Source organism: Cupriavidus sp. FW305-3-2-15-C-LB2, assembly GCF_058787575.1.
This window is the reverse complement of sequence record NZ_JBYSZW010000004.1, coordinates 47304-103303: the sequence shown is the minus strand read 5'-3', so window position 1 is coordinate 103303 and position 56000 is coordinate 47304. Positions and strand designations below refer to the sequence as shown.

Annotated in this window: 52 protein-coding genes and 1 pseudogene (1 of these 53 only partly in view); 20 read left to right on the top strand and 33 right to left on the bottom strand. The window is 66.2% G+C overall.

What is annotated here, in order from left to right:
• The 3 genes in view from AC3WRR_RS05235 to AC3WRR_RS05225 are tightly spaced (at most 26 nt apart) and all read left to right on the top strand, a layout consistent with a single transcriptional unit that may run on beyond the window.
• Positions 1-376, top strand: partial view of a cytochrome c oxidase subunit 3 family protein gene (locus tag AC3WRR_RS05235; protein WP_011617620.1) — the 3' portion only. 272 nt of this gene lie to the left of the window's left edge; 376 of the gene's 648 nt are visible here — the last part of the coding sequence; its start codon lies off the left edge, out of view; the stop codon is at positions 374-376.
• A 26-nt stretch (positions 377-402) separates the two neighbouring features.
• Positions 403-1110: a heme-copper oxidase subunit III family protein gene (locus AC3WRR_RS05230; RefSeq protein WP_011617619.1), complete on the top strand. Its 708-nt coding sequence runs from the start codon at positions 403-405 to the stop codon at positions 1108-1110.
• Positions 1111-1115: 5 nt separating this feature from the next.
• Positions 1116-1499: a cytochrome C oxidase subunit IV family protein gene (locus AC3WRR_RS05225; protein WP_010811077.1), complete on the top strand. Its 384-nt coding sequence runs from the start codon at positions 1116-1118 to the stop codon at positions 1497-1499.
• A gap of 66 nt (positions 1500-1565) precedes the next feature.
• On the opposite strand, the gene AC3WRR_RS05220 is transcribed toward AC3WRR_RS05225, so the two are convergent.
• Positions 1566-2993 carry an NAD-dependent succinate-semialdehyde dehydrogenase gene (locus AC3WRR_RS05220; RefSeq protein WP_011617618.1) on the bottom strand — a complete coding sequence of 476 codons (1428 nt, stop codon included), beginning with the start codon at positions 2991-2993 and terminating at the stop codon, positions 1566-1568.
• Positions 2994-3115: 122 nt separating this feature from the next.
• Entirely contained in the window at positions 3116-3904 is a 789-nt protein-coding gene (locus tag AC3WRR_RS05215; RefSeq protein WP_010811079.1) for an MHYT domain-containing protein, read from the bottom strand.
• A gap of 229 nt (positions 3905-4133) precedes the next feature.
• Here AC3WRR_RS05215 and AC3WRR_RS05210 point away from each other — a divergent pair, with 229 nt between their 5' ends.
• The 4 genes from AC3WRR_RS05210 (at position 4134) to AC3WRR_RS05195 (ending at position 8564) form a co-directional block, all read left to right on the top strand.
• Positions 4134-5624, top strand: a complete 1491-nt coding sequence (locus tag AC3WRR_RS05210) for an MATE family efflux transporter (protein WP_492296368.1) — start codon at positions 4134-4136, stop codon at positions 5622-5624.
• A 443-nt stretch (positions 5625-6067) separates the two neighbouring features.
• Positions 6068-6529, top strand: coding sequence for a tripartite tricarboxylate transporter TctB family protein (locus AC3WRR_RS05205; protein WP_010811081.1), 462 nt, complete (start codon positions 6068-6070; stop codon positions 6527-6529).
• 12 nt (positions 6530-6541) lie between these two features.
• A complete protein-coding gene (locus AC3WRR_RS05200; RefSeq protein WP_010811082.1) occupies positions 6542-8044 on the top strand; it encodes a tripartite tricarboxylate transporter permease in 1503 nt (500 codons plus the stop codon).
• A gap of 217 nt (positions 8045-8261) precedes the next feature.
• The gene (locus AC3WRR_RS05195) at positions 8262-8564 is read left to right on the top strand and encodes a helix-turn-helix transcriptional regulator (RefSeq protein ID WP_010811083.1); all 303 of its coding nucleotides are present in this window, start codon (positions 8262-8264) and stop codon (positions 8562-8564) included.
• Between the two features lie 97 nt (positions 8565-8661).
• Here AC3WRR_RS05195 and AC3WRR_RS05190 read toward each other — a convergent pair whose 3' ends face one another.
• From AC3WRR_RS05190 to AC3WRR_RS05155, 8 genes are all read right to left on the bottom strand, one after another.
• The gene (locus AC3WRR_RS05190; RefSeq protein WP_010811084.1) at positions 8662-9441 is read right to left on the bottom strand and encodes a DUF4397 domain-containing protein; all 780 of its coding nucleotides are present in this window, start codon (positions 9439-9441) and stop codon (positions 8662-8664) included.
• 335 nt (positions 9442-9776) lie between these two features.
• Positions 9777-10796, bottom strand: a complete 1020-nt coding sequence (locus tag AC3WRR_RS05185) for a diguanylate cyclase domain-containing protein (protein ID WP_492296366.1) — start codon at positions 10794-10796, stop codon at positions 9777-9779.
• A gap of 54 nt (positions 10797-10850) precedes the next feature.
• On the bottom strand, positions 10851-11870 hold the full coding sequence (locus tag AC3WRR_RS05180) for a chemotaxis response regulator protein-glutamate methylesterase (RefSeq protein WP_010811086.1): 1020 nt from the start codon (positions 11868-11870) through the stop codon (positions 10851-10853).
• Complete coding sequence (locus AC3WRR_RS05175; RefSeq protein ID WP_492296364.1) at positions 11867-14122, bottom strand: hybrid sensor histidine kinase/response regulator; 2256 nt, start codon at positions 14120-14122, stop codon at positions 11867-11869. The genes AC3WRR_RS05180 and AC3WRR_RS05175 overlap by 4 nt, the downstream gene beginning before the upstream one ends.
• Positions 14119-14805 carry a chemotaxis protein CheW gene (locus tag AC3WRR_RS05170; RefSeq protein WP_492296362.1) on the bottom strand — a complete coding sequence of 229 codons (687 nt, stop codon included), beginning with the start codon at positions 14803-14805 and terminating at the stop codon, positions 14119-14121. Before AC3WRR_RS05170 ends, AC3WRR_RS05175 begins: the two co-directional genes overlap by 4 nt.
• Entirely contained in the window at positions 14798-16069 is a 1272-nt protein-coding gene (locus AC3WRR_RS05165; RefSeq protein WP_492296360.1) for a CheR family methyltransferase, read from the bottom strand. Before AC3WRR_RS05165 ends, AC3WRR_RS05170 begins: the two co-directional genes overlap by 8 nt.
• Positions 16066-16542: a chemotaxis protein CheW gene (locus AC3WRR_RS05160; RefSeq protein WP_492296358.1), complete on the bottom strand. Its 477-nt coding sequence runs from the start codon at positions 16540-16542 to the stop codon at positions 16066-16068. The genes AC3WRR_RS05165 and AC3WRR_RS05160 overlap by 4 nt, the downstream gene beginning before the upstream one ends.
• Positions 16543-16560: 18 nt before the next feature.
• Positions 16561-18216 (bottom strand): methyl-accepting chemotaxis protein, encoded by a 1656-nt coding sequence (locus AC3WRR_RS05155; RefSeq protein ID WP_011617610.1) that lies wholly within the window; start codon positions 18214-18216, stop codon positions 16561-16563.
• 245 nt (positions 18217-18461) lie between these two features.
• On the opposite strand from AC3WRR_RS05155, the gene AC3WRR_RS05150 reads away from it, so the two are divergent.
• Together AC3WRR_RS05150 and AC3WRR_RS05145 are read left to right on the top strand one after the other, a co-directional pair.
• Positions 18462-19790 (top strand): putative bifunctional diguanylate cyclase/phosphodiesterase, encoded by a 1329-nt coding sequence (locus tag AC3WRR_RS05150; RefSeq protein WP_011617609.1) that lies wholly within the window; start codon positions 18462-18464, stop codon positions 19788-19790.
• Between the two features lie 287 nt (positions 19791-20077).
• Entirely contained in the window at positions 20078-22882 is a 2805-nt protein-coding gene (locus AC3WRR_RS05145) for a DUF6600 domain-containing protein (RefSeq protein ID WP_492296356.1), read from the top strand.
• Positions 22883-23038: 156 nt separating this feature from the next.
• On the opposite strand, the gene AC3WRR_RS05140 is transcribed toward AC3WRR_RS05145, so the two are convergent.
• The 5 genes from AC3WRR_RS05140 to AC3WRR_RS05120 all read right to left on the bottom strand — a co-directional run bounded on the left by AC3WRR_RS05140 (position 23039) and on the right by AC3WRR_RS05120 (position 27646).
• The gene (locus AC3WRR_RS05140; protein WP_492296355.1) at positions 23039-24211 is read right to left on the bottom strand and encodes an ABC transporter substrate-binding protein; all 1173 of its coding nucleotides are present in this window, start codon (positions 24209-24211) and stop codon (positions 23039-23041) included.
• A gap of 75 nt (positions 24212-24286) precedes the next feature.
• Entirely contained in the window at positions 24287-24994 is a 708-nt protein-coding gene (locus tag AC3WRR_RS05135; protein ID WP_010812719.1) for an ABC transporter ATP-binding protein, read from the bottom strand.
• A complete protein-coding gene (locus AC3WRR_RS05130) occupies positions 24981-25745 on the bottom strand; it encodes an ABC transporter ATP-binding protein (protein ID WP_035824305.1) in 765 nt (254 codons plus the stop codon). Before AC3WRR_RS05130 ends, AC3WRR_RS05135 begins: the two co-directional genes overlap by 14 nt.
• Entirely contained in the window at positions 25738-26769 is a 1032-nt protein-coding gene (locus tag AC3WRR_RS05125; RefSeq protein WP_439672053.1) for a branched-chain amino acid ABC transporter permease, read from the bottom strand. Before AC3WRR_RS05125 ends, AC3WRR_RS05130 begins: the two co-directional genes overlap by 8 nt.
• 13 nt (positions 26770-26782) lie before the next feature.
• Positions 26783-27646 carry a branched-chain amino acid ABC transporter permease gene (locus AC3WRR_RS05120; RefSeq protein ID WP_010812722.1) on the bottom strand — a complete coding sequence of 288 codons (864 nt, stop codon included), beginning with the start codon at positions 27644-27646 and terminating at the stop codon, positions 26783-26785.
• 699 nt (positions 27647-28345) lie between these two features.
• On the opposite strand from AC3WRR_RS05120, the gene AC3WRR_RS05115 reads away from it, so the two are divergent.
• Entirely contained in the window at positions 28346-29461 is a 1116-nt protein-coding gene (locus AC3WRR_RS05115; protein ID WP_492296353.1) for a hypothetical protein, read from the top strand.
• A gap of 121 nt (positions 29462-29582) precedes the next feature.
• Here AC3WRR_RS05115 and AC3WRR_RS05110 read toward each other — a convergent pair whose 3' ends face one another.
• Together AC3WRR_RS05110 and AC3WRR_RS05105 are read right to left on the bottom strand one after the other, a co-directional pair.
• On the bottom strand, positions 29583-30983 hold the full coding sequence (locus AC3WRR_RS05110) for a hypothetical protein (RefSeq protein WP_144062238.1): 1401 nt from the start codon (positions 30981-30983) through the stop codon (positions 29583-29585).
• A 419-nt stretch (positions 30984-31402) separates the two neighbouring features.
• Positions 31403-31657 (bottom strand): LysR substrate-binding domain-containing protein, encoded by a 255-nt coding sequence (locus AC3WRR_RS05105; RefSeq protein ID WP_010812725.1) that lies wholly within the window; start codon positions 31655-31657, stop codon positions 31403-31405.
• Between AC3WRR_RS05105 and AC3WRR_RS05100 the strand changes: the two are divergent.
• A pseudogene (locus tag AC3WRR_RS05100) lies at positions 31623-32383 on the top strand (adenosine deaminase family protein); the annotation flags it as partial. The gene AC3WRR_RS05105 and the pseudogene AC3WRR_RS05100 overlap by 35 nt on opposite strands.
• A 321-nt stretch (positions 32384-32704) precedes the next feature.
• Here the strand turns inward: AC3WRR_RS05100 and AC3WRR_RS05095 are convergent.
• Positions 32705-33472 (bottom strand): ParA family protein, encoded by a 768-nt coding sequence (locus AC3WRR_RS05095; RefSeq protein ID WP_010812729.1) that lies wholly within the window; start codon positions 33470-33472, stop codon positions 32705-32707.
• Between the two features lie 262 nt (positions 33473-33734).
• Between AC3WRR_RS05095 and AC3WRR_RS05090 the strand changes: the two genes are divergently transcribed.
• The 3 genes from AC3WRR_RS05090 to AC3WRR_RS05080 all read left to right on the top strand — a co-directional run bounded on the left by AC3WRR_RS05090 (position 33735) and on the right by AC3WRR_RS05080 (position 38262).
• Entirely contained in the window at positions 33735-34682 is a 948-nt protein-coding gene (locus AC3WRR_RS05090; RefSeq protein WP_041688181.1) for a pseudouridine-5'-phosphate glycosidase, read from the top strand.
• 167 nt (positions 34683-34849) lie between these two features.
• Entirely contained in the window at positions 34850-35188 is a 339-nt protein-coding gene (locus tag AC3WRR_RS05085) for a hypothetical protein (protein WP_011617600.1), read from the top strand.
• An 863-nt stretch (positions 35189-36051) separates the two neighbouring features.
• Entirely contained in the window at positions 36052-38262 is a 2211-nt protein-coding gene (locus tag AC3WRR_RS05080; protein WP_037023378.1) for a penicillin-binding protein 1A, read from the top strand.
• Between the two features lie 112 nt (positions 38263-38374).
• Here the strand turns inward: AC3WRR_RS05080 and AC3WRR_RS05075 are convergent, their stop codons facing one another.
• The 3 genes from AC3WRR_RS05075 to AC3WRR_RS05065 form a co-directional block, all read right to left on the bottom strand.
• Positions 38375-38815, bottom strand: a complete 441-nt coding sequence (locus AC3WRR_RS05075; protein WP_010812733.1) for a YMGG-like glycine zipper-containing protein — start codon at positions 38813-38815, stop codon at positions 38375-38377.
• 275 nt (positions 38816-39090) lie between these two features.
• Positions 39091-39294, bottom strand: coding sequence for a cold-shock protein (locus tag AC3WRR_RS05070; protein ID WP_010812734.1), 204 nt, complete (start codon positions 39292-39294; stop codon positions 39091-39093).
• A gap of 250 nt (positions 39295-39544) precedes the next feature.
• Positions 39545-39919 carry a hypothetical protein gene (locus AC3WRR_RS05065; RefSeq protein WP_010812735.1) on the bottom strand — a complete coding sequence of 125 codons (375 nt, stop codon included), beginning with the start codon at positions 39917-39919 and terminating at the stop codon, positions 39545-39547.
• Positions 39920-40939: 1020 nt separating this feature from the next.
• Here AC3WRR_RS05065 and phaP4 point away from each other — a divergent pair.
• Positions 40940-41509 (top strand): TIGR01841 family phasin PhaP4, encoded by a 570-nt coding sequence (gene phaP4, locus AC3WRR_RS05060; RefSeq protein WP_010812737.1) that lies wholly within the window; start codon positions 40940-40942, stop codon positions 41507-41509.
• A gap of 74 nt (positions 41510-41583) precedes the next feature.
• On the opposite strand, the gene AC3WRR_RS05055 is transcribed toward phaP4, so the two are convergent.
• The gene (locus AC3WRR_RS05055) at positions 41584-41892 is read right to left on the bottom strand and encodes an EthD family reductase (protein WP_010812738.1); all 309 of its coding nucleotides are present in this window, start codon (positions 41890-41892) and stop codon (positions 41584-41586) included.
• Between the two features lie 143 nt (positions 41893-42035).
• On the opposite strand from AC3WRR_RS05055, the gene AC3WRR_RS05050 reads away from it, so the two are divergent.
• The 3 genes from AC3WRR_RS05050 to AC3WRR_RS05040 all read left to right on the top strand — a co-directional run bounded on the left by AC3WRR_RS05050 (position 42036) and on the right by AC3WRR_RS05040 (position 43725).
• Positions 42036-42239, top strand: coding sequence for a hypothetical protein (locus tag AC3WRR_RS05050; RefSeq protein WP_010812739.1), 204 nt, complete (start codon positions 42036-42038; stop codon positions 42237-42239).
• Positions 42240-42779: 540 nt separating this feature from the next.
• Positions 42780-43241 (top strand): transposase, encoded by a 462-nt coding sequence (locus AC3WRR_RS05045; protein WP_010812741.1) that lies wholly within the window; start codon positions 42780-42782, stop codon positions 43239-43241.
• Between the two features lie 172 nt (positions 43242-43413).
• On the top strand, positions 43414-43725 hold the full coding sequence (locus AC3WRR_RS05040) for a hypothetical protein (RefSeq protein WP_010812742.1): 312 nt from the start codon (positions 43414-43416) through the stop codon (positions 43723-43725).
• A gap of 83 nt (positions 43726-43808) precedes the next feature.
• On the opposite strand, the gene AC3WRR_RS05035 is transcribed toward AC3WRR_RS05040, so the two are convergent.
• The 8 genes from AC3WRR_RS05035 to AC3WRR_RS05000 form a co-directional block, all read right to left on the bottom strand.
• Positions 43809-44399, bottom strand: a complete 591-nt coding sequence (locus AC3WRR_RS05035) for a helix-turn-helix domain-containing protein (protein ID WP_010812743.1) — start codon at positions 44397-44399, stop codon at positions 43809-43811.
• Positions 44400-44456: 57 nt separating this feature from the next.
• Positions 44457-45773, bottom strand: coding sequence for a M20 family metallo-hydrolase (locus AC3WRR_RS05030; protein WP_010812744.1), 1317 nt, complete (start codon positions 45771-45773; stop codon positions 44457-44459).
• Between the two features lie 15 nt (positions 45774-45788).
• The gene (locus AC3WRR_RS05025) at positions 45789-47093 is read right to left on the bottom strand and encodes an amidase (protein ID WP_010812745.1); all 1305 of its coding nucleotides are present in this window, start codon (positions 47091-47093) and stop codon (positions 45789-45791) included.
• Between the two features lie 15 nt (positions 47094-47108).
• A complete protein-coding gene (locus AC3WRR_RS05020; protein WP_010812746.1) occupies positions 47109-47822 on the bottom strand; it encodes an ABC transporter ATP-binding protein in 714 nt (237 codons plus the stop codon).
• Positions 47819-48601, bottom strand: coding sequence for an ABC transporter ATP-binding protein (locus AC3WRR_RS05015; RefSeq protein ID WP_011617591.1), 783 nt, complete (start codon positions 48599-48601; stop codon positions 47819-47821). The genes AC3WRR_RS05020 and AC3WRR_RS05015 overlap by 4 nt, the downstream gene beginning before the upstream one ends.
• Complete coding sequence (locus AC3WRR_RS05010; RefSeq protein ID WP_010812748.1) at positions 48598-49809, bottom strand: branched-chain amino acid ABC transporter permease; 1212 nt, start codon at positions 49807-49809, stop codon at positions 48598-48600. The genes AC3WRR_RS05015 and AC3WRR_RS05010 overlap by 4 nt, the downstream gene beginning before the upstream one ends.
• Positions 49796-50725, bottom strand: a complete 930-nt coding sequence (locus AC3WRR_RS05005) for a branched-chain amino acid ABC transporter permease (RefSeq protein WP_037023376.1) — start codon at positions 50723-50725, stop codon at positions 49796-49798. Before AC3WRR_RS05005 ends, AC3WRR_RS05010 begins: the two co-directional genes overlap by 14 nt.
• Positions 50726-50805: 80 nt before the next feature.
• Positions 50806-51981, bottom strand: a complete 1176-nt coding sequence (locus AC3WRR_RS05000; RefSeq protein ID WP_439669271.1) for a branched-chain amino acid ABC transporter substrate-binding protein — start codon at positions 51979-51981, stop codon at positions 50806-50808.
• 416 nt (positions 51982-52397) lie between these two features.
• Between AC3WRR_RS05000 and AC3WRR_RS04995 the strand changes: the two genes are divergently transcribed.
• Complete coding sequence (locus tag AC3WRR_RS04995; protein ID WP_058696551.1) at positions 52398-52649, top strand: antitoxin; 252 nt, start codon at positions 52398-52400, stop codon at positions 52647-52649.
• On the top strand, positions 52646-53056 hold the full coding sequence (locus AC3WRR_RS04990) for a type II toxin-antitoxin system VapC family toxin (protein ID WP_058696550.1): 411 nt from the start codon (positions 52646-52648) through the stop codon (positions 53054-53056). Before AC3WRR_RS04995 ends, AC3WRR_RS04990 begins: the two co-directional genes overlap by 4 nt.
• Positions 53057-53136: 80 nt before the next feature.
• On the opposite strand, the gene AC3WRR_RS04985 is transcribed toward AC3WRR_RS04990, so the two are convergent.
• From AC3WRR_RS04985 to AC3WRR_RS04975, 3 genes are all read right to left on the bottom strand, one after another.
• A complete protein-coding gene (locus tag AC3WRR_RS04985; protein WP_051398610.1) occupies positions 53137-54084 on the bottom strand; it encodes a tripartite tricarboxylate transporter substrate binding protein in 948 nt (315 codons plus the stop codon).
• 53 nt (positions 54085-54137) lie between these two features.
• Complete coding sequence (locus AC3WRR_RS04980; protein WP_058696549.1) at positions 54138-55148, bottom strand: NADPH:quinone oxidoreductase family protein; 1011 nt, start codon at positions 55146-55148, stop codon at positions 54138-54140.
• The coding region (locus AC3WRR_RS04975; protein WP_492296348.1) for a CaiB/BaiF CoA transferase family protein at positions 55145-56000 on the bottom strand (856 nt) is incomplete at its 5' end. The genes AC3WRR_RS04980 and AC3WRR_RS04975, both read right to left, overlap by 4 nt.

Sequence of the window (56000 nt, the reverse complement as noted above, 5' to 3'; positions counted from 1 at the left end):
GTCGCGCGCCGCGGGCCGGGGCGAGATGGCCGTGGCCAGGCAGGCGCTGCGCCTGGGCGGTCTGGGCGCGGCCGGCTTCGTCGCCTCGCAGCTGTGGGCCTGGCAGGCACTGGGCGCGATGCAGGTGATGCCTGCCGGCAACCCGGCCGGCAGCTTCTTCTACCTGCTGACAGCGATGCACGGCCTGCACGTGCTGGGCGGCCTGGCCGGCTGGGGCTTTGCCATGTCGTCGCGCGGCAGCGGCGAGGCCGCGGTGCTGCGCATGCGGCTGTGCGCGCGCTACTGGCATTTCCTGCTGGCGGTATGGGTGGTGCTGCTGGCGGCGCTGGGGTGGCTTACGCCCGAACTGGTGCGCTATATCTGCGGCACGGCCTAGCGGCGGCGGCAGCAAGGAGGACCGGCATGTCAACGCAACTGTCTTCACCATCGAGCCCACCCGGCGTGGCGCCCGCGCCCCCGGTGGGCGGCGTGCGCGGCCTGCTGGCCGACTGGTCGTCGGACCAGCAGGCCTTCAAGGTGTCGTGGGGCAAGGCCATGATGTGGATCTTCCTGCTGTCCGACACCTTCGTCTTCAGCTGCTTCCTGACCGGCTACATGACCGTGCGCATGTCGACCACGGTGCCGTGGCCCAACCCCAGCGAGGTGTTCGCGCTGCACGTGGGTGGCGCCGACATTCCGTTGCTGCTGATCGCCATCATGACCTTCGTGCTGATCACCAGCAGCGGCACCATGGCGATGGCGGTCAACTTTGCCTACCGGCGCGCGCGCCGCGAGTGCGCGCTGCTGATGTTCGTCACCGCGCTGTTCGGCGTCATGTTCGTCGGCATGCAGGCCTTCGAATGGACCAAGCTGATCGTGGACGAGGGCGTGCGCCCGTGGACCAACCCGATGGGGGCGGCGCAGTTCGGCTCGACCTTCTTCATGATCACGGGCTTCCACGGGCTGCATGTGTCGTGCGGCGTGGTGTACCTGCTGATCGTGGCCACGCGCGTGCTGCGCGGACGCTACGAGGCCACCGGCAACTACCAGATCGTGGAGATCGCGGGCCTGTACTGGCACTTCGTCGACCTGGTCTGGGTGTTTATCTTTGCGTTGTTCTATCTCTGGTGACGGCCATGGCATCGAATCCGGCAACTCCCGCAACCCCGGTGACGCCAGCGCATGGCTCCGGCAACGATGCCGGGCATGCCGCGCACTCCGGCCAGCAGCATCCTATCGGGCTGTACCTGAAGATCTGGCTGCTGCTGTTCGTTCTGTCGACGCTGTCGTACCTGGTCGACTATTTCCATGTCACCGGCTACCTGCGCTGGACGCTGATCCTGGTGTTCATGGGGCTGAAGGCGGGGCTGATCGTGGCAGTGTTCATGCACATGGCATGGGAGCGCATGGCGCTGATCTGCGCCATCCTGGTACCGCCGCTGTGCCTGCTGGTGCTGGTCTGGCTGATGGCGGAAGAAGCGAATCATACGTTCCTGACGCGCGGTATCTTCTTCCGCTGACGGGGAGGCGCCGCCGGCCCCGGGGAGGGAGCCGGCGGCAAGCCGCCTTGCACCGCGCCCGGGCGCTCAGGCCTGGGTGATGAACTTGGTTACCAGGTAGCCATCGAAGGTCTCCTGGCCGCCTTCGCTGCCGATGCCCGAATCCTTGATGCCCCCGAACGGGGTCTCGGCCAGCGCCATGCCGAAGTGGTTGATGTTGACCATGCCGGCTTCCAGGCCGTTGGATACTTCGGTCGCGGTCTTCAGCGAGTTGGTGAACACATACGAGGCCAGGCCAAAGGGCAGGCTGTTGGCGCGGCGCAGCACCTCGGCCGTGTCCTTGAAGCGCGTCACGGGCGCCACCGGGCCGAACGGCTCGTCGGTCATCAGACGCGAGTCGTCGGGCAGGTCGGTGACCACGGTGGGCGCGAAGAAATAGCCCTTGTCCCCCAGGCGCGAGCCGCCTGCCACCACCTTGCCGCCACGCTGGCTGGCATCGTCCAGGAACTGCTCCATTGACAGCACGCGGCGCTCATGCGCCAGCGGCCCCATCTGGGTGCCGTCCTCCAGGCCGTTGCCGACCTTGATCGAGCCGATCACCTCGGTAAAGCGCGCCAGGAAGCGGTCATAGGCTTTCTCCTGGACATAGAAGCGCGTCGGCGACACGCATACCTGGCCGGCATTGCGCAGCTTGAAGCGCGCCAGCATCTCGGCGGCGGGGTCGATGTCGGCGTCGTCGAACACCAGCACCGGCGAATGGCCGCCCAGCTCCATGGTCACGCGCTTCATATGCGCGCCGGCCAGCGCCGCCAGCTGCTTGCCCACCGGCACCGAGCCGGTGAATGAAATCTTGCGCACGATCGGCGATTCGATCAGGTAGGTCGAGACCTCGCTGGGCACGCCCCAGACGATGTTGAGCACGCCCGGGGGCAGGCCCGCATCATGGAACAGCTGCGCCAGCGCCACCACCGCGCTGGGCGAGTCTTCCGGCCCCTTCAGGATCAGCGTGCAGCCCGCGCCCAGCGCCGACACGATCTTGCGGATGGCCTGGTTGAACGGGAAGTTCCACGGCGTGAAGGCGGCGCACACGCCGATCGGCTCGCGCACCACGATCTGGCGCACATTGGGCTGGCGCGGCGGGATCACGCGGCCGTAGATGCGGCGGCATTCCTCGGCATGCCAGTCGGCGTGCTCGGCGCAGACCATCACTTCGCCGACGGCTTCGGCCAGCGGCTTGCCCTGGTCCAGCGTGATATTGCGGCCGATCTCCTTGGCGCGCTCGCGGGTGAGCTCGCCCACGCGGCGCAGGATCCTGGCGCGCTCCAGCGGCGAGGTCTTCTTCCAGGTTTCAAAGGCGCGCTGCGCGGCGGCCAGCGCGCGGTCCAGGTCGGCGCGGCTGGCGTGCGGCAGCTTGCCCAGCACTTCCTGCGTGGCCGGGTTGATGACATCCTGCTCGCGCCGGTCGCCTCCCTTGATGAATTCTCCGTCGATATAGAGGGCGAGATCCTGGTACATGCGTGTTCTCCTGGTGGGCGGTGAAACCGCAAGCTTAACCCGGCGGCCGCGTTCATGCAGCGCGCCGGGTGTGTTCCCAGGAGGAATGTGCGGGAATGTCCCCGCGGCCGGTTCAGCCGATGTCAGGCGGCATCGCGCGTGCGCGCCACCGGCACGACTTCAGCCCCGGTGCGGGTGGCTTCCACCACCAGGATCACGAGCAGCGTGATCAGCGTCAGGCCGAACACCGCATAGCCGATGCTGTCGCCCTCGATGGCGAACAGGCTGGGCGCGTAGGTCGGGCTGGTGCAGATCATGGTGCCCGCAGACATGCCGGTGTAGTGCATGCCGCAGACGGCAACGCCCATGACCACTGCAGCTGCCAGCTGCTTGCCGCGGGTCTTCACCGTGGTGGCCAGCCACAGCGCCACCACCGACACCACCACGGCGATCACCACCGACAGCCCGATGATGGCCAGGTCCCAGTCGAAGCGGGTGTTGGAGCGGATCGCGGCCATGCCGGTGTAGTGCATCGCCACCACGCCCAGCCCGGTCAGCACGCCGCCCTTGACCACGTTGTCGGTACGGCTGCCGCACGGGCGCGAGGCGATCGCCAGTCCGGCGCCGGCCAGCACCATCACGACCACCAGCGAAGCCAGCGTCATGAACAGTCCGAACTCGCGGTGCGTCGGGGTCTGGTAGGCCACCATGCCGATGAAATGCATCGACCAGACCGCGCCGCCGCCCAGCGCCACGCTGGCGCACAACAGCCGGTCCACGTCCAGGCGGCCGTCGGGCATGCGCACGCGCCGCGACCAGCGCAGGCCCACGTAGGCGCCGCAGACAGAGATCAGGAACGACAGGCCCACCATCGGCCAGTCATAGGCAAACGGCACCAGGGCGCCGGAAACAGGCTGGAAACCGACAAACATGACCCCACCTCCTCGTTTTGACTGCGACTGAAGGGCGCACGCGCATGCCGGGCATTGCTTCCGGCAGCCGGCCTGGGACGCGGTGGTCCCGTGCCGAGTATGCAGGGGGCCGCAACCGGAGGGGAATAACTCATTCAGGTAAAGAGCACGGCGCTGTGCCGGCCGTGTGTCCTTGTAGCTGCCTCCGGGCAGGAATAGACTGGGCGGATTTCCCCATGCGCGACGCCTCATGAAGCCAGACGCCAGACTGACCACCGGCCCGATCGGCCGCACCCTGCTGCTGTTCTCGCTGCCGGTGCTCGGCAGCAACATCCTGCAGTCGCTGAACGCCTCGATCAATTCGGTCTGGGTCGGCCGCTTCCTGGGCGAGGCCGCGCTGACGGCAACCTCCAACGCCAACATCATTCTGTTCTTCCTGCTGGGCGTGGTGTTCGGTATCAGCATGGCCAACACCATCATGATCGGACAGGCCGTGGGCGCGCGCGACCTGGACGAGGCGCGTCGCGTGGTCGGCACCAGCACCACCTTCTTTGTCGGGCTGTCGGTGCTGGCCTCGGCGCTGGGCTATTTCTATACGCCGGCCATCCTCGCGGCGATGCACACGCCGGAAGACGCCGCGCCGCTGGCGGTGAGCTACCTGCGCATCATCTTCCTGGCGCTGCCATTCATGTACTTCTACAACTTCGTGATGATGACGCTGCGCGGCGCGGGCGATTCGCGCACGCCGTTCTGGTTCATGCTGTTGTCGGTGGTGCTGGACGTGGCGCTCAACCCGGTGCTGATCTTCGGTATGGGCCCGGTCCCGCCGCTGGGTATCGCGGGCTCGGCGCTGGCCACGCTGATGGCACAGCTGGCGAGCCTGGCGGCGATGATGGTGCTGCTGTACCGGCGCCACCATTTCCTGCTGCTGCACCGTGGCCAGCTTGCACTGCTGCGGCCTGATCCGGCAATCCTGCGGGCGCTGGTGGTCAAGGGCTTGCCGATGGGCCTGCAGATGGTGGTGATCTCGTCGTCGGCGATCGTGATGATGGCGCTGGTCAATGCCTATGGCTCGCAGACCACCGCCGCCTACGGCGTGGCCTCGCAGCTGTGGACCTATGTGCAGATGCCCGCGCTGGCGGTAGGCGCGAGCGTGTCATCGATGGTGGCGCAGAACGTCGGCGCCGGACTGTGGCAGCGGGTGTCGCGCATCACGCGCGTGGGGCTGCTGATCAATGTGGTGATGACCGGTGCGCTGGTCGCGCTGATCTATCTGTTCAACCGGCATTCGCTGGGGCTGTTCCTGGGCACTGACGGCGTCGCCATCGGCATCGCGCAGCATATCAACGTGGTGGTGCTGTGGTCGTTCATCCTGTTTGGCTTCACCATCGTCATCTTCGGCACGGTGCGCGCCACCGGCGCGGTGATGGCGCCGCTGGTGATCCTGTTCCTGTCGATGTGGGTGATCCGGCTGCCGTTCGCGTGGTTGCTGGGACCGCGCATCGGCGCCGAGGCGATCTGGTGGAGCTTTCCGCTGGGCTCGGTGGTGTCGCTGGTGCTGGCGGCCGGCTACTACCGCTTCGGCAACTGGCGCCGCAGCCATATCCTGCCCACCGTGCCGCACCCGGCGCAAGCCGTGGGGCAGGCGCCCGATACCAGCATGGGAGCGCCCTGCGAAGACGCGGGCGAGGTCGTCGAGGAGACCGCCTCTGCAACGCCCGAGCCCGCAGTCGTGCGCTGAGCTGCAGCGGCCCGCGATCGTGCCGCCGGCTTTGAAAGCCATTCGAAAGATCGGTGTGTCATCGTGTCATCGCTGGCACTCCCTCCCAGCGCACGTGTCGCCTGCCTGGCCAGAGCAGGCGCGCATCCTTCCGGCCGCGCCTTGCCTTGATGCAAGTGCGCGTGCCGTCTTGTTCGCCTGACATTCCCGTCGACTTTTCTTCCGGATTCTTCATCGAAAAATACATCACGTTGTGATGTATTTTTTTCATGAATAGGCTGGATTTGCCCTTGTTTCCAAGGGGTATCGGTGAATACCCCTAAACCAAGACAAATGAAAGGCACCTGAAAGATCACGTCTCTAAGGTTCGGGTCAACCGTCGGGGAGCATGCGCGCCGCATGCCTTGCCGCTCGAGCCAGTGCGTCCCCGGCATGGCATTTCGTGAACTTTGAGGAGAATCGTTTTGCGCATACGCAGCCAAAAGGACTTTGCCTCCGGCCTGATGTTCGTTCTGGTCGGTCTGGGCTTTTCCTGGGTCGCTCGCGGCTATTCCATGGGAACGGCCGCGAAGATGGGACCCGGATATTTTCCATTCCTGCTGGGACTGGTGCTGGCAGTGCTGGGGGCGGTGGTGCTGCTGTCCTCGCTGTCGCCCAAGGGCGAGGAAGACCATCTGGCGCGCTGGGACCTGAAGACGCTGCTGTGGATCCTCGGTTCGGTGGTGCTGTTCGGCCTGCTGCTCAAGCCGCTGGGCATGGTGCTGTCGGTGTTCGTGCTGGTGATGGTGTCGTCGATGGCCAGCCATGAATTCAGCTGGAAGGGCGCGCTGCTCAACGCCGTGGTGCTGGTGCTGATCAGCCTTGGCGCATTCGTCTACGGCATCAACCTGCAGATGCCGGTGTGGCCGGCCTTTATCACCGGTTAAGGAGCGCCGACCATGGAATTGTTTGATCACCTTGCGCTGGGCTTTTCCACGGCCCTGTCGCTGCAGAACCTGGCCTACGCCTTCCTGGGCTGCGTGCTGGGTACCCTGATCGGCGTGCTGCCGGGCCTGGGGCCGCTGGCCACCATCGCCATGCTGCTGCCGATCACCTACACGCTGCCGCCGGTGGCCGCGCTGATCATGCTGGCCGGCATCTACTACGGCGCCCAGTACGGCGGTTCGACCACCGCCATCCTGGTCAACCTGCCTGGCGAATCGTCATCGGTGGTGACCACCATCGACGGCTACCAGATGGCAAGGCGAGGACGAGCGGGGGTGGCGCTGGCCACCGCCGGCCTGGGCTCGTTCTTTGCCGGCTGCGTGGCCACCCTGATCCTGGCAGCCTTTGCCACGCCGCTGTCTGAACTGGCGTTCAAGTTCGGCCCTGCCGAATACTTCTCGCTGATGGTGCTGGGCCTGATCGGCGCCGTGGTGCTGGCCTCGGGGTCGCTGCCCAAGGCGATCTCGATGATCGTGCTGGGGCTGTTGCTGGGCCTGATCGGCACCGACGTGAACTCGGGCGCGGCGCGCTTCTCATTCGATGTGCCGGAACTGACCGATGGCATCGACTTCGTGGCGCTGGCCATGGGCATGTTCGGCTTTGCCGAGATCATCGCCAACCTGGAGCAGAAGGAAGCGCGCGAGACCTTCACCAACCGCGTGACCAACCTGTTCCCGACCAGGGAAGACTTCAGGCGCATGATCCCGGCTGTGCTGCGCGGCACCGCGCTGGGCTCCGCGCTTGGCATCCTGCCCGGTGGTGGCGCGGCGCTGGCCTCGTTCGCGGCGTACTCGCTGGAGAAGAAGACCTCCAAGTACGCACATGAATTCGGCAAGGGCGCGATCGAAGGCGTGGCAGGTCCGGAGTCTGCCAACAACGCCGCGGCACAAACCTCGTTCATCCCGCTGCTGACGCTGGGCATTCCGCCCAACGCGGTGATGGCGCTGATGGTGGGTGCGATGACCATCCACAACATCCAGCCCGGCCCGCAGGTGATGACCAGCAACCCGGCGCTGTTCTGGGGCCTGATCGCCTCGATGTGGATCGGCAACCTGATGCTGATCATCCTGAACCTGCCGATGATCGGCATCTGGGTGAAGCTGCTGACCGTGCCGTACCGCTTCCTGTACCCGGCGATCCTGGTGTTCTGCGGCATTGGCGTGTACTCAGTCAACAACCAGACCTTCGACGTGTTCATGGCCGCCGGCTTTGGCATCATCGGCTACCTGTTCCTGAAGCTGCGCTGCGAACCCGCTCCGCTGCTGCTGGGCTTCGTGCTGGGGCCGATGATGGAAGAGAACTTCCGCCGCACGCTGCTGCTGTCGCGTGGTGACTTCACCGTGTTCGTGACCCGGCCGCTGTCGGTCGGACTGCTGATCGCAGCCGCTGCCCTGGTTGCAGTAGTGGCGCTGCCGTCGATCAAGGCCAAGCGCGAAGAAGCGTTCCAGGAAGAATAGCGCCACGCGCGCTCCCCGGAAGGGCGCCGGCCTGTTTGATGCCGGCCGGCGCACGCAACGCAAGCAAACGGGGTGCCTTCGCGCACCCCGTTTGCTTTCGCGGGCCGATCGCGTATCCGCCCGCCATCAAGACCAGAGAGCGCCCGACTGCGGCAGCAGTCATGGGCTGCGCATGATGATCAGGATTCCCGCACCATCGGGTGCGCCGACAGCGCCCATGAAACCGCCCATCTTTGACCGGCTTTTCTCACGCATCCATGTGCTCAAGCTTGTGCAGTCGAGCCCGTCCACGGTCCTGAGCCTGGTCGACCGGCTGCGCGAGCGCGGCATCGACAAGAATATCCGCTCGTTGCGGCCGATCCTGCGCAGCCTGATGATGGCGCGGGCCATTACTGCCGAGCTGGTTGAAGGCTGTGGCCGCGTCTATTGCATCACCGAGCAGGGGCGGGCGGAGCTGGAGGCTTATATGTCGCACCTGGCGGTGCTGAAGGCGGAGCTGGAGCCGGGGGCAGAAGAGTAGGGGCAGTCAGCTGCCACCCGTCAGACAAAAAAGGCCGGCCCATCGGACCGGCCTTCTGCATGCTGCCCGCCTGCCGCAGGCAGCTGCAAGCACGCTGTTACTGCGTTACGAGTTCAAGACCAGCTTGCGACTCATCATCGCCGCGTGCCACCAGCACCTTGATCTTGTTCGGCGTCAGGCCGGCAATGCCATCCACCGGGATCGTGGTGATCAGCCAGTCAGCGTTGTTGGCCAGGGTCAGTGCGCCGGAATCGAAGATCACGGTCTTGGTCCCCGCGGTGGTGATGCGCAGGCGGTAGGTGGTGTTGCCATCCACGTCGATCGAGTCGGTGCCCGAGGCTGGCACAGCCTGCTTGTAGCCCACGTTGGCGAAGGTCGGGCCCACCGAGTTCAGGTCGATGGCCGGCAAGGTCAGGTAGATGTCAATGTTCTGCGCATTGAACGAGGCGTTCAGGCTGCGCACGCGTGCCTTGTGCGACAGCAGGCCCTTCTCGAACGGATCGTCGATCGTCAGCGTTTCAGCGGAGCTCGCACCCGGCAGCGCGACCACGGTGTATTTGTGGCCGGTGGCGGCGGTCAGGGTGGCGCGGCCCAGTTCCGTCTGCGTGCCAGCCGTGTTGAAGGAGATCAGCTGGTTGCCGGTTTCGACATTGAAGTAGGTCGAGACGAACTTGTAAGGCTTGTTCACGAAGCTGGTCAGGGTGCCGTTCTGCAGCACGTCGACGTTCGGGCCGCCGGTGATGGCGTGGATCACGCGGATCGTCGGCTTGCTCAGCCCGATGCGGTCGTCGATGCCGTCATCACCGCCGCCGCAGGCAGTCAGGACTGCAGTGGCAGCTAACGCGAGGCCGATAAACAGGGTCTTGGATCGGAACATGGGTCACCTCTTGCTGTTGGAGGAGTCAGAGACGATCTGGCCCATGCCCGCGCGGGGGCGCGCCGGTCGCGTGGCCAGTTGGCTGTCTGTTGTTGCAGGCGCAGCGATTGCACCTGTCGTGATGCAACGATAGGTATCAACCCAGGGGCGAGACAGGCGCGGGGCTCCGAATCGCATGTCGGACAATTCCGACAAGCGGTGACGCGTGCGTGCGTGGCGGGGTCGGCCAGGCCCGCAGGTGCGGGGCCTGGCGGGACGTTGGCCGGGCTGGTGGCCCGGTTGGCCGGTGGCCGCCAGTGTGTAACTGGTTGTTGCGGCTGTGCTGCTGCAGTGACTCAGCCTTGCGCCATCATCACCTGGTTGCGGCCATTGCGCTTGGCCTGGTAGAGGCCTGCATCAGCGGCTTCCACTACCTGGTTCGGCGCCTGGTCAGGCTGGGGCACCAGCACGGCGCCGCCGATGCTGACGGTGACGCAGTCGGCGGTGGGGGAGCCGCCGTGGGCAATGGCCAGCCCCTGCACTGCGCGCCGCACCTTTTCGGCCAGCAGCCGCACGCCGCCCGGCGAGGTCGCCGGCAGCACCATGGCGAATTCCTCTCCGCCAAAACGCGCGGGCAGGTCGGTGGGGCGCACGCAATTGTCGCGGATCACAGCGGCCACGCGGCGCAGCACCTCGTCTCCGGCGACGTGGCCGTAGGTGTCGTTGTAGGCCTTGAACGCGTCGACGTCGATCATCAGCAGCGCCACCTGGGTTTGCTCGCGCAGCGCGCGGCGCCATTCCGCGCCGAGGTATTCATCGAAATAGCGCCGGTTGGACAAGCCGGTCAGGCCGTCTGAATTGGTCAGCCGCTGCAGCTCCAGGTTGGTTTCCAGCAGTTGTTGCTGGCTTTGCCGCAGCGCGCGATAGGCTTCGTCGCGCTGCAGCTGGTTCAGGTAGGAGCGCGAGTGGTAGCGGATGCGCGCAATCAGCTCGATGCTGTCGGGCAGCTTGACCAGGTAGTCGTTGGCGCCGGAGGCAAATGCCGCGCCCTTGGTCGCGGCATCTTCCTTGGTCGAAAGCACGATGATGGGGATGTCGCGCGTGGCGGGGTTCTCGCGATAGCGCTGCACCAGCGTCAGGCCGTCCACGCCCGGCATCACCAGGTCCTGCAGGATCACGGTGGGCTTGGTGCGCTGCGCCACCGCCACGGCGTCGTCGGGCTGCGCGCAGTAGTGGAAGTCGATGTCGGCTTCGGTGGAGAGCGCGCGGCGCACCGCTTCGCCGACCATGGCCTGGTCGTCCACCAGCAGCACCATGGCAAGGTAGTCCTTGTCGGCCGCAGGCGCTGCGGGTCGGTTGGGTAATTCGGGTTGCATGTTCAGTTCCTGGGTGTCACGGTCCCGGTGCCGGCCGCGACGTATTGCATCGGGTCAAAGCGGCACGGTGCCGCCGCATGCCTGCACCAGCCGCGGCGCAATGCGCGGCAGCGGCAGGATCTCCGCGGCCGCGCCCATGGCTGCGGCGGCCTTGGGCATACCGTACACGGCGCTGGTGGCGCGGTCCTGGGCGATGGTCAGGAAGCCGCGCTCGCGCATCGCCTTCAGCCCCAGCGCGCCGTCGCGGCCCATGCCGGTGAGCAGCACGCCGATCACGTCGCCGCGCCAGTGCTCCACCACGCTTTCAAAGAACACATCGATGGAGGGGCGGTACAGGTAGTCGCAGGGCTGTTCGGAGTAGGCCATGCGCGTGGGACTGGCCAGGCGCAGGTGGTCGTTGGTGCCGGCCAGCAGCACCGTGCCGGCCTGGGGCGCGTCGCCGGCGCGGGCAATGCGCACCGGCAGCTTGCACTGTCCGTCGAGCCAGTCGGCCATGCCGGCGGCAAAGGCTTCGTCCACATGCTGCACGGTGACCACCGCGGCGCCGAAGTCCGCCGGCAGCGCGCCCAGCAGCGTGGCCAGCGCGGCCGGGCCGCCGGCCGAGGCGCCGATCGCCACCAGCCGTGGTGCGGCCACTGCGCGCGGCGCTGCCGTCAGCCTATGCTGCGGGGCCACGCGGCCGGCCAGCAGGCGGCCGATATTGCGCAGCTTGCGCAGCAGCGGCCCGGCGGCAAGCTGGGCGTCGGGCTCGACCAGCGTGGGGGTGTCGACCGCGTCGATGGCGCCGTGGCCCATTGCGTCGAACACCTGCGAGGCATTGCGGCCCAGGTCCATGGTCACCACCACGATGGCGCAGGGGGTGGCGGACATGATGCGCCGGGTCGCCTCGACGCCGTCCATGACCGGCATCAGCAGGTCCATCAGGATCAGGTCCGGGGTCTGGCGCGCGGCCATCTGCACCGCCTGTTCGCCGTCGCCGGCGACCCAGGCGATCTCGAACGACGGATCCAGCGCAAGCGCGCGGCGCAGCGCGGCTACCGCAAGCGCCGAGTCATTGACGATGCCGATCTTCATGGGCGTGCCTCGCCGATCAGGTCATGGACCGCGTCGAGCAACGCGGCGTCGTGGAAACTGCCCTTGGCCAGATAATAGTCCGCGCCGGCCTCGAGCCCGCGCTGGCGGTCCTGTTCGCGGTCCTTGTACGACACCACCATCACCGGCAGCTGCCGCAGCGCGGCGTCCTGCCGGATCCGGCGCACCAGCTCGATGCCGTCCATGCGCGGCATGTCGATATCGGTGATGACCAGGTCGAAGGGCTCGGCGCGCAGCACATTCCAGCCGTCCATGCCGTCGACCGCCACCGCCACGTCATAGCCGCGCCCGGCCAGCAGCTTGCGCTGCAGCTCGCGCACGGTGAGCGAGTCATCCACCACCAGCACGCGCCGCGCGCGCGCCTGGACGCTGGCCACGGCCGCCTGCCGCACGCCTTCGATGCGGCCCTCGGAGACCAGCTTCTCGACCGAGCGGATCACGTCCTCGACATCGAAGATCAGCACCGGCGTGCCGTCGTCGGTGAGGCTGCCGGCGGCGATGTCGCGGACCTTGCCCAGTGCCGCCGGCAGCGGCTGCACCACCAGCAGGCGCTCGCCCAGCATGCGGTCGACGGCAATGCCATAGATGCGCTCGGCCTCGCCGATGACCACCACTGGCACTTGCGCGTGCGCATTGGCAGCGTCAGCCTCGGGGCGTTGCAGCACCTGCGCCGCGCTGACCAGCCCGATGGCGCGGCCTTCGTGGCGGAAATGCTGGTGCCCTTCGGTCTGCTCGATCTCGCTGCGCGCCACCGAGGCCGCGCGCAGCACGCGGCCCAGCGGGAAGGCATAGGCTTCGCCCGCGACCTCCACCAGCAGAGCGCGCACCACCGACAGCGTCAGTGGCAACTCCATCCGGAAGTGCAGGCCCTGGCCCGGCTGCTGCGTCAGGCGCAGGCTGCCACGCACGCGGCGCACCATCTCCTGCACGGCATCGAGGCCCACGCCGCGGCCGGAGACCTCGGAGACCGAGTCGCGCATGCTGAAACCCGGCAGCAGCAGGAAGTCGAGCAGCTCTGCCTGCGACAGCCGTGCCGCGGTCTCTGCGGACGCCAGCCGCCGCCGCACGATGGCGTGGCGCAGGGCTTCCAGGTCGACGCCGGCGCCGTCGTCGAAGATTTCGATCACCAGGCGGCCCGCGTTGTGGCGCGCCTGCAGCGTGACGCGGCCTTCCGCCGGCTTGCCCTGCGCCGCGCGCACCTCGGGCGCTTCGATGCCGTGGTCCACCGCGTTGCGCAGCAGGTGCGCCAGCGGCGCGTCCAGTGCTTCCAGGATATCGCGGTCCACCTGGGTGCCGGCGCCGATCAGGTCCAGGTGCACCGGCTTGCCGAGCGCGCGCCCGAGGTCGCGCACCATGCGCGCATAGCCGGTCAGCGCGTCCGCCAGCGGGCGCATGCGCGAGGCCAGCGCGCTGTCATAGAGCCGGCGCGCCAGCCGCGTGGCGCGGTGATCGTACTGTTCGAACTCTTCCAGCCGCGCGGCCAGCTGATCGTGGCTTTCGTCCAGCAGCTGGCGCAGTTCTGCCAGCGCGGTGTGCGCAGCCGCGCCCGCGTTGCCGTCCTGCAAGGCTTCCCGCAGCGCATCGACGGCGCGCAGTGCGCGTGCCTGTTGCCGCCTTGCCTTCTGCAGCGAGGTGCCGAAGGGGCGCAGCCAGTGCGACTCGACCATGGCCTCGCCGGACAGCGCCAGCAACTGGTCAAGCGCGTCGGCATTCACGCGCAGCATGCGCTCCTGTGTGTCGTCTGCCGGTGCCGGCGGCGCCGGTATCGCGGGCGCTGGTTCCGGTAACGGGGCCGGCGCTGGCTGTGCCTGCACGACCGGCGCCGCGGCACCGCCATCGACCGTGCCCAGCCGCTGCACCACTGCATCGATCTCGGCGCGGCCCGCGTGCTCGGCCCAGCCCGGATTGCCGCCGGGCGGATGGCCGATGCGCAGCAGCAGGTCGGTGCCTTGCAGCAGCGCGTCGATATGCGCGGCGGTCAGCGGCATGCCGCCCTGTGCGGCGACCAGGCAGTCTTCCATGGCGTGTGCTACGCGCACGCCGCCATCGAGCCCGACGATGCGGGCCGCGCCCTTGAGCGAGTGGGCGGCACGCATGCAGGCTTCGAGCTGCTCGGCGGCTGCCGGGTTGCGCTCCAGCGCCAGCAGGCCGGCATTGAGGACTTCGGCCTGGGCATCGGCCTCGAGCGCGAACAGTTCCAGCAGCGAGGCGTCGCGCAGTTGCTCGGAATTCATGCCAGGCTCCTGGCCAGCGCCTGGCGTACCAGTGCGGCATCGAGCAGCGCGACGCTGCGGCCCTGGTCGAGGAACAGCGCCTGCGTGTAGCGCGCCGAGGCCCGCGCAAGGGTGGCGGGCAGCGGCTGCAGCGCGGACTGCGGCACGCGGGCGATGCCTGACACCTCGGCCACCGGCAGCGCGATCGCGGCGCGGCCCTGCCCGAGGATCAGGAAACGGCTGCCGCTGGCACTTTCACCGGCGCCCGCGTCGAACAGCCGGGCCAGCGACAGGCAGGCCAGCAGGTTGCCGCGCACCGCGGCCAGCCCCAGCACGGCGGCATCGCGCCGGTGCGGCAGCGAATGGATCGGGCAGGGGGCGGTGATTTCGCTCAGCGCTGCGGTTGGCAAGGCCAGCCACTCATCGCCGATGCGGAACACCAGGCAGGCCAGCGCGGTGCCGCGTTCTGCCGGCAAGGCCCCGTCATCGTCGGTGAACGTGGCGGCATCGGGCAGTGCCTCCGGCATTACGTCCAGCCGTTGCGCGTCCAGCAGCATGGCCGCGGCCCGGGCGTAGGTGGGGCAGTTGCGGCAGTGCGCGTGCTCGGCCAGGGCGGGGCACGAGCCGTCGCCGCGCACGCCGATGCGCCGCCAGCAGTCGTCGACGTTTTCGGTGCGCCGGAGAATGCCTGGGGACTCAGCCATGGTGCTTGCGGGTGTGGCGTTGCGCGCGCTGGCGCAGGTGCATGGCGCCAGCGTGATCGCCTTCGGTATCGAGCAGCGCGGCCAGGTGGTACAGGCTTTCCTGGTGCGCCGGGTCCAGGTACAGCGCCTTGCGGTAGGCGGCATGGGCCTGCGCGGCGCGGCCCGCGGCGTCGTGCAGCACACCCAGCATGCAATAGGCGTCGGCGTTGGCATCCGCGGTGCGCTCGAGCAGCGCCAGGCAGGCTGCGGTGGCAGTCTCCAGCTCGCCGCGGTCGGCCTGGGCGGCAATGGCAGCCAGCGCGGCGCGCTGATCGTTGCCAGGCGCGGGCGCTGCGGGCCGCAGGGGCGGGGGCGTGACCGGGACGGGCCGCATCGAGGCAGGCGGCCGCGGCAGCCGTGGCGGTGCGGCCATGCGCGGCGGCTGGGCCGCGTGCACGGGCGCACGCGGCGCCGCCCTGGCGGCGGGCACGGCGGACGGCTTGCGGAAGGCAAAGGTCAGCGGCAGGCCGACCGGCTCCAGGCCCTGCGCGCTCAGCACGCTGGCCTCGGCCGGCCCGACAAAGAGAATGCCGTCGGCAGCGGCCAGCCGCGCCAGCGTCTGCACCGCATGCCGCTGCCCCGGCGCGTCGAAGTAGATCAGCAGGTTGCGGCAGAACACGAAGTCATAGGGCCGCTCGCCGGCCAGCAGGCCGGGATCGACCAGGTTGCCCTGCAGCAGCCGCACCTGTGCGCGCACGCGTGCATCCAGCACATAGCCGCTGGGCGTGGCCCTGAAATAGCGGTCGCGGAAATCCAGCGGCGCGCTGCGAAACGCGTTTGCGCCGTATTCGCCCTGGCGTGCGCGGGCCAGCGCGCGGGCGCTGATGTCCACCGCATCGATGGCAAAGCGGCCCGCCGGCACGCCCGCATCGAGCATGGCCATGGCGATCGAGTAGGGCTCTTCGCCGGTGGAGCAGGGCAGGCTCAGCACGCGCAGGGTGCGCCTGCCGTCGGCAAAGGCGCGCTCGGCGGCAAGGCGGCCCAGCGCCAGCAGTGCTTCGCGATGCCGGAAGAACCAGGTCTCGGGCACCACCACGGCCTCGATCAGGGCCTGGAATTCATCGGCGGTGCCGTGCAGCAAGTCCCAGTAGGCCTGGGTGTCCGGCGCCTGCCGTGCCTGCTGGCGCTCACGCACGGCGCGTGCTACCGCGCCGGTGCCGATGGCGCCGGCGTCCAGGCCGATGCGGGCCTTGAGCAGGGCCTCGATGTGCGTGGCAGTGCTCATGCCGCGGCCCCCCCGGAGGTGTCGGCAAACAGCATGGCATGGACGTCGTCCGGCAGCAGGGCATCGACCCGCACCCACTGCAGCAGGCCGCGCGCGTCGTGCCGCACCGGCCCAAGGTAGCGCGGGCTGGCTCCGGCGATGCCGCCGTCGACAAACGATTCCACCGGGCAGCGCAGCGTCTGGGTGGCCGATTCCAGGCGCAGGCCCAGCAGCCGGCCGGCCTCGCCGCCATGGCGGCGGTAGTGGACCAGCACCGTGCGCGTGCTGGTGCGCAGCGCCGCTGGCACGCCGGTGGCCAGCGCCGGCAGGTCGATCACCGGCACCGGCTGGCCGCGGCGCTCCATCAGGCCCGCCACCCAGGCCGGCGCGCCGGGGATCTGCTTGAGCCGCGTGAGCGGCAGCACCTCGGCCACCTCGGCGGCATCGAGCGCATAGTGGTCAGCGCCGAGGCGGAACAGCAGGAAGAGTTTCATGGCGGCGGGGCGCAGGCCCTAGACCTTGAAGCGCGAGACGCCGCTGCGCAGGTCGTTGGCCACCAGCGTCAGTTCGTCGATCGCCTGGCTCGACTGGCGCAGCGACTCCACGGTCTGCTGCGCGGCCTCGGACAGCTGCATCAGCGCCTGGTTGATCTGCTCGGCGCCGCCGGCCTGGGCCTGCATGCCTTCATTGACCATCAGCACGCGCGGCGCCAGCGACTGCACCTGCGCGATGATCTGCGACAGCTGGTCGCCGACCTGCGTGACCTCGGACATGCCGCGGCGCACTTCCTCCGAGAACTTGTCCATGCCCATCACGCCCGCCGACACCGCCGACTGGATCTCGCGCACCATCTGCTCGATATCGTAGGTGGCCACCGCGGTCTGGTCGGCCAGGCGGCGGATCTCGGTCGCCACCACGGCAAAGCCGCGGCCGTATTCGCCGGCCTTCTCGGCCTCGATCGCGGCGTTCAGCGACAGCAGGTTGGTCTGGTCGGCCACCTTGGCGATGGTGGTCACGACCTGGTTGATATTGCTGGCCTTTTCGTTGAGCGTGGCCAGCTTGGCATTGACCGAGCCGGCGGCGTCCATCACATGCTGCATGGTGCCTTCCATGCGCGACAGCCCGACCTGGCCGGTGCCGGCCAGCCCGGCCGCCTGCTCGGCGGCGCTGGAGACTTCATGGATGGTGCGCACCAGGTCGCGCGCGGTGGCCGAGATCTCGCGCGAGGTCGCGCCGATCTGGGTCGTGGTGGCGGCGGTCTCGGTGGCGGTGGCCTGCTGCTGGCGCGCCGTCGCGGCGATCTCGTTGACCGAGGTGGTGACCTGGATCGCGGTGCGCTGCGCCTGGCCCACCAGCGAGGTCAGCTCTCCCGTCATCTGGTTGAAACCTGCCTCCACTTCCTGGAATTCGTCCTTGCGGCGCAGCGCCATGCGCAGGCGCAGGTCGCCGCCGCGGATGCCGGACAGCAGGTTGACGATCGACTGCATCGGCACTGTGATCGCGCGCAGCAGCAGGTAGCCGCAGACGATGGCGACCACCAGGGCCACGATCAGTGCCGCTTCGATGCCGATCTTGGCGGCATTGACGGCGTCGTCGATGCCGCGCGCCGCCCGCGCATTGACCGCGCTGTTGTCGTCCACCAGGTGCTGGGCGGCCTTGCGCGCCTCGATCCAGCGGTCATGCACGGTGCCGCGCAACGCGGCTGAGGCGGCGGCGCCGTTCCACTCGCCCGTCCGGGTCAGGATCTGGGCTGCCTGTTCGTATTGCGCGCGCACGTCCCGATAGGCCCTGAAGGCGGCGCGGTCTTCGTCGCGCGTGATCGAGGTCTCGTACTGCTGCTCGACCTTGTCGAGCCGGCTTGCGGCGTCCTGGCCCTGTTGCTGGAAGCTGCGCCGCTCGGCCTCGTCGGCGGCATTGATGGTCTGCCACGCCAGCACGTAGCGCTCGCCCCAGATGCCGCGGATGCCGGTACTGTGGTTCAGTCCGGGCAGCGCGTCCTTCAGCATCAGCGTGGTTTCGCGCTCAATGGCGCTCAGGCGGGTGTAGGAGACAACGCCCATCAGCGCCATGACAAGCAGGATCAGCGAGAAGCTTGCCAGGATGCGCGTGCGGATGGTCCATTCGTTCACGGTGTGGTCCCGGTGATGTTCTTGTTCAGGAGCGGCCATTCCCCGCAAAGCCGCCTCAGGGGCGCCTCTCGGGGTAGCAAGGGGCAGCGCGGCGGCGGCGGGCGGCCTCGACGCGCGGTAGGGTACTGTAAGCCGGGACCCGATTCAACGCGCAATGCGGCGCCGTTGCGCGGGCGCATAGCCATTCCCGCCACAATCGGAACTGCTTGATTTTTTCCAAGTTTTCGTCACACTTGCTAAATTGCTAGCGGGTAACAATGTCGACAATTACAGATGGGGCAGGGATGGTGGCCAAGTCGGGGGCGAAGGCGACTGGCGCCTCGCCAGGCTCGGATCTCGATCCGCTGACCGGCGTTGACAATCGCCAGGGATTTCTGAAGCGGCTGGAGGCACGCCTGCAGAGCGAGGCGGTGCCCCGCTGTGCTTTGCTGTTGATCGGCATTGACGATTTCCGCGCCTTCAACGACATGCACGGGCATGCCGAAGGCGACCTGATCCTGCAGCGCGTGGCCCGCCGCCTGCGCGACGCCTCGCCGCGCGACGCTGCCATCGGCCGCATTGGCAGCGACGAGTTCGGTGTGCTGCTTCCCTCCATTGCGGATCCCACGCTGGTGCGCCATGTCGGCGCGGCGATCCTCTCGATGCTGTCCTCCCCGCATGAGAACGCGGGTGGCCGCCACCATGTGCTGGCCAGCATCGGCGCCTGCGTGATCCCCGCCGCCGGCGAACAGGGGTCAGACGTGCTGGCCGCGGCCAGCCTGGCGCTGGCCCGCGCCAAGCACGACGGCGGCCGCACCATCCGCTTCTTCAAGCCGCAGATGCGCTCGGACGTGACCACGCGGCTGTCGCTGGTGCAGGCGTTGCACGAAGCCTATGCCCAGCGCCAGTTCGAGCTGCTGTACCAGCCGCAGGTCGACCTGCGCGACGGCCGCGTGCACGGTGCCGAGGCGCTGATGCGCTGGCGCCATCCGACCCGCGGCCTGCTGGCGCCGGCCGCCTTCATCGACGCGCTGGCCGGCAGCAGCATCGCCAGCGATGTCGGCATGTGGCTGCTGCAGACCGCCTGCGCCCAGGCGCGCGCATGGTCGCTGGCCTTTCCCCAGCCGCCGCGGGTGGCGATCAACCTGTTCGCGGCCCAGCTGTCCGAAAGCCGGCTGCTGACCGAGGTGCGCCACGTGCTGCGCGCGCTGGAACTGGCCCCGGACTGCCTGGAGATCGAGATCACCGAAACCATCGCGCTGCAGCAGGGCGACGAGGTCGCGGACCAGCTGCAGGCGCTGCGCCGCGACGGCGTGACGCTGACTTGCGATGACTTCGGCACCGGCTATGCCTCGCTCAGCTTCCTGAAGTCGTTCCCGGTGGACCGGCTCAAGATCGACCAGTCCTTTATCCGCAACGTGACCGAAGACCCGGTCGATGCCGCAATCGTGCGCTCGGTGATCAACGTGGGCGCAAGCCTGCACATTGGCGTGGTCGCAGAAGGCGTGGAAACGCCCGAGCAGCGCGACTTCCTGCTGGCCAACGGCTGCCATGAGGCGCAGGGCTACCTGTACGGCCGCCCGATGCCGGCCGAGCGCCTGACCGAAATGCTGCGCCAGCAGTCCGGCCGCTGAGCCGCTTTCGCCGCCGTTTTGCCCCCGCCCTGTCAGGGAAGTTGTTTCCACCTTTGACGGCGAGCCTGCTCGTCCCGGGCACCCGCTGACCCCCCGCCCGCCCGCAGCCTGCCTGGGATAGCGGTCCTGCCCGCGCGGCATGGCCGCATGGCGAAATACGAACTTACAAAGTCTGCCGCCCCGGGCGTGCCGCGGCATCCGGGGCAATGTATGGTGACATTAGGGTTGCCGCTGACATCGGCCGGCCGCCCCGGTGCGTTATGCGTTTTGTCCTGGTCCTGACTTCCATGTTCGATCCTTCCCAATCTGTCCCCCCTGCTCGAGGCCAATTCCGTGGCAGGCTGGCGCTGACGGCCATGGCCGCCGCCGGCCTGGCGGTGGCGGCGGCTGCACTGGCCCAGGTGCCCGCCGGCCCCCCCGGCGAGGCCTATCTTGATGCGCCGACGACTGACGGCCAGTACCAGCAAGCCGATCCTTCCTCGCGCATTGCCACGCTGACCGCCGTCGACGGCAATCTCAGCTTTGCGCCGGCAGGCTCGGACGACTGGGCTGCCGCGGGCCTGAACCGGCCCTTCACCACCGGCGACCGGCTTTGGCTTGACCACGGCGGCCGTGCCGAGGTGCATGCCGGCACGGTGGCGGTCCGGCTGGGCGGTGCCACCGCGGCCAGCATCCTGAACCTGGACGACAGCGCCACGCAGGTCAAGCTGACCCAGGGCACGCTGCAGCTGCGCGTGCGCGCGCTGCCGCCGGGCCAGACGGTCGAGGTCGACACCCCCAACCTGGCCTTCGTGCCGCGCGAGCCGGGCGACTACCGGCTGGACGTGGCGCCTGACGGCAGCACCACCACCGTGACCATGCGCCACGGCAGCGCCGTGGTCTACGGCGACAGCCGCTCGATCGAGCTGCAGCGCGGCGACCGCATGCGCTTTGCCGGCACCGACCTGGCCGACGCCGGTGGCGGCGGCGCGCCGGAAGACGCCTTCGACCGCTGGACCGCGGCCCGCGACGCGCGCGAAGACGCCTCGCCGTCCGCCCGCTACGTGCCGCGCGAGATGCCGGGCTACGCCGCGCTGGACGGCTACGGCGACTGGCAGGAAGACCCCGGCTACGGCGCGGTCTGGTTCCCGCACGTGGTCAGCGCCGGCTGGGCGCCGTACAGCGCCGGGCACTGGGCCTGGATCGCACCGTGGGGCTGGACCTGGATCGACGACGCGCCCTGGGGCTTCGCGCCTTCGCACTACGGCCGCTGGGCCTATGTGGGCTCGCGCTGGGGCTGGGTGCCGGGCCCGCGCGTGCGCCCGTGCTACGCCCCCGCGGTGGTGGCCTTTGTCGGCGTTAGCGGCCCGAACTGGAGCGTGCGCGTTGGCAGCGGGCCGGGCGTGGCCTGGTATCCGCTGGGGCCGCATGACGCGTACCGGCCGGTCTATCGCGCCAGCCCGACCTATGTCGCCCGCATCAATCGCGTCACCGTGAACAACTTCGTGATGGGCGACCGCCGGCCTCCGCCTTACGCCAACCGCAACGTGCCCGGCGCCATCACCGGCATGCCGGCACGCAATTTCGTCGAAGGCCGCCCGGTGCGCGGCATGCATCGCGACGAATGGCGCAACCTGCCGGCAGGCGAGGCCAGGGGGGCGCCGCCGGTGGCGCCGGTCAAGGGCAGCCTGGTGGGATCGGCCCCGATGCGGCCGCTGCCGCCGCAGGCCCGCCATGGCTTCGAGCGCCAGGCCATCGCCGCCCGCCCGCCGGGCCGGCCCGCCACGGACGACCTGGCCCGCCGCTTCGCGCGCGAGGGCGGGGTTGTGCCCGGCGCCGGCCCGGCCTGGCGCGGCGGCAATGAGCGGCGGCCCGGGCGCGACGTGCAGCGGGCGCCCGATGTGCGCATGAGCCAGGCGGCCATCGCCGCGCGCGACCAGGCGCCGTCGCAGCCGCGCGCCGGCCGCGGCGATGCCGATGGCCCCGCACGTGGCGATCGCAACTATTCGAACGCCCCGGGCGAACCCTGGCGCGGCAACGGCCGCGGCCAGAGCAGCCGGCCCGACGAAGCCCGCGGCTTTGTTGGCCAGCCGGGCCAGCCGGGCGGACCGGCCGACCCGCAACGGCGGGCGCAGGGCATGCAGCGCGAACAGCAGCAGGTTTTGCAGCGCCAGCAGATGGAGCTGCAGCGGGAACAGCAGCGCGCGCTGCGCGAGCAGCAGCGGCAGGCGCCTGATCTGCAGCGGCAACAGCAGGAGGCCCGGCAACGCGACGCCCAGCAACGCCAGTGGCAGGACCAGGCCCGCGACCAGCAACGCCAGCAGGATCAGCAGCGCATGCAGCAGCGCCAGTGGGCGGATGGGCAGGACCGTCCCGATCCGGGGCGGCAATCGCAGGAAATGCAGCGGCAGCGCTTTGAGCAGCAACGGCAGATGCAGGATGCCCAGCAACAGCGCCAGATGCAGGAGGCCCAGCAGCAACGGCAGATGCAGGAATCGCGGCAGCGCCAGGCGCAAGACGCCCAGCGCCAGCAGATGGAGCAACAGCGCCAGTCCGAAGCCCAGCAGCAGCGGCAGATGCAGGAATCGCGGCAACGCCAGGCGCAAGACATCCAGCGCCAGCAGATGGAGCAGCAGCGCCAGTCCGAAGCCCAGCAACGCCAGGCCGCCGACCAGCAGCGCCAGCAGGCGGAGCGCCAGCGCCAGATGGCCGAGCAGCAGCGGCAGGGCCAGGAGATGCAGCGCCAGCGTTTCGAGCAGCAGCGGCAAATGCAGGAGGCGCAGCAGCGCCAGGCCGAGGCGGCCCAGCGCCAGCAGATGGCACAGCAACGCCAGATGCAGGAGCAGCAGCGGCAGATGCAGGAGCAGCAACGCCAGGTGCAGGAGCAGCAACGACAGCAGGCCATGCAGCGCCAGCAGGCGGAACAGCAGCAGCGCCACATGCAGGAGCAGCAGCGTGCCGCGCAGGAGCAGCAACGTGCAATGCAGGAGCAGCAGCGGCACCAGCAGGACCAGCAACGGCAGATGCAGGAGCGCCAGCGGCAGCAGATGGAGCAGCAGCGCCAGCAGCAGCAACAGCAACAGCAGCAACAGCAACAGCGCGCCCAGAACTAACGCGGCGAGATGGAGGCGCGCAACGGGCGCGACGGCGATCGCCGGCAGTGGCACGGCCCGCTTGACGGAGCCCGGAAGGCAGAAACCCCGGCCGGCCTCGCGGCCTGCCGGGGTTTGTTCTTGCGCGGTGCCGCGCGGGCGCCGTCGCGGCCTGGCTTACTTCGCCAGCTCCGACAGCCGGACCTGCGAAATCTTGCCGTTCTGCACCCAGCCGACGATGGTGTCGGCCATCGAACCGCCCTTGGCGTCGATGCCGTCGACTTCGTTGGGGTTGACCTCCTTGGCCAGGCCCTTGACCGCGTCGGGCATCTTCGCCCGGATCGCTGCCGCGTCGCTGGTGGTGCCGGCCAGCTTCATCGCACCGGCCAGCGCGTACACCATGGTGTAGTTCAGCGACATCTCGGTGGTGGCATCGCGCCCGTCATGCAGCTTCTTGTACTTGGCGTTGAAGTTCTGCGCGGCGGGGCGGCTGTCGTTGACCAGCGGCAGCACGCCGATGGAACCCTCGAGCATGCCCAGGCCGTTGGTGACCTTGGCCATCTCGTCCATCTTGGCCTGGTCCATCACGATAAAGCCGCCCTTGAAGCCCAGTTCGCGCGCCTGCTTGACCACCAGTGCGGTCGGTTCCGACGGGCCGCCGACGAACATCAGGTCCGGCTTCTCGCTCATCGCGCGCGACACGCCGCTGTAGAAGTCCGTGGCCTTGGTGTACGACATCGGGTTGTTGGCCACCACCTTGCCGCCGGCCGATTCCCACGCCGGCACGAAGGCCTGCACCCAGGCCTTGGCGTAGTCGTGGTCGGCCGGGGCCAGCGCCACGTTCTTGCCGTAGCGCTTCATCTGTGCCTTGACGAAGGGCTCGATATAGCCCGTGTACGCGGGCGGGATGCGGATGGTCAGCTTGTTGCCGGCGTCGGTGATGCGCGGCACGCTGGAGTAGGCCATCACCAGGAATTTCTCCTGCTCATTGAAGGCCTGCAGCGCGAAGATGCCGCCCGAATGCGGGACGAACACCGCCGGGGTCTTGTGCTGCTGCACCAGGCGGCGGCCGTTGATGGCGGCCTCGGCGGGCGAGTACTTGTCGTCCAGCGCCACCACCTCCAGCTTGACCTTCTTGCCCTTGACTTCCAGGCCGGATGCATTGATCTCGTCCACCGCCATCTGCACGCCCGACAGCACGTTCTTGCCATACAGCGCGGCGCCGCCGGACAGCGGGCCGGTATAGCCGATCTTGACCACTTCCTGCGCCAATGCGGCGCCAGAGGCCAGCATGGCGGCCACGGCGGTGGCGGCCAGCGGGAAGATACGGCGCATGATGTTGCTTTGCATTGCTATTTCTCCTGAAAGTACTGCGCTTGCTAGGTCTGGTTGTGTTTTGCTGTCGCGAGGCCGGCTCCTCTGAACCTACCCCCCGATATACGCCTTCCGAATCCCCTCATCCTTCAGCAACGTATCCCGATCCCCCTCCATCACGATGCGCCCGCTCTCGATCACATAGGCGCGATGCGCGATGCCCAGCGCCGCGTAGGCGTTCTGCTCGGCCAGCAGCACGGTGGTGCCGGCACGGTTGATGCGCTGGATGATCTCGAACATCTGCTTGACCACCAGCGGCGCCAGCCCCAGCGACGGTTCGTCCAGCAACAGCGCGCGCGGGCGGCTCATCAGGGCGCGGCCCAGCGCCACCATCTGCTGCTGCCCGCCGGACAGCGAGCCGGCCGGGTCGTCCTTCTTCTGCCGCAGGATCGGGAACAGTTCATAGACCTCTTCCAGCGTCTTGCGGATGCCCGCACCATCGCGCCGGTGCACGTAGGCGCCCAGCACCAGGTTCTTCTCCACGCTCATCGCCGGGAACAGCTTGCGGCCCTCCGGGCAGTGCACCAGCCCGGCCTGCACGATCTGCGACGGCTTCATGCCCGACAGCTCGCGCCCATCGAAGCGCATGCTGCCGCCGCTGATGCGGTGGATCGCGCTCATCGCCAGGAAGATCGAACTCTTGCCGGCGCCGTTGGCGCCCAGCAGCACCACCAGCTCGCCGGCGCCGGCGTGCAGGGTGATGTTGTCGAGGGCGCGGAAGCTGCCGTACGACAGCGAGACGCGTTCAAGCTGCAACATGGTCGGCTCCCAGGTAGGCCTCGATGACATGCGGATCCTGCTGGATCTGCGCGGGCGTGCCTTCGGCAATCTTCTCGCCGTAGTTCAGCACCATGATCTTGTCTGCCAGGCGCATGATCATGTCCATCTTGTGTTCGATCAGGCAGACCGTCTTGCCATGGCGCACCATCTTGCGGATCAGCTCGGCCAGGCCCACGGTCTCTTCCGGGTTCACGCCGCCAGCGGGTTCGTCGAGCAGCAGCAGTTCCGGGTCGGTCGCCAGCGCCAGCGCAAAGGCCACCCGTTTGCGCGCCTCTTGCGTGATATCGGCGGCGACCTCATGCGCCAGGTGCGACAGCCCGACGAAGTCCAGCGCCGCTTCGGCCTTGTCGCGGCACAAACGCTCTTCCTCGCGCAGGCGGCGCGTGTTGAACAGCACGTCGCGCAGGCCCGAGTGGGTGCGCAGGCGGTGGCCGACGATCAGGTTGTCGAGCACCGTGGCGCGGTCGAACAGCGCCGTGGCCTGGAAGGTGCGGGCCACGCCCAGGCGCGCGATCTGGTCGGCGCGCAGGCCGGCCACGTCCTGGCCCTTGAACAGGATCTGGCCGGAGCTGGGCGCATGCGTGCCCGCCACCAGGTTAAAGAAGGTGGTCTTGCCAGCGCCGTTGGGGCCGATGATGGCGTTGATATGGCCTGGCTCGAAGGTCACCGAGACATCGTGCACCGCGGTCAGGCCGCCGAATTTCTTGGTCAGGTTGCGGATCTCAAGCATGGTCGGCTCCGGCGCGGGTGGTCGGGACAGCGGTGACGGGTTGTGCAGGGAACTGCGCCGCCAGCTTGCCGCGCCGTTCGGCCGCGGCCTTGCGTGCCTGCTTCTTCAGCCAGGAACCCACGATGCCGTCCGGCACGAAGATGATCAGCAGGATCAGCACCGGGCCGAACACCAGCATGCGGTAGTCCTGCATGAACTGCAGCGACTGCGTGATCCACGGCACCAGCACCGCGCCCAGCAGCGGCCCGAAGATGGTGCCGATGCCGCCTACCAGCATCGACATCACCATGTCGAAGGTCAGGTCGGTGCGCGCGATATCCGGCCCCAGGAAGCGCACCTGCCCGGCGTACAGCGCACCGGCAAAGCCGGCGTAGCCCACCGACAGCACGAACGACAGCACCTTGGTGCGCATCAGGTTGATGCCCAGGGCCTCGGCCAGGGCGTCGCTGTTGCGAACCGCCATGAAACTGCGGCCCAGCAGCGAGGTGACGATGCGGTGCATCAGGAAGGTGCCGACCGCCAGGAAGAACAGCACCAGGTAGTACTGCGCCTGCACGCTGTCGAAGCTGAGCGGCCCGATCGCGGCCGGCACCGGGATTCCGATCAGGCCCACCGTGCCATGCGTCAGGCTTTCCCACTTCTCGATCAGCAGGTAGATGATGTAGCCCACGCACATGGTGAAGATCGAGAAGTAATGGCCCTTCAGGCGCAGCGACACCACGCCGATCACATAGCCCAGCACCATGCAGATCACGCCGGCCAGCACGAAGGCCAGCCAGAACGGCACCTGGTGGTCCACCGTCAGGATGCCCAGCGTATAGGCGCCGATGGCCATGAAGCCGCCATGGGCCAGGTTCAGTTGCCCGGTGTAGCCGGTGATCAGGTTCAGCCCGAGCGTGGCGATGGCATAGATGAAGGCCAGCGTCATCACGGTCAGGTAGTAGCTGTTGGGCGTGATCAGCGGGAAGGCGATGGCCAGCGCCAGCAGCAGCGTCCAGCCGGTTTTTCCTTGCAGTGCTTTCATTGTGTTGTGCTCCTCAGGCCGTCTTGCCGGCAAACAGGCCCTGCGGCCGGATTGACAGGATCACCACCAGCAGCACGAAGGCGATGATGTCCTTGTAGTCGGTGGAAACGTAGAAGCCGCCGAAGCTCTCGGCCATGCCGATGATCAGCCCGCCGACGATGGCCCCGGGGATGCTGCCCATGCCGCCCAGGATGATGATGACGAAGGCCTTGGTGATCACCAGGTTGCCCATGCTGGGGTAGACCAGGTTGATCGGGGCGTAGAGCGTGGCGGCGATTGCGGCAAGCGCGCCGGAGATGGCAAACACCAGCAGCGTCACGCGGGTGGCGTCGATGCCGACCAGTGCGGCGCCTTCGCGGTTCTGCGCCATGGCCATGATGGTGGCGCCGGTCATGGTGCGCGTCAGGAACAGGTGCAGCAGCACCATCAGCGCAAAGGCGGCGCCGATGATCAGCAGGCGCTGCAGCGGCGCGGTCAGCCCGAACACGTCGACGATCTGGCCATAGGGCGTGGGCATGCGGTGGAAGTCCGCGCCCCACAGCGCCTGCGCCCCGGCTTCCAGGAACAGCAGGATGCCGATCGCGGCGATCATGTCGTGCAGCTCGGGCGAGTTGCGCAGCGGGTGGAACACCAGCCGGTCGGCAGCCATCGACAATACGGCCACCACCAGCGCCGCGCCAAGCATCGCCAGCCAGTAGTTCACGCCCAGCGATGTCATCAGGAAGTACGACACATAGGCGCCAGCCATGTAGAAGGCGCCATGCGCGAAGTTGGGCACGTGCAGGATGCCGTAGACCAGCGTCAGGCCAAGCGCCACCAGGCTGTAGACGCCTCCCAGCGTCAGGCCGTTCAGGAACTGTTGAAGGAACAATGCCACAGGGGTACCTCGTGCGGTTCGGGAAACCAGGCACGCAGCGGCAAAGGCCGTGCGTGTTCCGTCGCGGCGGCGCCAGGCGCGGCCACGGTCAGGAAGTCGGGGGTGGAACTCAGGCGGGCGGCAGCGCCGGCTCGCGCGCTGTGATGCGCGGGCGGGATGGCCTGGCCCAGGGCGCGCCGTGGCGGTCACGGTGCGGGTGTGCAGATGCGTGTTGCAGGTACTGCATGGTTGTCTCCTGTGCGATGCGGCGCGCTGGCCGCCCGGCAAGCCGGGGCACTGGCCGCGTCGGCGTGGACGGCGGCGTTGCGACCCGGTGACGAGGTGTCGGGAGTATTCCCGCACGATCGTTCGTTTTCACCGACTTTTGCATAGGCGTCGCGGCATCGTCAAGGAAAGCGGCGGAGTATTCCGCACCGCGAAATAGCAGTCGGCGCGTCTCCGGGTAAGCCCGGAGGCCTGCCCCGCCATCCATCGACAAGGCCGATGACCCCTATGCGTTCCCTGCATGGACAGCAGCCCGCCATTCCTTTGTTGCTGACTTCATTGATGCTACTGCGGATTGCGTGCCCAGCACATCCTGCGTTCTTTTTGATAGCATCGCGCAGGCTTCCTTCTGCCCTGGCGGTCGCCTGGTCGGCTTCCTTTATCGCGTGGGCGCTGGTGTAAAAAACCCTAAAAATCAAGAGGAAGGAGAGTTCTATGAAGAGGCTCATAACGGCGATTTGCAGTTGCCTGCTGCTCGCTGCATGCGGAGGCATGCACGTGCGGCCTCCCGGCGACTATGTGTTGGCTGGTGAGCCAGCGCCTTCCAGCAATCTCGTGAGGGTGGCTTTCGACCAGCTTGGGGATGTTTATCCCCGAGACGCTTCCAGCATTCCCTGGCCGCAACGGGCGCCGGGCATGAATTCTCGCTTTGCACTGAGCGACATTCTTGAACATGGCGATCACGGTCGGCGACTGTACGGTCCAGAGCAACGGCGGGAAGCGGAAGATGCCGTTGTTGCAGCGCTCAATTCGAAGCTTGCCGCTGGCGACACGCTCCTGGTGCTGGTGCATGGCTTCAATGAGGACTTCGAATCCGCGCAACGGCTGTACAGCGGTTCCCGTAATCTGCTTGGAAGTGAAAAGCCGGCGGTTATTCTTGAGGTCTACTGGGACGGACTTCGAACGCGCAACCCGGAGATCATGACGGAGCAAACGCGACTTACCTTCTGGCCGGATGCGCTTCTGAGCTCCAACTACGCTGGCCAGAGGGGTTTGCGGCCCATCTTGAATCGGCTTTCGAAGCCTGTCGATCTCCGCTTTCTTGTGCACTCGCGAGGTACGGCTGTGGCCCTCTCAGCAGTGGCCGACCCTGTTTATGAGCGCAATTTCGGAAACGATCCGGAGAATCGTGTCCGTCCGCTGGACAACCCCAATATTCGTAGCATTAAGATCGCAGCCTTTGCGCCGGCAGTGGGGAGCGGACATGTTGGCCAAGCCATCTATGACAAGTGGGGAAATCACCCCGTTGATCTGGCTTTCACAGTAAATCCTTGGGACCTGGCACTCTCAAAGCTCTTTGTCTTTCATGACACTTTTTGGGGTGACACAAGTCTAGGCACATCCGAACATTTCGTCCGAGCTCGGATGGAGGAGCATTTCGCGCGGCTCCGCCTCATCCCTGTCAGATTTCCCAATAAAATCGGTCATGCTCTGGACAAATACGTTGAGGGAGACCCCGACGCAGCTACCTGCATCATTCGATTTGCAGGCCTGACATCGTCCGAATGCCCGTCGAGCGTTGAAATCATTCATTTGCGTGATGGGCAGTGACGGCTCTCAGGCTTACGCAGGCGGCTATCCATCGTTAGCATTGTTTTCGGCTGCGGGTTAGACTCGACCCGCAACTGCGGGGAGGCAAGGAGTCCTCCCTTCCTGCTTGCCGCGTGCGGCATCACTCCGTCAGGCGCAATGTGACCGTGCGTGGTGACGCGTCGACGGATGCCAATGCGGCCAAATTGGCGGGACAATTCTGGAGCCGCGACCACATCACGCCTTCGGCGGTTTTGCGTACGCCGACGGCAACTGCTGTTTGTATGGAAGTGGCTAGCGCCTCATTGTTGATCGAGAACAGCCAGCCACCTCGAATCGCAATGCCAACGGCTGCAAACGTGCCAGCCTCGGCGCGGTCGCCGATATTGTCCACTTGCTTGAGCTTGTCAGTGTTGTCCTTGCCTGCACACATGGAAGCGGAGGCCCTGCACAGGGACGAATTTTTTGCCCCAGGGACGCGGATGCGGTCGTCACCCGTCGCCTCGAACAGGACACGCACCAAGTCAGAAACCACCGCATTGGGGTCGATCTTGTTTGTTGAAACCTTTTTGTCCCCCGCCAGATCGACCGTGGCGGCCAGACCTGGAAATCCATAGCTCTTGCCCGCACGACTCACAAACGTCTGCTCGCCCAGTACGCCCAGGATCCGGCAGGGGGTGACCTTACCTTCCTCCTGGCACAGCCGCTGTCCGAGGTCCTTGGCAAGCTGGTCGATCTGGGCATCCGCAGCCGTCAAGACCGTCTCGTCCTTGATCGACTTCTTGAGCTTGTCAAGGAGCTTGGACTTCAGGTCGGGGTAGTCAAAATCGAGTGTGACGATTTTTCCATTCCGGAAGTAATCCGACACATAGCGCGCCACGAGGAGCCGCAGTGTCACCTGAGCGGCATCTTGCGCCTGCGTAGTAGTTGTTATCTGGTTGAGTCCATAGGTCTTCGCGTAGTGGCCCAACGCTTGCGCTGCCGCACCGACCCACCCTTCGCCGCTGGTGGCGAACGATACGTCCTGAATCATCCCGGTCCATTCACGGCGGCTGATGGTAATTTCGCCGCCGCCAAATTTCGACGAGGTAACCGCAGGGTCCGCTGGCGCCAGGTCTCGAAACAGCGTCGAAGTCAGTACCTGATTGGCGCGATCCACTGCATCAGGCGCAAGAGCGTCGAGATTGACCTCGATGCCGCTCGGATCAATCCCGAGTCGTGCGAACAGCCCTTGTGAAAAGCCCGTGAGATGATCATCGTATGCTGCAGCTGACGCCGGCACAGCGCTTCCGGAAGTGGCGGACGCCAGCATACTCAGCCCGAGTTGCAGATCAGTGCGATTGCGCTGGTTGCCCGACAAGCTGGCATTCACTGCGGCCGGCGGCATAGTCGTTGGGGACAGGGCGTATTCAGCTTTCGCACGTGCACAAGCGCTGACAGGCGAGCCAATGACTACCGTCGTGCCTGTGTCTGCGATCTTCTTGTTGAAGTCGCCAGCCGTGATGCATCCGCCGAGTGATGGCAACACCGTCGCGAAAAGCACACCCCTAAAGCATTTCCTCATAGCCATTGTTCCATCGACGAACCGTCGGAGTTGAATAGGATGCCGGGATGTTTAGGGCGGCGGAGAGAACTGTCCGCCCGCCAACTACCTGGCCGACTGCACCTAAGCGACATAAGTCAGCCACGCGGGCAGTTCATTGGATGGCTTCCGTCGTGTTTTTCACATGCTCTGGGGCTGGACGGGCAGGAATATTCCTGACAAGGCAACCACGCCGCGAGTACTACGACGCAATCGGTGAAACTGTTCGTGCGTGACGCGTTGCGCGAGAGTGCGCGATGCATTTGGTCCCCGGAGGGAGTTGCTGAAGGCTACCGCAAGAGTTCAATACCGCAAATCCCCCCAAGAAGGGGGATCTGACACCTTGATCTTTTCAGGCCTGGCGACGGCACGGGCGCCGCTCAGCAGCGGATCGCGCCGGACAGGAAGCGGAAGCAGCCGGCGGCCGCCGGCATCCTGGGCGCCGGTTCCTTGCGCATCATCAACGCCACGCGGCGCTTGAAGCTGGGGCTGCCCAGGGGCACGGCACGCAGCGCCACATCGTTGATGCCCTGGGCGTATAGCCGGGACAGCAGACCGACCGCGAGCCCCGCGCGCACCAGGCTGTAGAGCGATTCGCTGTACTGCAACCTGCAGGACGCGGCGGCCGAAGGCATCCGCTACAGCGAGTTCTTCTGGAACCCCACCGACACCGTCAGACAGTCCGGCATTCCGTACCGCGCCGCCATGGAAGCCATCGTGCGCGCGATCGTCGATGCCGAGGCAGGGTTTGGCATCGTGGGGCGGCTGGTGCCGTCGATCGACCGCGAAGCCGATCCGCCGAGGCGGTCGAGATGGTCGACTGGGTCATCGCCGACCGCCGCGACGAGGTGATCGGCATCGGCATCGACTATCGAGAGAATGACCGGCCGCCCGAGCTGTTCGCCGAGGCCTATCGCAAGGCCCGCGCCGCCGGGCTGAAGACCACTGCCCACGCCGGCGAGTTCGGCACGCCCTGGACCAATGTGGCCACCGCGCTGGACCTGCTGCAAGTGGATCGCATCGACCATGGCTACACCGCCATTGACAACCCCGAGTTCGCGCAGCGTTGCGCGGACCGCGGCATCGTCTTCACGGTGGTGCCGACCAATTCCTACTACCTGCGCACGCTGCCGCGCAAGCGCTGGGCGCTCGATCACCCGATCCGCCATATGCCGGGCATGGGCTTGCGTGTGCACCCCAACACCGACGACCCCGTGCTGCACCACGTCACCGCCAGCCAGGCCCGGGGGATGATGGTGCGCGATTTCGGCTTTGGCCTGGACGACCTGCGCGAGTTCATGCTTAACGGGCTGGACGCCGCGTGGATCGACGACAGCACGCGCCGTGCGTGGCGGGCGTAACAGTGCGCCGAGTTCGATGCGCTGCGCGCCAGGCTGTTCGCGGCCCCGGCTGCCCGAGGCTGCAGCCTGGTCCGTTTCCGTTCCGCTGTTCGTGGACCAGTTCCTGTCCAGGCGTACTGACATCTTCCTGATCGGGCGCTACCAGCGTGCTATAGGCGAAGCGACTACGGCGGCGATTTTCGGCTACCCGACTTCCGCCGGGCGCGATCAGGTGGTGGTTACCACGGGGATGCGGCATCGGTTCTGACCGGCCGCGAGGAAGCTGACGCCCGGCAGTGTCATTGCGTGGGGAAATCGATCTCAGCGCGCCTTGGCGATTCCTCAACCAGCCAGCTCGCGGTGCAACGCCACATATTCCTGCGCCAGCTTGTGGCGCGGATCCAGATGGATCATGGGGGTGGCATGCTGATGCGATTCGCGGATCTTCACCGATGCAGATAGCCGCGATTCAAGTACTGGCAGGCCCTCGCTTACCAGTTCGTCGACCAGCTTCTGCGGCAAGCTGGCTCGCGGCTGGAACTGGTTGATCACGATCCCCTCGACCTGCAGCCCGTCGTTGTGGTCCTGTTGGATTTCCTTCACGTTATCGAGCAGCGTGTAGAGGGCACGGCGCGAGAAGTCATCGCAATCGAACGGGATCAGGCAGCGCTCCACGGCGATCAGTGCGGAGCGGGTATAAAAATTCAGGGCCGGTGGCGTGTCGATGTAAATGGCGTCATAGACTGCCTCCAGCTCGAGCAGGGCGTCGCGTAGCTTGTAGATCTTGTAGCGGGATTCGAGCTTGCCGTGGAGGGAATCCAGGTCAGGATGCGCCGGCATCACATCGAGGTTCTCGAACGGCGTCGGGTGGACAAAGGACGTAAATTCCACCGGCCTGAAGTTGTAGGTCAGGGAGGTCTCGAAGAAGTTCGCCGCGGTCGGACTTGCCTCCGCGGCCCGCGCGCCAAGCAGGTACTGGGTGGAGTTGCCTTGTGCATCCAGGTCAATGACCAGGGTGCGCAAGCCCTCGCTGGCGCTGATCGCCGCGAGATTGCACACAATGGTCGATTTTCCGACCCCACCCTTCTGATTGAACACGACGCGCCGCATTTGCCCCTCTGGAGAGAATCGATCCGAAAGCGGCAGCATACCTCAGCGTGAGGTTCCCGGCAGCACCCCGCCCGGCTATGACAACGATATTCCAGGCCGTGATGAGGTGGCACCCGCGGGCAGGCGATTCAGTGGGTGCCAGAGTCAGCCGTCCGATTCCTGCTCGCGGTACCATTGGCGCCTTGAGGTGGTCCCGCGCTTGCATCTCATGGACCAGCCTTGTGCTGCACACTATGCGGCTCACGCCACCGAATGCATCGACATGGTTGCCGACCTTGCCCGTTCCTGGTTGACCTTCAGCGCGCCTGTGGCCGCTGCACAGGCTGCCGGCCGCCCGCTCGTGGCGCTCGAATCCACCATCATCGCCCACGGCATGCCCTACCCGGAGAACGTTCGCACGGCGCGCGAAGTGGAGGCCCTGATCCGCGACCTGGGAGCCGAGCCCGCGACGATCGCGCTGATTGGCGGGCGAATCCGCATCGGGCTTTCGAACGACGAGCTGGAGCTGCTGGGGCGCTCGGAGCGGGCACACAAGGTGAGCCGCCGCGACCTGCCAGCCGTGCTGGCCGGCGGCGGGCTCGGCGCCACGACCGTGGCCGGCACGATGATATGTGCCGCGCTGGCGGGCATTGAGGTCTTCGTCACCGGCGGGATTGGCGGCGTGCACCGCGGTGCGCAGGAAACCTTCGACATCTCGGCTGACCTGCAGGAACTGGCCAGGACCTCGGTGGCGGTGGTCTGTGCCGGGGCGAAGTCCATCCTGGACATCGGGCTCACGCTGGAATACCTGGAAACACACGGTGTGCCGGTGCTCAGTTGTGAGCAAGACAATGTTGCTGCGTTCTACACGCGCGACAGCGGCTTTCGTGCTGACTTCAGGCTGGACGACGCGGCGGAGCAGGCACGCTTCATCCGCACCAAGTGGGACTTGGGCCTGGCGGGCGGCGTGGTGTTGAGCACACCGGTGCCGCAAGCGGCAGCGATGACGTCCGGGGAGATCGACGCGCTGACTCGGCAGGCGCTTGCCGAGGCCAGGGCGCAGGGAATCACCGGCAAGGCCGTGACGCCTTTCCTGCTGGCTCGCATCAAGGCGCTGACGAGCGGACGCAGCCTGGCGACAAACATCGCGCTTGTGAAACACAACGCCGAGGTGGGAGCAAGGCTTGCGCTGGCATTGGCACGCGCGGGGCGCGGGGCGGGCGCAGCCTAGTCATGTGAGCAGGCCGGCATCCGCAGGGTGCGGGCGCGCACCTGGCAAGCTGGGTCTATGCGCCAACGTCGCCTAATCTTGTGTCTTAGCGATCAGCGAGTGGAAAACTCGCCTGAAGTCGCAACGCGTACATTTTCGATCCGGGGCTAGCGGAAGGAGTCATCATCATGCGACTCTCACTAATAGTCAGCGGCGCCATGCTGGCGCTTTCGGCATGTACATTGGAACCGGCCGGAACAGGCGCCTTTACAGTCATGGGGCCGGCCAGCTTCGATCGCACCTTCACCGCAGCAGCCGGGGCCATGCGCGACCAGGGCCTGGCGATCAGCGTCGAGGACCCGGTCAATGGCGTGGTCGTCGGCAGTCTGGATACCACGACGGTGATGGCCGGTGTGCACCAGCAGGCAGACGGCTACGTGCGGGTGGAATTCGACGGCATGGCTGCACACGATCCAGCGTTGATGGCGCGAATTTCGCGCAGCTACAACCGCCGCATGGGCCGCTGAATCGCGTCAGAGGTCAATTCAATGGATGTCCGCTTTCCGGAAGCGGACCCTGACGAGCCAGATCACGACCGGCTGTCTGCCCTTCAGAACGCTCGGACGTCGGGGACGCGGGCATGGCTCGGGCAAAGCGCCAGCGCGAAATCCTCCGGATCCTTCTGGGTGTTGCCGTGAGGCTTCCTGACCGATCCATGGGTTCAACGCGGATTCGCCTTCCCATGTCCGCGCCGTTCAGCGAGCGCGTCGGCGAGTGCTCTCACCCGCAATAGTATGTGGCGATGGCTGGGGGCCTGAGCAACCTCTCCGTCTGGCAGCAGAGCAGCGCGCCTGGCGGCCTGCTGGCGTTGGCGCAGGGTATGGGTCCGCTCGGCCAGGTAGGGCAGGTTCGCCGATAGGCATGCCCCTTTAGTCGCCGGCTCTGACGGGCTTGGTAATTGCAGTCGCGACTCCGCGTCGTTCACTTTCTTGGCCGGCGCCGGAGCCCGGGGAAAAGGATCGCGGCGAGCAATAGTCCTCCGCCGGTGAGAATCAGAATGTCCTGCATGCCTTGCGCCTCCCACGAAGATGCCAGATCGAGCGAGCCAATCTTAGGGATAACGCTGTCGCAGTGCTATCCGCCTCTGTCCGACAAGATGTTGGACCGAGCGCAGGAGTTCGGATCGCCGACGCGCGCTCGCATGCAATACGCCGCCGGCCGGCATTGATCGCAAAAATGACCGCAAAGCCAGAGGCACAGGCAGCGAACGTGCGCCGTACGAAACAAATGTAATCGTTTGTTAATGCCGCCCCCGCAGCCCCGTGTTGCCAACAGATGCTTCCTTCCGCTTTGGTACGATGCCGCTCTTTCCGCAAAGCGTCCCGCCACCGTGAATCGCCGCTGTATATTGTTTTTTCGTGAGTATTGCGCACGGTGGCTCATCCGCATCCAATCGCTGGCCGCTGCCGGCATCACGATAGCCAGGCGCGTCTTTCCCGGCGCGCTGCGCCGCCTTGGCCACCCGACGCGACGCGGCATCATGCTGACGCTCGCCGCGGTGCCGGCGCTGTTTCTGCTGTACGTGCTGGCGCTCGTGCCGTTTACGCCGGGCATCGGCGACATCCGCAAAGCCCGCATCGACCGCCCAGCGCTGATCGTATCGGCCGACGGCAGAGTGATCGACGAATTCAAACCGGTCAATCGCGAGTGGGTATCGCTCGGGCAGATCTCGCCGTACATGGTCGCTGCATTGATCGCCACCGAAGATCGCCGCTTTTATGAGCATCACGGGATCGACTGGCTGCGTACCGCGTCGGCTGCGCTGCATACGTTCTCCGGCGACCGACAGGGTGGCTCGACGATCACGCAGCAGCTTGCGCGCAACCTGTATCCCGACGAAATCGGCCGCGCGCCGACCCTCGCACGCAAGCTCAGGGAAGCGATCACGGCGCTCAAGATCGAAGCCGTGTACAGCAAGGATCAGATCCTTGAGACATACCTGAACAATGTGCCGTTCCTGTACAACGCCTACGGCGTGGAAATGGCCGCACGCACGTATTTCGGCAAATCGGCGCATCAACTCGACATCCTCGAGAGCGCGACACTCGTCGGCATGCTGAAGGCCAACAGCACCTACAACCCAGTGCTGAATCCCGAGCGCGCATTGGAGCGGCGAAACACCGTGCTAGGGCAGATGAACAAGTACGGGAAGCTCAAGCCCGACGCTTACACCTGGCTGAGGCGGCAACCGCTCAACGTCAATTTCGGGTTGCAGAGCGCGCCACGAAGCGCGGCGCCGCATTTTTCCGCGCAACTGCGCAAGTGGCTGATCACATGGGCCGAGCGCAACGGCTACAACATCTATGCCGACGGGCTTGTCGTGCGCACAACCATAGATTACCGTCTGCAGACGATGGCGGTGCAGGCGATGGACTGGCAGGCGAGCCAGTTGCAATGGATCGCGAACGGGGCATGGAACGAACGCACTGGCTGTTGGCCAGGCAACGACCTGTTCCGGACATTCATCCGGCAAACGCCTGACTATCGTGCAGCACGCGATGCTGGTCAATCGGATCAGGTCGCGCTCAGGAAGCTCGGCATGAATCGCACGTTTGTCCGCGCACTCTGCCGGAGCAAGACTCAGGTCCAGGCGGGTTTTGTCGCGATCGATCCGCGCAACGGCGATATCAAGGCATGGGTGGGTAGTCGCGATTTCGGTGATGCACCATTCGATCACGTGCAGCAGGCCCGGCGCCAGCCGGGTTCTACCTTCAAGCCATTCGTCTACGGGGCGGCGTTCGCGGACGGCGCGCGGCCAGGCGATACGATCGTAGACCGGAACGTCGCCATTCCACTGGCCGGCCAGGCGATCTGGCGGCCTACCGATGCGGCGCCGCCCACCGACCGGCCGATGACGCTGCGCGACGCGCTAGTGTATTCGCGCAACCGCGTCACCGCTCAGCTCATGCAAAAGGAAAGCCCCGAGAAGGTCGCACGGCTCGCGCGCGCGATGGGCGTGCGCGACAGTCCCCTCGAAGCGGTGCCGTCGCTCGCGCTCGGCACGAGCCCGGTCACGCTCAAGGAAATGGTATCGGCGTACAGCACGATCGCGAACCGCGGTGCCTATGTCGAACCGCGCATGGTTACCCGGATCGAGGATCACGACGGCAAGGTGCTCGCCGAATTTGCGAGCGCATCGCCGGAACAGGCACTGTCCGCCGCCGCCGCGCAAACGCTCGTCGATGTGATGCGCGACGTCATTATCCGCGGCACCGGCGCAGGCATCCGCACGCGCTTCGGGATTCGCGCCGACGTGGCCGGCAAGACGGGCACCACGCAGGACAACGCGGATGGCTGGTTCATCCTGATGCATCCGCAACTGGTCGCGGGCGCGTGGGTGGGTTTTGACGATGGACGTGTGACGCTCGGTAACGACTGGGGCCAGGGCGCGCATAGCGCGCTGCCGATGGTGGGCGCGTTCTACGACATGGCGCTGCGCGCACGAGTGATCGACCCGGATGCGCGGTTCAGTCCTGAGACCCGGGCTCCTCGCAAGCCCCATGCGCGACAGCATCGGCAATTCCTGTTCTGGAAATTCTGATGTCGTCGCTGGCGGACGCGACATTCGCTTTCGCAGGTGCCGCCGCGCGATGCGGTTAAGAGCGCGATGGGATGGATGCCCAAGTGACGGGCGCCATCGCGCGTCGCCTCACTCAGTCGTCGTGACGATGCTTCTTGTGGCCCTTGTGCTTGCCGCGATTGCCGTTCTTGTGGTCATCGGCATAGTTGTTGCGCGACACATTGCCGCCCAGCGCCGAACCCGCTGCACCACCGGCCGCGGCACCGACGATGCCGCCGGTTCGGCCGCCCAAGGCATTGCCGGCCGCCGCGCCGGCGCCACCGCCCAGCGCGCCACCCACGATGGCGCCGGTTCGTTCCTTCTTGTTGGCAGTCACCGCGCCGCCCGCACCGCCGCCCACGGCACCGCCGACCACGGCACCCGTGCTGCCGCCCAGTGCGCCACCGACGGCGGCGCCCGCGGCACCACCCAGACCGCCGCCCACGGCGTTCTTCAGGTCATCGGCCAGCACCGGTGTGGTGGCAGCGGTCAGCAGCAGGGTCAGGCACAGCGTACGAAGTGATTGTCGAGTCATGTTCTTCCTCAATAGGGGATGGTTGGCGATCCGCCGATGCAGGAGTTTACACGGGGCGGCAAGCGGCTCCGTTTGGAACTCGCAACGGTGGTCGACTACCTCCGTCGCCATGAGCCCGAGGTCTGTCGCGCTGAGCCCGGAATGCTGTTGTCAGTCGATATTGGCGCAGGAAATAGCGACCCCCCGGATGCGGCTGGCACCAGCCGCAAAACAGAAAAGCCCTTCGCAATTCGTGGAGGGCTTCGTCAATTCAGGCCGTCGGGTGGGCAGGTCGACTATAGCGGGCGAATCTTTGACGCTTGTGGGCCCTTCTGACCTTGCGTGACTTCGAATTCCACTCTCGCACCTTCCTCCAGCGATTTGAACCCGGTGCCTTGGATTTCGCTGTGGTGGGCAAACAAGTCCTTGCCGCCATCATCCGGCGTGATGAACCCATAGCCCTTTTCACTGTTAAACCACTTCACGATGCCAGTCGCCATCTCGTCCTCGACATTTGGTGCACACAGGTTGCGTGCTGAGAAGTCCCGCCCCAGAATCGCCCCGTCGCCAAAATATGGTTGGATGCGTTACGGCGCGCCGAACCCCTAGCATACCGAAGAGGAGGGCGGGCAGCATCTGCGGGTTAACCTCTGGATCAGAGCGCTGATGATGAGGCGGGCGAGTCGCGATACGGGCTGAGTGCGCAAATTTCCGATCGCCGAATCCGAGGAAAATCCCCTCGATCCAGGCTTACTCAGTCCAAACGGCATCGACGTCCCGCAGCAGGTGCCCGGCCAGGATGTAGTCGCCAGCCTTCATGGCCTTTGTCTCCAAGGCAACCAACTCGTTGGCTGCCAGCTGGTCCAATGCAAACTGGCAGTACAGGTTCCGTTGCCGGAAGGACACCTTCGGCCGGCTGAGGCCAGCAATGAGCGCCGCGAGGGACTTCACGGCAATGCTTTCGTGTCCGCGGTACTCCACCCGTATCCCTACCTTATTACCAAGGCGCCCGAGCTCAATAGCATCTTGCCAACCTGACTCATAGTCGAGCTCGACCAGCGCGACCCCCTCTGCCTCCAGGAGCCTGATGGCTTCCCCTTTGGTTCCAGCCCGAGCCGTTGTCATTTCTGCCTCCACTCACACCATCCCGCGCGGGGTTGCCGGTCTGATTCAATGTGCTACTGAATTCAACTCAGCGTTGCCCTGCTCACCTTGCCCCTTGGCTTCAGATCTGGAGAGTCAAGGTCTTGCTTAATTCTGACGTAAGAAAAATCTAAGTCAATATAGAATCGCCCTGAAGTCCTGCTACTACCACCCGCGTCACCACTCCGGCGACGCGTTTTTTTTGACGCAGAGCGGTCCTCATTCGGCCTGAAGCTCCATGCCTTTCCCCAGCAGCGACATATCGGTAGCGGACCTCGGCGAGTTGCGCTAATGCAAGCCGTCCGGTCGGTCGGCGAATGGTGCTCCCGAACCTGAATGTATGTCATGTTGCGATATTCGTTGATCTGCCCCTGCGCACGTTTTGGTAAAGGAGAAAATACCGGGGATTACGGCAAACATGCTTGCAATCACATTGAACACAAGGTGGCGAGCAACTAAGATGAACGTTCCGGGTGCGAAAACAAGCACCCGCCAGCCAGAACCTCGCGTCCGAGACGAAACAAGCGGCCTGTGCAAACCAGGCCGGCTGTCACGGACAGTAGTGAAGTCCCGTAGCAAAAGTAAACCTACAGCTTGGGAGACGACTGTGCTGAGTCATCATGAATTCGCCACGCTTGTGCTGGTAAGCGGCAGCTCCGACCCAACGGGGCTGGACCGCGCGGATATGGACGCGCTGCTCGCGTATAAACTGGTTACGCTTGAGCGCCTTGGGCCAAACCACAGCCGCCCTCAGGTGACAATCCAGGGCTACGCTTTTCTGAAAGCCCTCGGGCGAGTTCGCGCAAGCGAGGGTCAGGCTCGCCAGGCCTCCTTATGAGCGTATTGCTTTAGCTGGAAGCGACTGCCGGCGTTGGCGCGCTTTCGTCTGATCGGCGTGGCCTGCCAGGGTCACGATGCAGCAATTGTTTTCCACTCGATTCCGGTCCCGTCGGAGCTCTCTTCGGATAGCTCAGGTGGCGGGTCGCACTTAGGAGACGCAAGATGACTCAGTGGTCCCCCGAGCAATTCATTAAGGTCCAGATGGCAGGCATTGAAGCCCTGACCGGGCTGACCGGCAAGGCCTTTGAAGGCTTCGAAAAACTGCTGGAGCTGAATCTGCAAGCGATGAAGACGGCGCTGGCTGATTCACGAGAAGGCGCAAGGAAAGCGCTCTCAGCCAAGGACCCGCAAGAATTGGTCGAATTGCAAATCGCGTTATTTCAACCCGCGGCCGACAATGTACTGGCATATCGTCGTCAACTGTACGACATCCTCGCCGCCACCCGGGCGGAGTTCGAGAAGGTCGCCGAGGTCCAGTACACGGCAGGCAAGCAGGGTCTGCACGACTTCCTTGGAAGCGTGGTGAGCCAAACGCCCGGCGGCGCGGCGGCGGCGCCATTGGCTGCCTGGCAGGAGGCCGTCAGCGCGACCACTACGCTCTATGAGTCGATGCAAACGACGGCAAAACAGGCCGTGCAAGCGGCCGAGAGCAGCTTCAATACTGCTGCGCAGGTGGCCTCGAAAGGCATGCAACGTCGCGCAGCACAGGCCTCAAAGGCAGCTGCAAATTAAGTCGGCTTTGGCTCTTGGGAGGCCAGAAGAGGCGGAGCGCTGGGGGCGGCCATGTGCTTTGCACCGCCGCCGGCCTAAACTTCCTTCGTGTCGAAGATGAGCATGTCAACCCCGGCCTGGGCAAAATTGGCCAGGTCAGCTGCTGCTGCGGCGCCCTCAGGCGAAGCCATTGCCTGCTGGAGCGCCGCCAGCGAATCGAAGCTCAGCACCGCAACCAGGTGAAACGGCGAATCGCCGGCCGGGCTTGCAACCGGGCCGCTGCTGACCTCGTAGCGTCGCAGGCCGGCGATCTTCTTGGCGATCGGAACATGGGTCGAGAAGTAATATGAATCAAACGCCGCCGTGTCCGCAGGCTTCTTGTATAGCACCACTAGCTTTGCCATCGTGGTTCCTCCAAGCGTGAGTTTGATATAGCCCGAGCTTGCAAGTGTATCGTCCCTATGGCGGGTGAACCCCATTTCTGTCAGAGGGTCGGGTTGACCAGTTTCTTCATGCTACGATTTTCCTATCTAAGTCGGAGGTCGTCATGACAATCGAAAGCTACCAGGGCTACATCGTCCGCGGCTTTGCAAAGCAGCTTGGCGACGGATCCTTCGAGGCATCCGGTGCAGTTGAGAAGGACGGCCGCATCGAAGAAGGATCGGATCCCTTGGGGTACTACCCCTCGTTTGAGCGTGCCGCGGCAGCCGGCATTGCCTGGGCGAAAGCGTGGGTAGATGATCACGGCTGAACCCCTCTGAAATCGCCCACCCAGACCCACGGATTGGCACCTATGCGCCGCCGCAGTTGATGCCGGATGGTGCGTTCTTTCGTCATGCTAGGATGCCTCGAAACGCTGGGAGGTCGCCATGTCGAGCCATGTCTGGGTCGAAGAAGGGGAGTACTACTGCCACTGCACGGTCTGGAAGTCTAAGTCCGGGACCTGGGAGGCATCGGTATTGTTCGAGCGAAGAATCGATCACGCAAACGAGTTTGTCCCAGGCTTGCGGCACAAGATCAAAGCCTCGTTCAATAGCGAGGGCGAGGCAATGACCGAAGCAATCGCTTACGCAAAAGCATGCGTCGAGAACACTAAGACCGGCTTGTAGCCCCATGCGGCTACCCCAAATCGTTTCGATCCCTGCACCGACTGGCTCGCCATCTCAGGCACGTTGACGATCGGTGCTGCCGTCATCGGCGACTTCGCGCTCGGGACACGATTTCTTACAACCGGGGGAGGTGCCCGTCGGTATCCTTGCGGCAAATTCGCCAACTGCAAGCGCAGGTCACCATGAAACCCCTATTTGTGCTCACCGTGGTCACGGCAGCACTTCTCACCGGCTGCGCCGTCGCTCCCTATGATGACGGCTACTACCACGGCGGATACTCGCGTCCGATTTACGGCGGCGGTTACTCCGATTGGGACGGCGGAAGGTACTACGGCGGCAACCGAAAGTGGGGCGGTGACTGGGATCGAGGCTGGGACCGGGACGAGCAGCGAAACAGGGGCCGTGACTGGAGCGGCCGTGATAACCGCGGCTGGAACCGTGGTGGAGACCAAGGCGAAAACCGCGGCGAGAAGCGTGGATGGAACCGGGGCGATGAGCGAGCAGAGAATCGCGGCCGGGACCGGCGCGGAGAGCATGGCGGGGACCGGGGCAATGACCGTGGCGGTAACCGCGGTGATGACCGTGGGCGGAATCGTGACGCCGACGGTGGCAACGGTCGCGGCAGAGACCGTAACAAGGATTGATGCGACAGCCTCTGACTTCGCAGTGGATACAAAGCCTTACAAGACTCTCAAGCGCCGTGGTCAACTGTCACAACCTGCCGCCGTTACACGAGGTAACCAGCTTTAGGTTTTGCTCATACCAAACAGGGCGAGAACGCCATAAGGTATTGGCAACATTCGACGGAACAGCATCATGCAGAAGATCCTGGCAGTTTGTGCAATCGCAGCCGCATCCATGCTTGCGTCTGGCGCCGCCCAGGCAAGGGTAGACGTCGGAATTGGCATCGGTATTCCAGGTGTCGTGGTTGCAGCGCCTCCGCCCCCGGTGTACTACGAACCGGCCCCTGTCTACGTTGCTCCGCGCCCGGTGGTAGTGGCGCCTGATTACTACGACGATTGGCAGGCACGCGCATGGCGTGAACAACAGTGGCGCGAGCAGCGGTGGAGGGAACGCGAGTGGAGGCGGCGCCATCGCGAGTGGCACCGCTGGCACGATGACGATTGAAGCCGTCGGGGCTCTGAGCCAAGTCTGCCTTCGTGCGGGCCTGACCCGAGCCACGGGCTTCCCTGCGCAAGCCCGCTCCCGTCTCAGAAGGTGGCGGGCGAATTCACCCACAGCACCCTGGCCACCACGTCGCCCACATTGCGGTAGCCATGCGGCACCTGGCTGGAGAACGTGAAAGCATCGCCCGGGCCGATCAGGTAGACGTCGTCGCCGAGCATCAGTTCGAGCTGCCCTTCGAGCACGTAGCCAACTTCCTCGCCCTGGTGCTCGATCTGCCCGTCGCTGGCCTCGCCGGGCCAGACGATGTGGATGTTGGCCTGCAGCAGGCCGCCACGCTTGGGCAGCACCACGCGTTCGAGCGCCACGCCGCCGGCCCGGATCACCGGGCGTTCACCATGCCGCAGGATCGGTGACTGGTTTGGCTCCTCGTCGCTGGTCAGCGCGCCGATATTGGTGTCCAGCGCCACGGCCAGCCGGTGCAGCGTGGTAAACGACGGGGTTGCCAGCCCGCGCTCAATCTTTGAAATCAGGCTTTCCGAGCAACCCGCCTTTCCGGCGAGCTGCAGCAGCGTGTAGCCGGCCACCAGCCGGGCGTGGCGCAGCTTGACGCCAAGCGTCAGGGTGGCCGACTTGCTGTCGGCCGCTTCAGGTGTGGGTTGCTCGGTCTTTGCCATGCAGGCTCGGAATTGGTTGGACTTGGGTCGGCCACCAGGCGCCGTACGTCAATGCGTTCAGCGGCTGGCCAGTTCGGCGACAGTGTAAGCCAGTGCCTGGGCTCCAAGGAACAGATCGGCGCCTTCCGTATCTTCGGCGGCATTGTGGCTGATGCCCCCTTTGCTTGGCACGAAGATCATCGCCGTGGGGCAATGGTCGGCCAGGTACATGGCGTCGTGGAACGCGCCGGAGGTCAGCTGCACCGGCAGCGCGCGGCCGGCGTTGCGGCTGGCACGCGCGCAGGCGCGCTCGATGGTGCCCAGCATGGCCTCGGGGAAATGCGTCGGCTCGCGATGGAAGAAGCGCGTGACCGTGACCGCTTCGGGCGCATGTGCGTGCCTGACGCACGCCGCGCGCAGTGCCGCTTCGGCGCGGTCAAGCGCGGCGTCGTCCAGGCAGCGCATATCGACCGTGAACGTGACGTGGCCGGGAATGGTGTTGACCGAGTTCGGCGCCACGCTCCAGCGGCCCAGCGTCAGGCGCAGTTCAGGAGTGCCGGGGGTGGCCGCATGGCGCGGCGCCAGCGCGTACAGGTCTTGCGCGATGGCCATGGCCGCGGCCATCGCATCGCATCGTACCGCCATCGGCGTGGTGCCGGCATGGGCCATCGTACCCGTGCATTCCACGCGGAACCAGCGCACCGCCTGGATGCCGGTGACCACGCCCAGCGGCACATTTGCGCCTTCCAGCACCGGCCCCTGTTCGATGTGCAGTTCGACGCATGCCGCCATGGGCCGCGCCATCGGCACCCTGGTGACATCGTGGCTTTCCGCGAGCGCGGCATCGAGCGCCTCGCCGAAGCGAATGCCGGCGGCGTCAGCCACGTCGCGATAGCCTGCCAGCCGGGCGGGTTCGACGAAAGCGCTCGACCCCATCGCGCCGGGACCGAAGCGGCTGCCTTCCTCGTTGGTCCAGGACACGACCTCGATGGGGCGCAAGGTCTCGATGCCGGCCGCGTTGAGCGCGGCAATCACTTCCAGGCCGGCCAGCACGCCGTACGCGCCGTCGTACTTGCCGCCCACCGGCTGGGTATCGGCGTGGCTGCCGGTCAGCACCGGCGGCAGGTCTTCGCGGCCGGGGCGGCGGAAGAACAGGTTGCCGCAATCGTCGATGCCGACGGTGCAGCCCAGCGCGCGTGCCTGGTCGATCAGGTGGCGCCGGGCGGCCAGGTCGGTCGCGGTCAGTGTTTCGCGGGAAACGCCGCCGTCGTGGCGCAGGCCAAAGCAGGCCAGGGCTGCCAGCGATGCGGCCAGGCGCCCGGCGCCCACATGATCCTGTGCGCGTTCGGCAATGGCTTGTGCGTTGGCGAGGGGGGGCGGGTTCGATACGGTCAATTTGGTCTCCAGATATCAGGCAAGGCTGGCGCCAAGCGCCTGCTCAAGGCGATGAGCCATGCCGAGCACGCGGGCATCGGCATGGCGCGGCCCCGTCACGGTCACGCCAACCGGCATGCCGGTGGCGCCGGTGCCCGTCGGCACATGGACGCATGGGGTGCCCAGCAGCGACCACATGCGGCAGAAAATCGGATCGCCGGTGGCGCCAAGGCCAGCAGGCGCTTCGCCTTCGGCGCTCGGGGCCAGCACGACGTCGAATCCTGCCATCGCCGTGTTGAACGCCGTGCGGGCCGCTTCCGCGTATGCCAGCGCGACATGGAAGCGCTGGCCGGTGACGGCGCGGCCCGCTTCGAGCTGGCGCGCGAAAGCCGCGCTGAAGTCTTCTGCGTGCTCGCGTGCTTCCGGCGCGAATGCGGCGAGTGCCTCGAATGCCATGATGTCCAGTTGGGCTTCAGTCAGCCCGTGGCAAGCCTGCGGCAGGTTGAAGTCGCGCACCGTGCCACCGATGCGTTCGAGCGCACGGATCGCGGTGTCCAGTGCGGCTTGTGTATCGGCACCAGCACGTTCCCAATGCGGCGTGCGGCAAATGCCGATGCGCAGCGGCGCGTGGCGTAGCGTCGACGCGTCCGCTAGCGCGGCATCGCGCGCCAGGGTGCCGATGAAGAAGGCCGCGTCGTCCACGCGGCGGGCCAGCACGCCCACCGTATCCAGGCTTGGTGCCAGCGGCTTGATACCGGCCAGCGGCAGTGTGCCATGCGTGGGCTTGTAGCCCACCACGCCGCAATAGGCGGCCGGCCGCACAATCGATCCCGCGGTCTGTGTGCCAAAGGCCAGCGGCACCATGCCTGCGGCGACGGCGGCGGCCGATCCGCTCGACGAGCCGCCGGGGGTGCGGGGCCTGTCCGCCGGCGCGCGCGGGTTGCGGGTCGGCCCCGGCTGAAACGTGGCGAATTCGGTGGTGACGGTCTTGCCGACCACGACCGCGCCCGCCGACCGGGCCAGTGCCACCGCCGCCGCATCCACGCCCGGCCGATGTCCGGCGTATATCGGCGAACCATAAGTGGTCGGCATGTCGGCTGTATCCATCAGGTCCTTGGCGCCAAGCGGGACGCCCGGCAACGCGCCTGACGCGCCGCCGGCATCCAGCCGCCGCGCCTGCGCCACGGCGGTGTCGCCACCCACGTGCTGCCAGGCCAGAATGCCTGCGTCTTGCGCCGCAATGCGGGCCAGTGCCGCACGGACCACCGCTTCGGCGCTCAGTTCGCGCCGCGACACCATCGCCGCCAGGGTGCGGACCGGAAGATCGAGGAAGTCGTCCATCGCATGTTCTCCGGATCAGCCGAAATAGGCTGCGCGAACCTCATCGTTCTCGCGCAGCGCCTGCGCGGTGCCCTGGGCCACGACACGGCCCTGGGTCAGCACATAGCCCTGGTGTGAGATGGCCAGCGTCTGGCGCGCGTTCTGTTCCACCAGCAGCACCGTCATGCCCAGTTCGTTGATCTGCTGGATGACCTTGAAGTTTTCCTTCACATAGAGCGGCGACAGGCCCAGCGACGGCTCGTCGATGACCAGCAGCCGCGGCTGCGCCATCAGTCCGCGCCCGATCGACACCATCGCCTGTTCGCCGCCGGACATGGTGCCGGCGAGTTGGCCCGCGCGCTCGCGCAGCCGGGGGAAGATCGTGTACACGCGCTCGATGCGCTCGCGCACCCTGGCCGGGTCCGCCTCAAGGAATGCGCCCAGCGCAAGGTTTTCGGCCACCGTCATGCGCGGGAACACCTTGCGGCCTTCGGGAATGCAGGAGATGCCGCGTGCGATGATGTTGTGGGTCTTCTCGCCCGCGATGTCCGTGCCGTCCCACAGGATGCGTCCCTGGCGCGGCGGTGTCAGGCCCAGGATCGAACGGATCAGCGTGCTCTTGCCGGCGCCGTTGGCGCCAAGGATGCATGTGATCTTGCCCGGCGGCACCTCGATCGAGACATCGTGCAGGACGTTGACCCTGTCGTAGCCCGTGGTCAGCCCTTCCACGCGCAGTGTGCTGTCGCTCATGCGGCTTCCTCCCCCAGATAGGCGGTCTGCACGTCGGGATCGGCGGTAATCTCGGCGTAGGTTCCCTCGGCAATCTTCTTGCCGTAGTTCAGCACGATGCAGCGGTCGGTGATGCGCTCGATCACGTTCATTTCGTGCTCGATCAGCACCACCGACAGGTCCTGCAGCTTGCCGCGCACCTGCAGGATATCGTCCATCAGTTCATGGGTCTCGTCATGCGTCATGCCCGCCGAAGGCTCGTCGAGCAGCAGCAGGCGGGGGCGGCTCATCAGGGCCCGGCACACCTCGATGCGGCGGCGGTCGATCATCGTGAACGTTTCCACCGGCTCGAACAGCCGCGCCACCAGTGGCGGGCTGAAGATGCCCAGCAGCTCGCGCACCGACTCCACGTAGCGTTCGTACTCGGCGCGGAACGCCTTGCGCCGGAACAGGTTGAAGACCAGCCCGTGACGCATGTTCTGGTAATCGCCGATCACGATGTTGTCGAACACCGTCAGCGGCAGCGACAAGCGCGAACGCTGGAACGTCCGCGCCACGCCGCTGCGGTAGATCTGCTGTGGCGTCTTGCCGATGACGTTGTTGCCGTCATAGGTAATGGTTCCGGCGCTTGCCTTGTACAGCCCCGTCAGCACGTTGAAGAACGTGGTCTTGCCGGAGCCGTTGGGGCCCAGCAGGCCCAGGATCTCGCCACGGCGGATCTCGAGCTGGAGGTTGTCCAGCGCGGTCAGGCCGCCAAAGCGCATGGTCAGGTCGCGCACCTGGATCATTGCGTCGCTCATTGCGCATCCTCCCGGGGAAAGAACAGGCGGGTCTTGCGCGGCATCAGGCCGTCCGGGCGGAACAGCAGGATGGCGATCACCAGCGCCGCGTAGAACAGGAAGCGGTATTCCTGGATGAACTGCAGCTTTTCGGGCAGCACCAGCACGATAATGGCCGCCGGCACCAGGCCCACCACGTTGCCGAGGCCGCCCAGGATCACGATCGACAGCATCAGCAGCGAGTCGGCGAAGGTGAAGTTGTTGGGCGCCACGAACGCAGTGACCATGCCGTAGACACTGCCGGCGATGCCGGCAAAGAAGTTGCCGAGCATGAACGCAATCACCTTCCACCGGGCGATGTGCAGGCCGAACGCGGCGGCGGCGGTCTCGTCGGTGCGCACCACGTCCATCGCCAGGCCTACCCACGAGCGCTCCAGCGCCTTGACCACGGCAAACGTGCCCGCACAGATCAGCAGGCTCAGCAGCGCATAGCTGGCGTAGAACGACACGTCCACGCCGAACAGTGTCACGCTCTCATTGAACGCGAAGCCGAACAGCGTCATCCCGGGCACCTGCAGGCCCTGCGGCCCGCCCAGCACGTCGTTGACCTCAAGGAAGGTCTTGAACAGGATGCCGAACGCGATGGTCACCAGCGCCGCATAGTGGCCGCGCGTGCGCAGCACGGGCGCAACCAGCACCGAGCCGATCACGGCCGCTGCCAGGCCAGACAGCACGATCACCAGCACGTGAGGAATGCCCGTGTGCGTGGCCAGCACGGCCGTGGTGTAGGCGCCGATGCCAAAGAACGCCGCGCCCGCGAAATTGGACACGCCGGAAAACCCGAACTGGACTGTCAGCCCCAGGCAGGCGGTGGTGTAAAGCAGCACGGCACACAGCATCAGCAGGACGAAATGGCTCTCGTGGAACAGCGCGACCAGCGCCAGCGTGCCGGCCAGCGTCCATAGCCTGGACTGCCCTGGCCGCCGCGATGCTGCCTGCTCCACGGCCTGCGTCAGGCCCAGCCGGCCCGCCGCGAACACCGCGGCCCCGGCCAGCGCCAGCAGCACGGCTACCGCCAGTTGCGATTCCGCATGCAGGAAGAAGTAGAGATAGGCCACCAGGGCGATGGCCGAGATGGCCAGCACCATGGCCGGGCGCCGCTGCGGGCCCTCGGCCGTGGCGGCGGAGGCCGCCGGCAGCGGCTTCGAGACGTTGTCAGACACGTTCACTGGCTTTCTCCGCGATGAGTCCGGTCGGCTTCCAGGCCATCAGCACGATGACCACGGCAAAGGCGAATACGTCCTTGTAGGCGCTCGGGATGTCGGGCACCAGGGCCGGCAGCATGGCACTGCCCAGTACCTGCAGCGCCGCAAACAGGAAGCCGCCGAGGATGGCGCCGTAGATATTGCCTAGCCCGCCAAGGATGGCAGCGGCAAAGCCGATCACCCCCAACAGCAGCCCGACGTTGAAGTTGATCTCGTTGTAGTAGAGGCCGTTCATCACGCCCGCCAGTGCCGCCATGGCGGACCCCAGCGCAAACGTGACCAGTACCACCACCTCGAAGTTGATGCCCATCAGCCGGGCCGTCTCGCCATCCTGGGCCACGGCACGAATGGCCATGCCAAAGCGCGTGCGGGTGATCAGCAGATGCACGCCGAGGATGATGGCCACGCCGGCGGCCAGCAGGATCAGGTTGTCCGCGCGCATGGAGAGCGCGCCGATGGTGAACTCGCCAGCGGGCAGCAGCGCGGGAAATGGTTTCGGGTTCGAGCCGTCCGGGTAGAACAGCCGGACCGCCTCACGCAGCACCGTGCCCAGCATCAGCGTGGCCAGCAATGTGTTCAGCGGCGGCGCACGGCGCAGCGGCAGGATCAGGACGCGGGCGATGCCGGCGCCCAGCAGGCCGGTCACCGTCACCGCGCACACCACGATGGCCAGCAGCTGCAGCCACGGGGAATCCACATGCATCGCCACCACGCCGGCTGATGCCGCCAGCCCGGCAAACGCACCCACCATCAGCACATCGCCATGAGAAAACTTGATCACGTCGAGCACGCCGAAGAACAGCGTGAAGCCTACCGCTACCATTGCGTAGATCATCCCGAGCATCAGCCCGTTAAAGACGTACTGCCCTAATACACTCATCGGTATCCCCCGAATTCCGGATGCCCAGGCGGGCGCGGGGCCGGGCGGGGGCAGGATTGCCCCGAACCCGGCCGCCATGCTTACAGGCCGGTCAGCTTCTTCTTGCCCTTGCCGTAGGTGCTGTCTTCCCAGATCACCCACTTGCCGTCTTCCACCACATACTTGGTGATCAGCGGCACCACGTTCTGGCCGTGGTCGTCGAAGGTGACCCTGCCGATGATGGTGTTCACGTCCCTGGTGCCGTTCAGCACATCACGCACCTTCTTGCGGTCCGGGCCCACCTTTTCCACGGCGTCGATGATCAGGTTGGCCGCGGCAAACGCAAACGGGCCGTACGCTTCCGGCGGTTCACCGTATTTCTGCTGCGTGTAGCGTTCCATGAAGAACTGGCCGCCCGCCAGCTTCTCTACCGGCGCGCCTTCGATGAACGCCAGCGAACCCTCCGACAGCGATTTGCCCACGCCTTCGATATAGGCATCGGACTTGATGCCCGACGTGCCCTCGAACTGGGCCTTGATGCCGAGCTTGTCCATCTGCGTGCGGATGCGCACGCCCAGCGGCGTGAGGCCGCCGAAATACACCACGTCGGGCTTCAGTTCGCGGATCTTGGTCAGCTCCGTGGTGAAATCTTGCTGATCGGCTGTCACGCCGAACGTGCCGACGATGGTGCCGCCGTCCTTCTTCAGGAACTCGCTGAAATACTTGTTGTGGCCCTTGCCGTAGTCGGTGGTGTCATGGATGATCGCCCACTTCTTGTAGCCCAGCCCGGTCATGAATTTGGCCGCCACTTCGCTCTGGTTGATCATCGTGCCGTTGACGCGATGGATCTCCTTGAACTTGTTGCCATAGGTGACCTCGGGCAGCACGGCGCCCCACACCACGGCGGGCATGCCGAAGCGGCTGTAGACGCCCACTGTGCCCATGGCCACGGCAGAGCAGAAGTGCGTCACGCCGGCAACGATGGACTTGTCCGCCGCGATCTTGGTCGCCACCTGCACGCCGACGTTCGGCCGGCACTCGTCGTCCTGCACCACCAGTTCATAGGTGTACCTGGCCTTCGGGTCCGCATTGCGCAAGCGCACGGCCAGGTCCGCGGAATTGCGTCCGCCCAGGCCGATCGACGACACGCCACCGGTCAGCGGACCGACAAAGGCAATCTTGACGACATCCTTGGCCTGCGCCGGTGCTGCCGTCAGGACCATTCCGGTCGCTGCGGCTGCGATGGCGGCGGCTACTGCAGTGTGTTTCTTGCGCACTCTCTTCCCCCTGGGTTGCATGGACAATTGGACGGACCGCTGCGCGGCGTCACCGACCCGAACCGATGCAAGGCGCGTGTGGACGCCCGGGAAAGCTCTTGGAAAGCTGCCTGCACCATATTCAAGTCACTTGAATACTATGCAACAGACATGCCAACGTTCAACGAGCGAAAACCCGTAGCTTTGAATGGGCGCTGGGGAAATGAGGGGGAGCCCGTGCTCAATCCGGGCGCATGGGTGCACGGTTGCGGTGCGCCGCAGAGCAAAACAAGGGAAGAAGCATTGCTGGGACGTAGGTGTTGCTTAGCGCATTTTCGTCCCGTCTCGTTAGACATCCCACAGATACAGCTGGTGGTAGCTATCTTGATATCCATCGCATGACGGTATATCTTTTGGTATCTATCAAAGGAAATATCGTGAGCACCACTGCCAAGATCTTCACCACCGGCCGCAGCCAGGCGGTACGGCTGCCGCAGGAATTCCGCTTCGCCGAGCGCGAGGTATATATTCGCCGTGACCCGTCCACCGGTGACGTGATCCTGTCGCGCCGGCCGGAGAGTTGGGACGGCTTTTTGGCTGCCATCAAGGACAGCGCCGTGCCGGAAGACTTTCTGGCCGACCGCGCGCAGGGCGAGCAAGCCAGGGATCCGCTGGCGGGTCTCGAATGACGCGCTACATGCTCGACACCAATATCGTGAGCCATCTGTTGCGGGCACATCCGGCAGTCGTGGCGCGCGTGACGGCAGCGCCGATGGTGGCGCTGTGCCTGTCAGCCATCACCGGTGCGGAACTGATGTACGGGCTGGCCAAGCGCCCCGGCGCAGCGCGCCTCGCGCGCGCGGTCGACGAGCTGCTGCGCAGGGTCGAGGTATTGCCCTGGGCCCCTTCAGTGATGGCCGGCTATGGTGAAACCCGCGCTGCGCTGGAATCCCAAGGACAGCCGGTGGGGGCACTGAACCTGCTGATCGCCGCGCACGCGCTGGAGACTGGCGCGGTGCTGGTGACCAATGACCAGGCATTCCGGCGCGTCCCTGGCCTGGTGGTGGAGGACTGGACGGTTCCGACCGGAAATTGATCGCAGCAATCTGAAAGATTGGCCAACTGCGCGTCTGGCCGACACCCGGCATCGGCCAGTCCTGCGGCAACCGCCGTGCGCTACTGGTCTGCCTTGGCCCCCGAGCGCCGCACGATTTCCGCCCATTTTTTGCCTTCGGAAGCGTTGTAGCGGGCAAAGTCGCCAGGTGAGGAGCCGACCGGCTCGGCGCCCATGTCGGCATATTGCTGGCGCACATCGGGCCGCTTCAGCGCGCCGGCCGCATGCGCGGCCAGCTTTTCCACGACCGGGGCCGGCGTGCCGCGCGGCGCCCACAGCCCATACCAGGTGCTGATGTCGAAGCCGGGCAGGCCGGACTCGGCGACGGTGGGCACGTTTGGCAGCGCGCTCGCGCGCCGCGCGGTGGTCACGGCAACGGCACGCAGCTTGCCGGACTTGATGAAGGGCATCGCCGACGGCATGGAATCAAACATCAGCTGGATCTGGCCGCCCATCAGGTCCGTCAGCGCCGGCGCGCTGCCCTTGTACGGCACATGCTGCATCGGCACCTTTGCCGCCAGCTTGAACGATTCGCCGGCCAGGTGCTGGGCCGAGGCATTGCCCGCCGAGCCGAAGTTGAGCGCACCGCCCTGGCTATTTGCGTAGGCGATCAGGTCCTGCACTGTCTTCACCGGCGAGGCGTTGTTGACCACCAGCACCAGCGGCACGTCGGCCAGCTGCGTGATCGGCACGAAGTCCTTGAAGGAGTCATAGCGCATCTTCGGCTGAATGCTGGGGTTGATCACATGCAGCGAGGCATTGGCCAGGATGGTGTAGCCGTCGGCGGGAGCGCGCGCCACGGCTTCGGCGCCGATCATGCCGCTGGCGCCGGGTTTGTTGTCGACCACCACGCTCTGGCCCAGGCTCTCGCCCATCTTGACCGCGACCACGCGCGCGAGCAGGTCGGTGGGCCCGCCGGCGGGGTAGGGCAGCACCATGCGCACGGGATGCTGCGGGAAGTCCTGCGCGACGGCGGCAGCCGGCAGCGCGGCCGCGGCTGCCGCCAGCATCAGTGCCGCGCGCAGCCGCGGCCAAGCCGGAAGTCGTTTCTGGTATCGGTTGTTCACGTCTCTGTCTCCTTGATTTTTATGGCTACCTTGCCCACCACCTGGCGGGATTCCAGCGCGGCCAGGGCGTCGTCCAGGCCGGTGATCGGATAGACCGCGGATACGGTCGGCTCCAGCTTGCCCCGCGCGGCCCAATCGAACAGCGTCGCCATGACCTCCTGCAGCGCCGTTGCATGCTCGGCCCGCTCGTTGGCGGGCGTCCAGCCGATGTAGCGGCCAAAGAAGAACCCGTGCAGCGTGAGGTTCTTGACCAGCAGCAGGTTGACCGGGGCCTGCGGGATGGTGCCGCTGGCAAAGCCGATGCTGAGGATGCGCGCGTTCGCCGCCGCCGCACGCAGGGCCTGGTTGAACAGGTCGCCGCCGACCGGGTCCACCACTACGTCCGCGCCACGGCCGTGCGTCAGCGCCTTGACCGATGCCGCCAGGTCCGCCGGGGCCAGCGCGTGCGTGGCGCCGCGCCGCAGCGCGTCGGCACGCTTGGCCTCGGTGCTGGCGCAGGCGATGACGGTGGCGCCGAACTGGCGCGCAATTTCCACGGCAGCCAGGCCGACACCGGCCCCGGCGCCAAGCACCAGCACCGTGTCATTCGGGCGCAGCGCGCAGCGCCACACCAGCCCGCAATACGCCGTGCCATAGGAAATCGGGATCGGCAGCGCGGCCTTTGACGGCAGCGCATCCGGGACGCGGTAGACGGTGTACTCGGGCACGGTGACCTGCTCGGCAAAGCAGCCCCAGTCCGCGATCGCCACCACCCGGTCGCCGGGACGCAGCCGCGTGCACGCGTCACCGCAGGCCACCACGCGGCCGACCGCTTCGGTACCGGGCACGAAGGGCAACGGGGGCCGGCGCTGGTACTGGCCGGCGATCATCAGGCCGGTGGCGTGGCTGACGCTGGCGTACTCGACGGCAATCGTGACCGCATGCGGGTCGGCCAGCACCGGTTCCGGGATGGCCTGCAGCGCCACGTCCTGCACGCCGCCGAACTGCTTGCAGACAAGCGCCTTCATTGCACACCTGCCTTGGCCGCGGGGGCCGTCGCCTGTCGCACCACACCCTGCTGCAGCCATGCGTCGATGGCCTGCTGGCCGAAGCCGGCCTCGCGCAGGACCTGCACGGTATGTTCGCCGTTGGCCGGCGCCGGGCCGGCATCCCGGCGCATGTCGCGCGCCGGGATGCCGGCGAAGGGCAGCGGTCCGAGCCCCGGCTGCGCGATCGTCTGGAAGGTCTGCCGGTGTGCCGCCTGCGGGTGCGCCAGCACGTCGTCATAGCTGCGCACCGGGGCATGCAGCACGTCGTGCCGGCTGAGGATGTCTTGCCATTGCGCGGTCGTGCGCGTGGCGATCTGCTCGGCCACCTGCTGGTTCAGCAGCGCGGCGTGGGCCATGCGCGCGGCATTGTCGGCAAAGCGCGGGTCTTCCAGCCAGCCGGTGCGGTCCAGCGCATGGCATAGCTTGGCGAACTGCGCGTTGTTCAGCGCCAGCAGCGTCACGCTGCCGTCGCTGCTGGCATAGACGCCATTGGGCGCGCTCACCGGGCCGGCGGCCGTCGGACCACCGATGGCATGCTCGAGCAGGTTGTTGGCCTGCAGCGCACAGCAGGCATCGAACAGGTTCAGCTCGACATGGCCGCCGAGCCCGCTGCGAAAACGCCGGCACAGCGCCGCGGCGCAGGCCTGGGCGGCATAGAGGCCGGTGGCGGCGTCGGCGAGCAGCATGCCGATGCGGCGCGCGCCACCGTCGGCGCCACGGTTGGCGAACATCAGCCCGGAGTCGGCCTGCATCACCGAGTCCGAAGCCGGATAGTCGGCATAGGGACCATCCGGGCCATAGCCGCTGATCGACACATAGACCAGCGGGGGG

Bases quoted from the DNA above. Each gene is read 5' to 3' on its own strand.
- AC3WRR_RS05230 (WP_011617619.1), top strand. From the start codon at position 403: ATGTCAACGCAACTGTCTTCACCATCGAGCCCACCCGGCGTGGCGCCC.
- AC3WRR_RS05225 (WP_010811077.1), top strand. From the start codon at position 1,116: ATGGCATCGAATCCGGCAACTCCCGCAACCCCGGTGACGCCAGCGCAT.
- AC3WRR_RS05220 (WP_011617618.1), bottom strand. From the start codon at position 2,993: ATGTACCAGGATCTCGCCCTCTATATCGACGGAGAATTCATCAAGGGA.
- AC3WRR_RS05215 (WP_010811079.1), bottom strand. From the start codon at position 3,904: ATGTTTGTCGGTTTCCAGCCTGTTTCCGGCGCCCTGGTGCCGTTTGCC.
- AC3WRR_RS05210 (WP_492296368.1), top strand. From the start codon at position 4,134: ATGAAGCCAGACGCCAGACTGACCACCGGCCCGATCGGCCGCACCCTG.
- AC3WRR_RS05200 (WP_010811082.1), top strand. From the start codon at position 6,542: ATGGAATTGTTTGATCACCTTGCGCTGGGCTTTTCCACGGCCCTGTCG.
- AC3WRR_RS05195 (WP_010811083.1), top strand. From the start codon at position 8,262: ATGAAACCGCCCATCTTTGACCGGCTTTTCTCACGCATCCATGTGCTC.
- AC3WRR_RS05190 (WP_010811084.1), bottom strand. From the start codon at position 9,441: ATGTTCCGATCCAAGACCCTGTTTATCGGCCTCGCGTTAGCTGCCACT.
- AC3WRR_RS05185 (WP_492296366.1), bottom strand. From the start codon at position 10,796: ATGCAACCCGAATTACCCAACCGACCCGCAGCGCCTGCGGCCGACAAG.
- AC3WRR_RS05180 (WP_010811086.1), bottom strand. From the start codon at position 11,870: ATGAAGATCGGCATCGTCAATGACTCGGCGCTTGCGGTAGCCGCGCTG.
- AC3WRR_RS05175 (WP_492296364.1), bottom strand. From the start codon at position 14,122: ATGAATTCCGAGCAACTGCGCGACGCCTCGCTGCTGGAACTGTTCGCG.
- AC3WRR_RS05170 (WP_492296362.1), bottom strand. From the start codon at position 14,805: ATGGCTGAGTCCCCAGGCATTCTCCGGCGCACCGAAAACGTCGACGAC.
- AC3WRR_RS05165 (WP_492296360.1), bottom strand. From the start codon at position 16,069: ATGAGCACTGCCACGCACATCGAGGCCCTGCTCAAGGCCCGCATCGGC.
- AC3WRR_RS05160 (WP_492296358.1), bottom strand. From the start codon at position 16,542: ATGAAACTCTTCCTGCTGTTCCGCCTCGGCGCTGACCACTATGCGCTC.
- AC3WRR_RS05155 (WP_011617610.1), bottom strand. From the start codon at position 18,216: ATGGCCGCTCCTGAACAAGAACATCACCGGGACCACACCGTGAACGAA.
- AC3WRR_RS05150 (WP_011617609.1), top strand. From the start codon at position 18,462: ATGGTGGCCAAGTCGGGGGCGAAGGCGACTGGCGCCTCGCCAGGCTCG.
- AC3WRR_RS05145 (WP_492296356.1), top strand. From the start codon at position 20,078: ATGTTCGATCCTTCCCAATCTGTCCCCCCTGCTCGAGGCCAATTCCGT.
- AC3WRR_RS05140 (WP_492296355.1), bottom strand. From the start codon at position 24,211: ATGCAAAGCAACATCATGCGCCGTATCTTCCCGCTGGCCGCCACCGCC.
- AC3WRR_RS05135 (WP_010812719.1), bottom strand. From the start codon at position 24,994: ATGTTGCAGCTTGAACGCGTCTCGCTGTCGTACGGCAGCTTCCGCGCC.
- AC3WRR_RS05130 (WP_035824305.1), bottom strand. From the start codon at position 25,745: ATGCTTGAGATCCGCAACCTGACCAAGAAATTCGGCGGCCTGACCGCG.
- AC3WRR_RS05125 (WP_439672053.1), bottom strand. From the start codon at position 26,769: ATGAAAGCACTGCAAGGAAAAACCGGCTGGACGCTGCTGCTGGCGCTG.
- AC3WRR_RS05115 (WP_492296353.1), top strand. From the start codon at position 28,346: ATGAAGAGGCTCATAACGGCGATTTGCAGTTGCCTGCTGCTCGCTGCA.
- AC3WRR_RS05105 (WP_010812725.1), bottom strand. From the start codon at position 31,657: ATGCCTTCGGCCGCCGCGTCCTGCAGGTTGCAGTACAGCGAATCGCTC.
- AC3WRR_RS05095 (WP_010812729.1), bottom strand. From the start codon at position 33,472: ATGCGGCGCGTCGTGTTCAATCAGAAGGGTGGGGTCGGAAAATCGACC.
- AC3WRR_RS05090 (WP_041688181.1), top strand. From the start codon at position 33,735: ATGGTTGCCGACCTTGCCCGTTCCTGGTTGACCTTCAGCGCGCCTGTG.
- AC3WRR_RS05085 (WP_011617600.1), top strand. From the start codon at position 34,850: ATGCGACTCTCACTAATAGTCAGCGGCGCCATGCTGGCGCTTTCGGCA.
- AC3WRR_RS05075 (WP_010812733.1), bottom strand. From the start codon at position 38,815: ATGACTCGACAATCACTTCGTACGCTGTGCCTGACCCTGCTGCTGACC.
- AC3WRR_RS05070 (WP_010812734.1), bottom strand. From the start codon at position 39,294: ATGGCGACTGGCATCGTGAAGTGGTTTAACAGTGAAAAGGGCTATGGG.
- AC3WRR_RS05065 (WP_010812735.1), bottom strand. From the start codon at position 39,919: ATGACAACGGCTCGGGCTGGAACCAAAGGGGAAGCCATCAGGCTCCTG.
- phaP4 (WP_010812737.1), top strand. From the start codon at position 40,940: ATGACTCAGTGGTCCCCCGAGCAATTCATTAAGGTCCAGATGGCAGGC.
- AC3WRR_RS05055 (WP_010812738.1), bottom strand. From the start codon at position 41,892: ATGGCAAAGCTAGTGGTGCTATACAAGAAGCCTGCGGACACGGCGGCG.
- AC3WRR_RS05050 (WP_010812739.1), top strand. From the start codon at position 42,036: ATGACAATCGAAAGCTACCAGGGCTACATCGTCCGCGGCTTTGCAAAG.
- AC3WRR_RS05045 (WP_010812741.1), top strand. From the start codon at position 42,780: ATGAAACCCCTATTTGTGCTCACCGTGGTCACGGCAGCACTTCTCACC.
- AC3WRR_RS05040 (WP_010812742.1), top strand. From the start codon at position 43,414: ATGCAGAAGATCCTGGCAGTTTGTGCAATCGCAGCCGCATCCATGCTT.
- AC3WRR_RS05035 (WP_010812743.1), bottom strand. From the start codon at position 44,399: ATGGCAAAGACCGAGCAACCCACACCTGAAGCGGCCGACAGCAAGTCG.
- AC3WRR_RS05025 (WP_010812745.1), bottom strand. From the start codon at position 47,093: ATGGACGACTTCCTCGATCTTCCGGTCCGCACCCTGGCGGCGATGGTG.
- AC3WRR_RS05020 (WP_010812746.1), bottom strand. From the start codon at position 47,822: ATGAGCGACAGCACACTGCGCGTGGAAGGGCTGACCACGGGCTACGAC.
- AC3WRR_RS05015 (WP_011617591.1), bottom strand. From the start codon at position 48,601: ATGAGCGACGCAATGATCCAGGTGCGCGACCTGACCATGCGCTTTGGC.
- AC3WRR_RS05005 (WP_037023376.1), bottom strand. From the start codon at position 50,725: ATGAGTGTATTAGGGCAGTACGTCTTTAACGGGCTGATGCTCGGGATG.
- AC3WRR_RS04990 (WP_058696550.1), top strand. From the start codon at position 52,646: ATGACGCGCTACATGCTCGACACCAATATCGTGAGCCATCTGTTGCGG.
- AC3WRR_RS04985 (WP_051398610.1), bottom strand. From the start codon at position 54,084: ATGCTGGCGGCAGCCGCGGCCGCGCTGCCGGCTGCCGCCGTCGCGCAG.
- AC3WRR_RS04980 (WP_058696549.1), bottom strand. From the start codon at position 55,148: ATGAAGGCGCTTGTCTGCAAGCAGTTCGGCGGCGTGCAGGACGTGGCG.